At 47.8% G+C, this 57,671-nt stretch carries 35 protein-coding genes (2 of these 35 only partly in view); 3 read left to right on the top strand and 32 right to left on the bottom strand.

Translation table 11 applies throughout. The annotated features are described in order from the left end of the window. The 13 genes from glpK to BN1360_RS23770 all read right to left on the bottom strand — a co-directional run. On the bottom strand, positions 1-759 hold the 5' portion of the coding sequence (gene glpK, locus BN1360_RS23705; RefSeq protein ID WP_068782297.1) for a glycerol kinase GlpK. 732 nt of this gene lie to the left of the window's left edge; the window shows 759 of its 1,491 coding nt (coding positions 1-759); it begins with the start codon at positions 757-759; its stop codon lies beyond the left edge, outside the window. 78 nt (positions 760-837) lie between these two features. Beyond that, entirely contained in the window at positions 838-1,650 is an 813-nt protein-coding gene (locus tag BN1360_RS23710) for an MIP/aquaporin family protein (protein WP_068782298.1), read from the bottom strand. Between the two features lie 138 nt (positions 1,651-1,788). Then, positions 1,789-2,382: a glycerol-3-phosphate responsive antiterminator gene (locus BN1360_RS23715; protein WP_068782299.1), complete on the bottom strand. Its 594-nt coding sequence runs from the start codon at positions 2,380-2,382 to the stop codon at positions 1,789-1,791. A 197-nt stretch (positions 2,383-2,579) separates the two neighbouring features. After that, positions 2,580-2,981 carry an NUDIX domain-containing protein gene (locus BN1360_RS23720; protein ID WP_068782300.1) on the bottom strand — a complete coding sequence of 134 codons (402 nt, stop codon included), beginning with the start codon at positions 2,979-2,981 and terminating at the stop codon, positions 2,580-2,582. A 77-nt stretch (positions 2,982-3,058) separates the two neighbouring features. After that, positions 3,059-3,856 carry a carbohydrate-binding protein gene (locus BN1360_RS23725; protein WP_068782301.1) on the bottom strand — a complete coding sequence of 266 codons (798 nt, stop codon included), beginning with the start codon at positions 3,854-3,856 and terminating at the stop codon, positions 3,059-3,061. 215 nt (positions 3,857-4,071) lie between these two features. Next, positions 4,072-8,742, bottom strand: coding sequence for a CBM96 family carbohydrate-binding protein (locus BN1360_RS23730; RefSeq protein WP_229521089.1), 4,671 nt, complete (start codon positions 8,740-8,742; stop codon positions 4,072-4,074). A gap of 94 nt (positions 8,743-8,836) precedes the next feature. Next, the gene (locus BN1360_RS23735) at positions 8,837-10,573 is read right to left on the bottom strand and encodes a hypothetical protein (protein ID WP_068782303.1); all 1,737 of its coding nucleotides are present in this window, start codon (positions 10,571-10,573) and stop codon (positions 8,837-8,839) included. Positions 10,574-11,028: 455 nt separating this feature from the next. Continuing rightward, positions 11,029-12,627, bottom strand: a complete 1,599-nt coding sequence (locus tag BN1360_RS23745; protein ID WP_229521090.1) for an extracellular solute-binding protein — start codon at positions 12,625-12,627, stop codon at positions 11,029-11,031. Positions 12,628-12,691: 64 nt separating this feature from the next. Further along, positions 12,692-13,573, bottom strand: a complete 882-nt coding sequence (locus BN1360_RS23750) for a carbohydrate ABC transporter permease (protein WP_068782305.1) — start codon at positions 13,571-13,573, stop codon at positions 12,692-12,694. A gap of 4 nt (positions 13,574-13,577) precedes the next feature. Further along, on the bottom strand, positions 13,578-14,492 hold the full coding sequence (locus tag BN1360_RS23755; RefSeq protein ID WP_068782306.1) for an ABC transporter permease: 915 nt from the start codon (positions 14,490-14,492) through the stop codon (positions 13,578-13,580). A gap of 202 nt (positions 14,493-14,694) precedes the next feature. Then, positions 14,695-17,007 carry a helix-turn-helix domain-containing protein gene (locus BN1360_RS23760; protein WP_068782307.1) on the bottom strand — a complete coding sequence of 771 codons (2,313 nt, stop codon included), beginning with the start codon at positions 17,005-17,007 and terminating at the stop codon, positions 14,695-14,697. 183 nt (positions 17,008-17,190) lie between these two features. Then, positions 17,191-17,991, bottom strand: a complete 801-nt coding sequence (locus BN1360_RS23765) for a polysaccharide deacetylase family protein (RefSeq protein ID WP_068782308.1) — start codon at positions 17,989-17,991, stop codon at positions 17,191-17,193. Beyond that, positions 17,988-19,043, bottom strand: a complete 1,056-nt coding sequence (locus BN1360_RS23770) for a glycoside hydrolase family 88/105 protein (protein WP_229521091.1) — start codon at positions 19,041-19,043, stop codon at positions 17,988-17,990. The genes BN1360_RS23765 and BN1360_RS23770 overlap by 4 nt, the downstream gene beginning before the upstream one ends. A gap of 229 nt (positions 19,044-19,272) precedes the next feature. Here BN1360_RS23770 and BN1360_RS23775 point away from each other — a divergent pair, with 229 nt between their 5' ends. Then, positions 19,273-20,163, top strand: coding sequence for a helix-turn-helix domain-containing protein (locus tag BN1360_RS23775; protein WP_068782309.1), 891 nt, complete (start codon positions 19,273-19,275; stop codon positions 20,161-20,163). 81 nt (positions 20,164-20,244) lie between these two features. On the opposite strand, the gene BN1360_RS23780 is transcribed toward BN1360_RS23775, so the two are convergent. The 10 genes from BN1360_RS23780 to BN1360_RS23825 all read right to left on the bottom strand — a co-directional run bounded on the left by BN1360_RS23780 (position 20,245) and on the right by BN1360_RS23825 (position 38,654). Next, complete coding sequence (locus BN1360_RS23780) at positions 20,245-25,194, bottom strand: sugar-binding protein (RefSeq protein ID WP_068782310.1); 4,950 nt, start codon at positions 25,192-25,194, stop codon at positions 20,245-20,247. A 53-nt stretch (positions 25,195-25,247) separates the two neighbouring features. Further along, entirely contained in the window at positions 25,248-26,348 is a 1,101-nt protein-coding gene (locus BN1360_RS23785) for a TolB family protein (protein ID WP_068782311.1), read from the bottom strand. 94 nt (positions 26,349-26,442) lie between these two features. Continuing rightward, positions 26,443-27,861, bottom strand: coding sequence for an ABC transporter substrate-binding protein (locus BN1360_RS23790; RefSeq protein WP_068782312.1), 1,419 nt, complete (start codon positions 27,859-27,861; stop codon positions 26,443-26,445). A 116-nt stretch (positions 27,862-27,977) separates the two neighbouring features. Next, positions 27,978-28,850: a carbohydrate ABC transporter permease gene (locus tag BN1360_RS23795; protein ID WP_068782313.1), complete on the bottom strand. Its 873-nt coding sequence runs from the start codon at positions 28,848-28,850 to the stop codon at positions 27,978-27,980. Beyond that, positions 28,847-29,764 carry a carbohydrate ABC transporter permease gene (locus BN1360_RS23800; RefSeq protein WP_229521092.1) on the bottom strand — a complete coding sequence of 306 codons (918 nt, stop codon included), beginning with the start codon at positions 29,762-29,764 and terminating at the stop codon, positions 28,847-28,849. Before BN1360_RS23800 ends, BN1360_RS23795 begins: the two co-directional genes overlap by 4 nt. Before the next feature lie 132 nt (positions 29,765-29,896). Next, entirely contained in the window at positions 29,897-31,672 is a 1,776-nt protein-coding gene (locus BN1360_RS23805; protein WP_068782314.1) for a cache domain-containing sensor histidine kinase, read from the bottom strand. A gap of 7 nt (positions 31,673-31,679) precedes the next feature. Continuing rightward, positions 31,680-33,311, bottom strand: a complete 1,632-nt coding sequence (locus tag BN1360_RS23810) for a response regulator (protein ID WP_068782315.1) — start codon at positions 33,309-33,311, stop codon at positions 31,680-31,682. 229 nt (positions 33,312-33,540) lie between these two features. After that, positions 33,541-35,817, bottom strand: a complete 2,277-nt coding sequence (locus tag BN1360_RS23815) for a beta-glucosidase family protein (protein WP_068782316.1) — start codon at positions 35,815-35,817, stop codon at positions 33,541-33,543. Positions 35,818-35,858: 41 nt separating this feature from the next. After that, positions 35,859-37,229, bottom strand: a complete 1,371-nt coding sequence (locus tag BN1360_RS23820; RefSeq protein WP_229521093.1) for an MFS transporter — start codon at positions 37,227-37,229, stop codon at positions 35,859-35,861. Positions 37,230-37,316: 87 nt separating this feature from the next. After that, positions 37,317-38,654, bottom strand: coding sequence for a glycoside hydrolase family 30 protein (locus BN1360_RS23825; RefSeq protein WP_179013931.1), 1,338 nt, complete (start codon positions 38,652-38,654; stop codon positions 37,317-37,319). A gap of 124 nt (positions 38,655-38,778) precedes the next feature. Here BN1360_RS23825 and BN1360_RS23830 point away from each other — a divergent pair, with 124 nt between their 5' ends. Beyond that, the gene (locus BN1360_RS23830) at positions 38,779-39,708 is read left to right on the top strand and encodes a helix-turn-helix domain-containing protein (protein ID WP_068782319.1); all 930 of its coding nucleotides are present in this window, start codon (positions 38,779-38,781) and stop codon (positions 39,706-39,708) included. A gap of 149 nt (positions 39,709-39,857) precedes the next feature. Next, positions 39,858-40,730, top strand: coding sequence for a YitT family protein (locus BN1360_RS23835; protein ID WP_082790183.1), 873 nt, complete (start codon positions 39,858-39,860; stop codon positions 40,728-40,730). Between the two features lie 101 nt (positions 40,731-40,831). Here the strand turns inward: BN1360_RS23835 and BN1360_RS23840 are convergent, their stop codons facing one another. From BN1360_RS23840 to BN1360_RS23880, 9 genes are all read right to left on the bottom strand, one after another. After that, positions 40,832-42,367: an ABC transporter substrate-binding protein gene (locus BN1360_RS23840; RefSeq protein WP_068782320.1), complete on the bottom strand. Its 1,536-nt coding sequence runs from the start codon at positions 42,365-42,367 to the stop codon at positions 40,832-40,834. A gap of 36 nt (positions 42,368-42,403) precedes the next feature. Further along, on the bottom strand, positions 42,404-43,159 hold the full coding sequence (locus BN1360_RS23845) for a response regulator transcription factor (protein WP_068782321.1): 756 nt from the start codon (positions 43,157-43,159) through the stop codon (positions 42,404-42,406). Beyond that, positions 43,134-44,891 carry a sensor histidine kinase gene (locus BN1360_RS23850; RefSeq protein ID WP_229521094.1) on the bottom strand — a complete coding sequence of 586 codons (1,758 nt, stop codon included), beginning with the start codon at positions 44,889-44,891 and terminating at the stop codon, positions 43,134-43,136. Before BN1360_RS23850 ends, BN1360_RS23845 begins: the two co-directional genes overlap by 26 nt. Before the next feature lie 132 nt (positions 44,892-45,023). Continuing rightward, positions 45,024-46,535, bottom strand: coding sequence for an ABC transporter substrate-binding protein (locus BN1360_RS23855; protein WP_068782323.1), 1,512 nt, complete (start codon positions 46,533-46,535; stop codon positions 45,024-45,026). A gap of 84 nt (positions 46,536-46,619) precedes the next feature. Then, complete coding sequence (locus BN1360_RS23860) at positions 46,620-47,549, bottom strand: carbohydrate ABC transporter permease (protein WP_068782324.1); 930 nt, start codon at positions 47,547-47,549, stop codon at positions 46,620-46,622. A 13-nt stretch (positions 47,550-47,562) separates the two neighbouring features. Beyond that, the gene (locus tag BN1360_RS23865) at positions 47,563-48,504 is read right to left on the bottom strand and encodes an ABC transporter permease (RefSeq protein WP_068782325.1); all 942 of its coding nucleotides are present in this window, start codon (positions 48,502-48,504) and stop codon (positions 47,563-47,565) included. A 253-nt stretch (positions 48,505-48,757) separates the two neighbouring features. After that, positions 48,758-53,698: an endo-beta-N-acetylglucosaminidase gene (locus BN1360_RS23870; protein ID WP_229521095.1), complete on the bottom strand. Its 4,941-nt coding sequence runs from the start codon at positions 53,696-53,698 to the stop codon at positions 48,758-48,760. Positions 53,699-54,197: 499 nt separating this feature from the next. After that, complete coding sequence (locus BN1360_RS23875; RefSeq protein WP_068782326.1) at positions 54,198-57,410, bottom strand: alpha-mannosidase; 3,213 nt, start codon at positions 57,408-57,410, stop codon at positions 54,198-54,200. Positions 57,411-57,435: 25 nt separating this feature from the next. Beyond that, positions 57,436-57,671: the end of a glycoside hydrolase family 3 N-terminal domain-containing protein gene (locus BN1360_RS23880; protein WP_068782327.1), read on the bottom strand. Its footprint extends 2,077 nt past the window's final position; the window shows 236 of its 2,313 coding nt (coding positions 2,078-2,313); the start codon falls outside the window, past its right edge; it ends in the stop codon at positions 57,436-57,438.

Consider the following 57,671-nt stretch of genomic DNA (forward strand, 5'->3'; position numbering starts at 1 on the left):
CGCTTGCCCGAACAGGGCAGCCTGTTGATCGCCGGCAACGCCGGCAATCGGCACTTCCTCGCCGAAGAAATGATAATTCACCGTGTTGCCATAAATCTCGGAGGAGGAACGCACTTCCGGCAGCATCTGCTTCGGAATCGTCAACAGCTCCAGCAATTCATCGTCCCATTTCAAATCATAAATATTGTACATGAGCGTTCGCGAAGCGTTGCTGTAGTCAGTCACATGCACCTTACCGCCGGTCAGCTTCCAGATCAGCCAGGTATCGATGGTGCCGAACAATAGTTCACCCCGTTCCGCCTTTTCCCGCGCCCCGGGAACATGGTCCAGAATCCACTTCACCTTCGTGCCAGAGAAATAGGAATCGATCAACAGCCCTGTCTTGGAGCGGAATAATTGCTCGTAACCTGCAGCCTTCAATTCATCACAGATAGATTTCGTCTGTCTCGATTGCCATACGATCGCATTATAGACCGGGCGGCCCGACTCCTTATCCCATACGACGGCGGTCTCACGCTGGTTCGTTATGCCAATCCCGGCAATCTGCGCTGGCTTCACGCCAGATTCAATCAGACAGGTAGCGATCACAGCGAGAATCGTACCCCAGATCTCCTGAGCATTATGCTCCACCCAACCCGGCTCCGGGAAAATCTGAGTAAATTCCTTCTGAGAGACGTGTACGATCTGGCCCGCTTTATCAAATAAAATAGCTCTGGAACTCGTTGTCCCTTGATCAAGAGACAGAATGTATTTTTCCATGCGAATTTCCCCCGTTCATAAGTATGATTTAATGAATCGACAGCACCGTGCCAAAAGTTATGAAGTGTTTTTACATCCTTACATCGATACGCTTCGCTTTGCGTTTTTGCCGAAGAGGAGCAGAGAGAGGAGAAGAATAACGGCGGCGATTCCTATCACGATCCAGATGGTACCATCCACGCGGCCCAGGAACATATTTTTGTAAAATAGCGCTCCGAACGAGCCCCCCAGCAGTGGGCCTACAACAGGAATCCAGGCGTACCTCCAATTTGAGCTGCCCTTCCCGGGAATCGGGAGCAGCATATGGGCAATTCTCGGTCCCAGATCCCGCGCCGGGTTAATGGCATACCCGGTCGCCCCGCCTAACGAAAGTCCGATGCTGACAATCAGAAAGCCAACGATAAGCGGATTAAGTCCATCCGTGAACTGATTCGCCCCAATGGCAAGAATGCCAAGGACGAGGACAAAAGTTCCGATGATCTCACTCATCAGATTCGAGAACGGGTGATACACGGCTGGACTTGTCGCGAACACACTTAATTTCGCGCCAGGATCATCCGTTACCTTCCAATGCGGCAAATAATGCAGAAACACGATGATCGCACCAACGATGGCGCCCAGCATTTGAGCGGCCATATACAAGGGGACGTCAGACCAAGGAAAATCCCCGATGAGCGCAAGCCCCAACGTAAGGGCGGGGTTCAGATGAGCTCCGCTTATCGTACCTACGGAATAAGCTCCGATAGCCACTGCCAATCCCCAACCCATCGTGATGACAATCCAGCCTGAATTTGCCGCATACGATCTTTTCAGCGATACTCCTGCACAGACGCCTCCGCCCAGTACAATCAGTATCATGGTCCCGATAAACTCTCCCCAAAATGCCGACATTATAATGTCCCCTCCCATGAGTTATGACTGTTAGAACACAAAGAGACCTACATCAAGTTAGCACCCCATCCCCAACATACAGGGAAGGCGATGCATTGAATGTAGATCTCCAAGTCTCCATAACATTATTAACTTGATTCAAATTTTATTTAAAATTGTAAACGTTGTCAAATCTTTTTTTTCATAGTCTGTCCATAATTGCTTGCTGGAAGTAGTCACCGCCTCCGCCCCTGCCTCTAGCGCAAGCTTCACATCCTCACTCGTAGAGATGAATCCTCCGGCCAGAATCGGCAGGTTCGTTCTCTCCTTCACCTTGCGAATAATGCTTGGCATCCCCCCAGGCAATACTTCAATCACATCCGGCTGTGTGTTTTCAATCAGCTTGCAGCTTTTCTCCAAAGCACTGTTATCAATCAGAAAAATCCGCTGGACGGCCAGAACGCCCTTTTGCTTCGCTTTTTGAATGACACTCGACTTCGTGGACAATATCCCGTATGGCCGATACTCCTGGCAGAGATATTCGGTCGCATGCGCATCGCTTTGCAGCCCCTGAATCAGGTCGAGGTGCAAGAACAGCTTCTTGTTCGCTTGTTGCACCATGTTGCAGGCATGCTTCAACTGGGAAATATGAACGTCGAGCAACACAAGATATTCATAGGATGATGCAACGGCCTTCTCCAAATCTTTCATCTGCCTTGATGCGGGTAGAATCCGCTGTTCATAGAATTTCATAGCCTCTGGCTCCTTTGATCAGATATTCCAATTCGTGTGAAATTCCTACTTTCTTTCATTGTACACATCCCATGGTCATTGTGGATCAGATCATACGCAAGCCTTGTATCATTCTATTCAACCTAAATCGGCGAATGACAAGCATTTATTAACGTCGCCATCAGTTCATATCATTCTATTCCTACGAATCGTCTTCCCTACAAGTGTTTCAGCGCATACGCTGTCGTCACTGTAATTTTGTCGGGCATGCTGTTGATGGGGAACCATTGCACATCTCCCAGCGCATGAGGCTCTCGATTTTCTACCCGTCCGGCAGCAATATGAGCTAGAAAAGTTGGCGCTACATAGTGTGTATCCTCCTCGGGGAGGATGTGATTCGTGACACAGAGCAGCCCATCAATCATAATTTCAATGCCTAATTCTTCTCTGATCTCGCGTCTTATTGCCTCTTCAATTGTCTCCATGTAATCGACCTTGCCCCCGGGCAGACTCCAATGTCCCGCTTCAGGCGCTCTTTTGCGAAGCACGAGCAGTATACGGTCCAGATCATCTTTAATTACAGCTCCAACGCCTACCCTTGGTGTTTTCTCGATATTCATCCCTCTTCCCCCTCTTCTATTGCAAAAAAACAGGGCCTCTCTCTTGTTCAGAAGATGGCCCTTAACATTATATCAAATTATTTAGCCGCTTCACGGCCATAAACTTCGATTTGGCTTAGCGCCGGGAATGGGGACGGATCATCCGACTTGATCAGCTCTTTGAGCGTAACCCATTTCACTTGGCGCGGCGCAAGCTTGAACGTTTGCTTCAGATGCGTTTTTACCAGATTCAAAGTTTCTTGGCTGCCATCCGAGAACGCTAATGTAACACGCTCCCAGTGGCTATCATGCGGGAAGTCGGCACGAATCGTCAAGACCACCTTATCCACCTCAACAGTACGACCAAAATCTACGGTCATCTCCGCATCGGGATTTTGGTTGATTCCCCAGGATTCAAACGGCCATTTGCCATGTGAGTAATTCACATTGTTGCCATTGATCGCATTTCGGGCTGCAAATACGGATTCCCCGCGAGTCTCCACATTAGCGAACGCATGAGGATAGCTGGTGCTATTCTCATGCTGATCATATACATTAAGCGCCAGATTTTTATAGGAATGAATCTCCTCGTCTGTAGCCAGACGCGCAGTAAGCGTATGCAAATCACCTACAAATGTCTTCGGGGAATATGAAATCTTCTTCTCATCAAAAGGAATAATAAAGCGGATCTCCTGCCCCGCTAAATATACAAATGCCGGGTCCATCGCATCCTCTAGCTGAATCACCAAATACACATTTACATTTTCACTTGTCAGAACAATTTGATCCCCAGGTTCATAGTTTTTATCATAAACCAGATGAGCCTGGCCATGGTCCGAAGCGGACGCCAAAACAGCGCCGGTCGCGCTTTGTATTTCAAGCTTCAGTTGTGTCATGCCGCATTCTCCTATTCTAGTATTAAATTAGACGATATCTACATCTTATCCTATTGCCCCGGGACAGACCAGTCTCGCAGCCAAAAGGTATAGAAAGTGCACATCTCGCGCCAAAAAGGTCAAACATTGGCACAAATCCGACTCGTCTCTGCAACATCGGCCAGATAAAACAGCATCACCCTAAACCTACATAAGGTCAGGGCGATGCCGCACGCTTATTTAACGATTACTGTTATTTTCCCGCTAGACACCGTTCCGGCATCATTGATAAGCTCGCACCAGTATACATACGTGCCCGCCGATTTTTCGCGGATTTCGGTAATGGCAGATTGAGCTTGCGGTGTCTTGTTAATTAACGTCTGGGTATCGATCAACACATCATTTTCGTACAGCCGATAGGTTGAGCCATTCGTTCCCCACCACATATTCATGCTGACTTTATAGCTTCCATCCCCATCCCAATGATCATGAGAAAGTACAGGCTGACCCGGTGTCGCTTCATTTACAGTCACTACTAGAACATCGCTGCGCGTTGTACCAAACGCATTCGTTAATTCGGCGACATATTCATAGGTTCCATTGGGCTTATTGAACACAGCTGTAACTGCGGATTGAGCATTAGGCGAATCGTCTTTTAAGGCTTGCCTATCTATCGGAACGCCATTTTCATATAATATATAATCCGTTCCGTTATTCCCCCACCACAGGTTCATCGATATCCGGTAGCTGCCGTCCATAATTCCGGTATCATAGCCGTTATCAGAGGACAGCTTGGGTTGGCCCGGCACGCCTGTAGCGGCTGCAATGATATTGCCTGCAACGGCGGTCGCCGACCCTTCATGTCCGGCAGCATCGATGAACTCAAAGGTGAAGCTTCCATTCTGCGAGAAGGTATAGCTGTCGTTCCCATCATTGTTAGTAATCGTCACTGGTTCGCTGGGGATCATGGTGGCAGTAACCGGCTCTCTCGTTGGCTCCGTAGTACTATAACGAATGGAAGCTGTCGGCGCAGTCCTGTCAATTCGGAAAATAACTTCTTGTGTCTCCTCTATATTCCCGGCCCGATCCATTGATCTGTAAGTAAGGGTATATGTGCCATCCTCTGTAAACGTCAAAGGCTCTTTATAAGACAGCCATGTCTTTCCATTGTCCAGACTGTAGACCGTTTCCGCTACGCCGGAGGTTTCGTCCGCTGCCTTTAGCACCGCCCTCACTTCGCTGATATACCAGCCATTTCGCTCCGTTCCTTCCATGTTAAGCGACGTTTCCGGCGGAACCATATCTTCTGCTAAAGCCATCCACTGCATAGAGCGAAATTTCGAAGATAGCTTTCCATCCCCGATTCCCCCTCCCCATTCAATAAAACCTTTTCTACCCGCGCCGTCATTATCGTTAACAAGCATCGAGAAGCTGATGACTCCATGGTTTTCTGCTCTCACTGGCTCGATTTCCGACCAGGGCAACGCCAATTCATAAATTGTATATTTCAGCTCTTCATCCCTTGTGATAGCAAGCTGACTATCGATCAGCGGTCCTTTGTCCACGCCGGGAGGCGCCATCCATCTGTAGCTTTGCGGTCCTTCAGGGGTCTGCGAAATTCCGATCTCATGCCAATATGCCTTTTCGCCGGGAAGACCGTCCGAAATTGCAAATTGAAGGCTGTCATTATTCCAGATATCGGCCCCAGCCATTGAAGCCGTGTGCGTATCATCTTTTATTCTGGCCGACAGATACAAGTGATCCGCATCATAACTTAGCCAGACCTGGCCGCTTAGATCCCCTGCGCCTTGATATCCGCTCATTTTTACCGTGCCCTTCGACAAATCGATCGTAGATGCGCTGTTTAGGGTCTCCGGGTCAAGCGTCCCGTCTACAGTCACCGATCTGGCAGGCACGGGATTAAATTCGGCCGTTCCTTCATACGTATACGGCTCCAAGCCATCGATATAGACCGTCACCTTCAGGCTGCTGGTTATACCGATGCTCATGGAGGCAAGCGGGATATCGACTATCGCAGAGGATCCGGCGGCAATCTCTTCATTCATGATTTCAGTCCCCGACTGGGTTCCGAACCGCCAATCTACCTTTTGAAGCTGCATCGCCTTGGACTTTGACTCATTGTTGACAGCGACTCTAAGCGTTTGATTTAAATCCGGTTCTTCCATCATAGGGCGAATCTGGACAGTATAGGGCGGTAACGTTGATGTCCCGCTTCTCAGCAGACCGACCCTATCATTCCCCTTCAACAATACCGCTGTTACAAGACGGCTTCCGGGCTCAATTCCACTTGCCACCTCAATCGTCTGCACAGCTTGTTGGCCGCTTGGGGTCACTACAGGATGGATCTGGTCTTCCACAGCCAATTGAAAAGCAAAATCATCCGAATCGGTATTATTCGTTTCCAAAGTGAAAACCAGCGAATCGCCAATCCGCGCTTCTTCCCCGCTCAGGACAAAGGTCGAATCCCGTTCAATTCCATTCACTTCCCCAACCACAAAAAACGGCTCATTGCTTAATGTCACGAAAACGTTCCCGTTATAAGGCGTATACGTGCTCGTATTTCCCATCATATCTGTAATTTGTATCGGCGTGCTTGTATGGATAGCAGCCGGGATCGAGGAGTCTGCTGTTGACCAGATCACGCGAACATTGCCGCCAGTCTTCTGAAATACGTAGCTTCGAATATCGCTGTCTGTTGCATCCCGACTTGCAAACATAGCCGCATTCAGCATTTGTGTCATGGTGGCATAAGCTGTATATGCCGGCTTGGGGGTCAAGCTTCCCAGCTTATCATCCGGATTTCGCAGCAGACCGAAATTGTCCTCATTAATATTTTGAATACCGTCATTAATCATATCGTACCAGACGATTTTCTCCACTCCGTTAGCGAGCGCAACCACATTGGCCCGAATCAGATAATTCGCTTGTGTCTTCTCATCTACGCCCCGTGCATCACGCTCTGTGGGCCACCCTGTTTCATTAATCCAGATCGGTTTCAAATTCCCGTTATTATATTCACGAATTAAATCCTTCAAATTGAGGATGAGATCCTCGTAGCCTTCCGGCGCACCAGGATATAAATAGGGATGGATAGAAAAGCCGTCCATGTATTGCATCCCGCCGAGCTTGAACACAGCTTCGATCCATTTCAGATCCCCGACCGTCGATGTGCCAAGTACCGGTAAATCAGGATGCGAAGCCTTCAGCGTTTCATACGTTTTCTTTAATAGGGGATAGTAGTATTCCGGCTTGGAATCAGCAGGCCCATTGCCGCGGTCTCCAAAGCTGCCGTAAAATTCGTTATATACTTCTACAACGTCCAATTGGTCCTGATAATGATCAACGTAGGCTTTCATAAAGTTGGCGAAGCCTTCACGCCCGGCATCCGTGTATGGAGTACTGTCATTGTCGTAAAAAGGATTGGTATATCCCGAGACAAACAAGAAATCAAAATCATCTTTATTCAGCATATTCATGTAATAATCGGGCTGGGGGGTAAACGTATAGCTGCCCTGCTGTTTTTCAATCCCCCGCCATTCATAGCCGCCTCGCACCGTTCGGATGCCGGCCGCCTTAATTAGATCCACGATATTGGAGGTCAAATTTTGCGGAAGGCGGTGCAAATGAGTGGAAACTCCAAACGGTGATGCTTCATTTGTTGGCTCATCCCGGGGGGCAAGCACGGCAAACGGCGTTTTGAGCAGAACCGGGTCGCTTCCGTCCAAGTCCGCCCGTACCTGCAGCGTAAAATACCCATGCTTCAAATGGGGAACAGTCCAGGCGGCTTCGTTCTGAACGGTTGCTGCCGTTCCCTCCTGCGCCAGCGCTCCCTGATAATCATAAACCGCCCAGGATACGGCGGGCCTCGCCGTTTGAACTTTGAACCGGACAGCTTCGCCGTTGGTATATATATTGCCTGGGCGAAGCTGGATCAGCTCCGTCGTCGGCGTCCTCACCGTCACAAAGGGGCCGTCGCTGCTCCAGCTATTCTGGGCGTTGCCAGCTTCCACTTTAAACGTATACTTTTGGCCGACAGTAAGCCCTGTTACCGTATAGGAAGTGATACCTCCGCTTACTTTCCCCAATAAGACGCCATTCTGGTATACGGCATAACCTGTCACGCCAACGGTATCGCTAGCCGCATCCCAATCCAACTGTAAACCATTTTCGGTTATATTCGTCGCTTGAAGGCTCGCGCCAGCAGACCAGCTTGGCGCGCTTTCCTCCGCCCTGTCAACAGATATCTCCAGATAGGGATGGTTATCGGTATGCTCTTTACTGTTGAGGGAAACAGAATGACCTTTGGCAGCCTGCTGAATAAGGGCAATGCTGACAATGTCACCCTTTGCCAATTGCTGTTTAACAAAACTGGTAACATCCCATTCATGCCAGCCTGCTATTTTTCCTACGTTCTCCGAGCTCAGATAATGATCAATCTCCGGTTTGTTGTTCCAGGTTACCATATCCTCCTGCCAGGAGCTATCCTCCATCCCGTAGGCCTGTACTGCAATCGTCGAATTTTCATTATCGACAGCATACGCCTTCAATTTAACCGATCCGATCTCACCGGTGATGGAGCTAAGATCGAACTTCATGTACGCCTGCCTGTTCAAATTAACATCCGCCTCAAAATTTTTGACGATCAGCAGATTGGAAGAACCGAAATTTTTTCCCGCATTCCCGCCCGCATTGACATAAGTATCCTCCACCGGTTCGAGCTGCACAGGCAAGGAACCACCTGTCGAAGCTAACGCAGCTTCTGCTGCGGCAGCCGCGAGTCCCGGCGTCGCTCCATGCCAGGTCAGCAGAGAACCTTGGAGAATGACTACGGCCAAGAATACACTCATCAGACGAATAGGCGCTTTCGCGCGTTTTATTTTTAACACCCTTCTCACCCCGATCATTTTATTAGCAGGCACGACTTGCACTCTTAATAAGTTATCGTGATGAATTTCAGCGATGGGGCTTGCGCATCTCTAACTAAGCATGAAAGAGGACAGCCCTGTCCGCCGGCTTCTTCGCAAGAGTCAGTGTTATTGGCTGTTCAGGTGCTTCCAGCAAAGCCCGCACGGAATCGTCCGAGGGGGTAACGGCAGTTGTCATTTCAGGCTTTTCATTCGGGCCCGAGAACTTTAATGCAAACATGAATAACGCTTCTTCCATCGTGTGAAAATCGATCTCGGCGGGCTCTCCCTCATACAAAATATAATCGAGCCCCACGGTATCGTCATCCTGAACAAGGTTCCAGCGAAAATTTCCAAATCCGCCCATAACACCATATAGAGCCTGAACCAACAACCTGGTCTCTCCTAACTGGGCAAGGAACCGATCTTCGCCGCACTTTTCCCATACCGGCAGCTCTCCCGTGCTGCCAATTTCAATCCTGATTCGCAGATCAGAGGCTCTTATCCGCCCATGAATCGGATCCAGATTGACATGGGTATCTCCGCCGTCAAGCGCGAACTGAATGCCATACAAGACTAAATCATACTTCTGTTCACTGGTAAATATCGCTGAACAGAAGTCATATCCGTCATGCAATACCCGGAGATGCACATAGCTGTGCCCCTGATCAGCGTTTTGAACATATCCCAGCAAATTCCGACACTGCTTCCACATCACGTTATGATTAAATGTGCCCAGCGAATATTCAGGCGTCATATACGTGTAAGCCTTGCGCGTTCGGAACTCAGGATAGGCAGGCAAATCCTGCCTTAACTCCCGCACGCCAATACCGGTAAACAGCCCATACAAGCGCTGCGGACAGATGACGCCATGGCCATACCATTCAGAGCTGTAGCTAAATTGCTCCTCGCTCACAAACTGCACCTGCCCTCTACAGGCCATTTGCAAAAACGATAGATGCAGAGGAGCCAGAAATGTCCGGTATGATCTTGCATGTGGACCGGACCATTCCTTCAGCAGCGGATGGAAATGCTCGGCTACCATCAGCCAGGTCGTATCCAGCAGTTCATTGGCAAGCTGCCTGGCTTCTTCTGTACATGTATAGGTCGCAAGAGCGGACAGTTCCAGAATCGCTACTGTACTGTACGCCGGGCTATTGTATTCCAGAAAGGCCCCGGTTTGCATCGAGTAATCATATAATCGTCTCAGCCGTTGCAAACCATAATTAAGGAACTTAGAGTTTTCCAGCCATTCTCCGGCTATCAATGTTACAAATGACCCCATGATGGCAATATTCGTATAGTCCGGACCCACATTGCGTTTAATAATCGCTTCACAGCTGTTGCAAATGGCCTGCTGTGTTAATTGCCGCAGATCGGCCGGCAGGTTATTGCCGTGACGAATAAGAACAAGCAGCAGCCGCTTGCCGATGAAATCCGCCCAATTCCAATCGGGCGGCGACATTTGATCAAGAGGTTCGTCGTAATACCAGGACCAGATGCCAAATGTCGGCGAATCGGCTTCCTGATCCTGGAGCGACAGAACGGTACGCAGAATATCCAGCGCGCGGCCCCTATACCGCTCCTCATCGCTATCCAAAATCGCTAGCGCATAATCCAGTGATTCACGAATCGGGTACACATACTCCACATGCCGCAGCGTCGTATGGTAACCCGGAGATGTAAACGGCGTGCGCAGCAGCCTGATTTGTTCATTGTAGTTCCCATGATTTTGTTGAAGTGTTTCTTGCAGAAAAGGCAGCCAACAGCTCTCTTCCTCCAGCAGAACACTGCTCCATATCCTGTTTGACATGTGTTTACCTCCGTATCTTCCGGCGGATAGGTGCCTTCGGCCCTTTACAGGATTCGGAAAGCACCCCGCCATATTAGTCATTGAATCACTTCAGATTGTCTTTGTTCGCTTCATACCACTCCTGTGCCAGCTTTTCTACATTTTCGCCGCCTAGCCGCTTCCACTCTTTCCTCAGCTCATTCAATCCATCCGCAGGCGACATGGAGCCGCCCCCTGTAATCACTTTGGCTTCAATCTGCTGGGCGATCGGGGAGAATGTCGCGATCAACTGGCTCAATTCAGGAAAGTCCGGATTGTAAGCAATATCTCTGCGATATTTATTTTTCATAGCGATTTCAAGAGATTTTCCCTTTTCCTTGGCATAACTCTGAGAAACTTCGTCCTTAGCGGCCATCGCCAGGAACATTTCCGGCTTCAATTCATTATCCATCACAATGGCNATATTAGTCATTGAATCACTTCAGATTGTCTTTGTTCGCTTCATACCACTCCTGTGCCAGCTTTTCTACATTTTCGCCGCCTAGCCGCTTCCACTCTTTCCTCAGCTCATTCAATCCATCCGCAGGCGACATGGAGCCGCCCCCTGTAATCACTTTGGCTTCAATCTGCTGGGCGATCGGGGAGAATGTCGCGATCAACTGGCTCAATTCAGGAAAGTCCGGATTGTAAGCAATATCTCTGCGATATTTATTTTTCATAGCGATTTCAAGAGATTTTCCCTTTTCCTTGGCATAACTCTGAGAAACTTCGTCCTTAGCGGCCATCGCCAGGAACATTTCCGGCTTCAATTCATTATCCATCACAATGGCGTATTCCGATGCGTAAGCCACTTCCCGCTGAAACTGCTCAGGATCCGTCTTTTGCCGTACTCCGTCCACCATCGTGTAATGTACATTTTCTTCCCCGTATCTGAGCGGCACCCAGCCGTCTTTAAGCATCCAGTCAATGAACTCAATCGCCGCCTTGATCTCTTCTTCCTTCATCTTGCTGTTAAATGCGGTAAAAATACTCGGAGGGGCCTCTTGATACAACCCGTTCTTACCGTACTTGCTGCTGACGGACTCAAGCGGCACCAGTTTGGCATTGGGATCGTTCTTAACTAGGTTTCCGTTTAATTCCTCAATGTCCCAGTTTCCAAAATAGATGCCTGCCTTGCCTGTGGTCAGAAACTGTGCGGAACGCTGAAAATTCGTATCCGTAATATATTCCCGATCGATTAACCCCTCATCGAAGAGCTGCTTCTGGAAGGCCAGCGTATCCGCATGCCGATCCAATGTCCGGCCAAATTGCATTTTACCGTCCTCGATATACCATTGATTCTCGCTTGTAAAGAACAGAGCCTGGTCAATCGAGTTGGCGCTGTTGCTCATTGCAATGGGAACAGTATCTGCCTGGCCGTTGCCATCCGGATCCTCTTCCTTGAATTTGCGGGCTACATCAATAAGCTCTTCTACCGTAGCAGGCGCCTTTAGCCCCAGCTTATCGAGCCAATCCTGTCGAATCCACATGCCATGATTGGCAAGCGTCTCTCTGACGAACGACACCGCATATACTTCACCATTGAATTTCAAATAAGGCTCAAGCTCAGGGTGCTTTCCCAAATAAGATTTATAGGTCGTACTGTATTTCTCGATATAGTCGCCGATCGGCTGGATCGCGCCTTGATTGGCTAATTGACTAATGTAGTTCCGATCATATTCCCAGATCAGATCAGGCGCTTCACCGGCTGCAATCAATGCATTCAGCTTGGCCTGCGCCTGGCTCCGCGTCACCGGAACCCACTTTACATTTACCGGTGACTGCTCATTGATCCACCGGGTCCAGCGATTATCCTCATACGTCCCTTCCTCTGTCGGCACCTTGCCGCGATCAAACATTGAGATGCTGATTTCTGGCTTCGGGCCATCTTCAGCCTGTTCCGATGTCGCTGCAGCACCGCCCGGCTTGTCTCCGGAAGTTCCCTTCGAACCACAGGCCGCCAATAGCAGCATCAACAGCAGCAAGGTCATCACCAAAGCAAAGGTTGATTTCCCTGCAAATTTCATTTTTTTCATCGTTCCATCCCCCTATAGGTTTCATGAAAAAGTTGACTACGCTAGCCTATATAACCGGACACCTTCAGCCCTTGACTGACCCGATCAGCACGCCTTTGACAAAATGCTTCTGCAGAAACGGATACACGCATAAAATCGGTGTCACAACAATGACGACGGCGGCGGCCTTGAGCGCCTCAGGTGTCAATAGCACCTGTTCCAGCCCTTCGTTGCCATTCATACTGTTCAACAGATTGCTATCTACCGCGCTTACCATCTGATAGAGCTTGACCATAACCGTCAGCTTCGTCGATTTTGTAATATACAACATCACATTGAAATAGCTGTTCCACCAGCCCACCGCATAAAATAGAGATAGTGCGGCCAGAATCGGCTTGCAAAGCGGCAGATAGATTTGCAGCAGGATTCGCCAGTCGCCAGCGCCGTCAATGGATGCGGACTCCTCGATCTCGCCGGGCAGCCCCTCCATAAACGTCTTCATAACAAACATGTTATACGTGCTGATCAGCCCCGGCAGCCAAACGGCCCAATACGAATTCATTAGCCCCAATGACTTGATCAGAATAAAATTCGGAATCAGGCCGGCCACAAATAGCATCGTAAACGTAATGAGCATCAAGAGCCAGCTGCGACCAGCCAGTCGCTTACGTGAGAGCGGATAGGCCGCCAGAATCGTCATCACCATGTTGAACAAGGTTCCAGCCACCGTAACGAGTACGGTATTTCCCATCGCCATAATCAACTGTCCGTCATCGAACAACCGCTGATAAGCAACCGTATTAAACTCAATCGGCCACAGGAACACTTCCCCTGATGTAATCGCTCTGCTGCTGCTGAAGGAGGCCACGATTTCATACCAGAAAGGAAATAACGTCAGCAGCGACACAAAGCCGAGAAATACGTAAGCGCTTACGATTCCGAGCTTGCTTACAGGATCTGTCTTCATTGAACTACCACAACCCCCGTTCCCCGAAGAGTCGGATAGACCGGTTAACGGTCAGAACAAGAATCACGCTTACGACCGATTGAAAGAGTCCAATCGCCGTCGTATAGCTATAGTTCATATTTTGCAGCCCCACCCGGTATACATACGTACTGATCACATCGGCGACATCCAATACGGAGTTGTTCTGCAGCACCAGGGTTTGCTCCAATCCGACATCCATCATTTGCCCCATTCTGAGAATCAGCAGAATCGCAATTGTACCGCGGATACCGGGCAGTGTCACATGCCACATTTGCCGCAGCTTCGAGGCTCCATCGATTTTAGCTGCCTCATACAGCTGGGGATCGATCGAGGCCATCGCCGCCAGGTACAGGATCGTCCCCCATCCCGCTTCACGCCAAATGCCCGAGATCGTATAGGCGATTGGCCACCAGAATGAATCTGCCATAAAATAGATCGTCTCGCCTCCGGTCAGCCTCTTCAGCAGAAGATTCACAATCCCCGTGCTTGGCGATAACGCGGCCACGACAATGGTACCGAGCACAGCCCAGGACATGAAATGCGGGATATACAGCATGTTTTGCACAATACGTTTATACCAGTTCCGCCGAACCTCATTGAGAAGCAGCGCCAGTATAATCGGAACAGGAAAGCCGAATACAAGACTGTACAAATTCAGAACGAGCGTGTTTCTGAGTATTCTCCAGAAATCCGAGCTTTGGAATATCATTTGAAAATGCTTGAATCCAACCCACTCGCTTCCGAATATACCGTCTGCAAACCTGTAATTCTTAAAAGCAATAATCTCTCCGACCACCGGAACGTATTTAAATAGAAAATAAAACAGGATCACAGGCAACAGCATCAAATATAAATGCTTATCCCGAATCACCCGACCCCAAACTGACTGCCCGCTCATACTTTCTCTTCCTCTCGCCACATAAAGTCTCACCCTTTCGCAACATGACATGCAAATTGATCCGCAGCTACAATTCTGATTGTATGAAGGGCCGGGGGAGCCGAAAAGAGACGGGTTTTATATTTAGTGACTTTTCTTATTCATGGGCAGGTCGCATTTTTTATGGTCCGTTCATTTTTTTATGATTCAAGCGCAACAAACCCTATTCCAAGGCGATTTTGGTCGTTGAATTCTGCAGTAGCTCACGCTGCTCGGAAGGCGTCATACCTGTATATTTCTTAAATGCCCGCAGGAAGCTGCGCGTATTGATATAACCGACCTCTTCGGCAATATCATTAATTTTACGATTTTTGTCCGTCAACAGCCCAAGCGCTGCATGAATCCGGGTCTCTATTAAATAATCGATGAAATTCTTCTCCGTATGCTCTTTAAACAATTTACTGATATAGGTCGGACTGAGCCCAAACGTTTCCGCCAGATGTGCCAAAGAAAATTCGCTTTCCCGGAAGTGTTCTTCAATATATGCCAGCATTTCCAAGATCAATTTATTGCTGCCGCGCTGCTTGCGTCTCTCTTCAACCCTGCCCGCCATTTGCACAAGAATATTCAGCACCATTTGCTCCAGCTCCTGCCAGTTGCGGCTGCGATAGATGCGCGTGTGAATCCTGCCCATATTATCCATGATTTCATCCACATCAACGCCAGTGGCCGCAACAGCCTGCAGCGATTTCATCACCAATTCATAGGAGAAGTGGCGTATCAGCTCCGGAGACAAGCCATGTTCAATTGCATCCTGATATAAGCGGGAAACCTGATGCGCTATCTTCTCCATCTCGGTTTGTCTCAAGGCTTCAATAATGTGATCCGTCATCTTCAGAATGCGGTAAAAGTCCTGATGCTCCGAGCCGCTTAGATCCTCAAAGGAAATAACAGTTTGGCTGCCCAGGATCAGCCGGTATTCCAGCGCCTTTTGTGCTTCGGCATAAGAGGTTGTAATATCGCGTATATCTCCATAACATCTGCCTACTCCGACAGTCACCAACAGTCCGAACTGCTGCTTCATAATATCCAGCACCAGCTCCAGAATGGCCAATGCGCGAAGATGGTTCTGCTCGGCATCTCCCTCGGCGAAGCTGATAATCATCGCGGCCCGCCCTGAACCGGTATCTATCGCTACACCCGCGGTCTCCATATTGATCAATTCCTCAGCGACATTACAGAGCATGTAGGTGTACAGGGTTTCATCCTTGGCGCTCATACCGCTGTCTTTGCCGATTTCTGCCGCACAGACAATGAACATTTGCGGGAATAGTGGAAAGCCCGAATATTCCAATTGCCGATTGACGGATTCAAATTCAGTCCGATAACCCGTTAACACATCCATCACCATTCTCCACTTCACGATCGGCTTGGAATCCCGTACCTGCTGTTCCAATTGCTTGCGGTCAACATGCATTTGGTCAAATACCTTCTCCAGATAATCCAGCTTCACAGTGTAACCCGGTTTGCCCTGCCTGGAGGCTCCCGTCATTTTAACGGCTAACCGGTCAAGGGGCTTGAAGGTGCGCCGATTCACGTAAAACAGGACGGACAGCGCCAACACAAGCATGATGATGACAATCGCGACCATCAGATTGCGGAGCGATTCCAGCGGCTGATATAACTCCGCTTCAGGAATTACACTGACGATTCTCCAACCTGTATAATTGGACGTGATATAAAAGACCGATTGCTTGCCTCCGTTTGCTTCGGCCGTGAATTGTCCGCTCTCTGTTTTATCCAGAACCTGCTTCATATAAGGAATGTCCGTCACATTTTTGTATAGCTGCGTTTTATCGTCATGAGTCACGATATTCCCTTTGTCGTCAATAATAAAGGTATGTACTCCGTCCTGGCCGCCTTCAAATACATCGCTAACCATCCGGTAGAGTACATCCTCATTGATATTTACAGCGACCAGCCCTTTACGGTAGCCCGGATTGCTGATCAATGGATAAGGACGGATCAGTGTAATGACATCCTGCAATTTCTCCCCATCCCGCACCTTATGCGTACCGATCCATTTCGAGTAGCCTTCCATTTCGATATAGCTTTGCAGCCAGTTGTCCTCGAATTCATTGTTCTTGATTAACGCCTTGTCGGTCATCATATCGCCGCTCGTATCCGAATAGACAAAAACAGAAGATAATTGCTCATTGGCGTGAACCAGGGTTTGCAATTTATTAGATAAGCCGAAGGAATTGGCATATTTTTGGGAGGGATCTTCATAGCTGTCATACATAAAATATACGTATTCAAGCTCCTGCGACAGATTAAGCAGATCCTTTTCAGTTGCCCGAAACACAAGCTCGATTCTGTTATCGATTTGCTTGAGCAATGCAATGTGCGTCTCCTTCAAATCACGCTGCAGACGTCCCACCATGCCAAAATAAGACAAGCTAAAGGCCAGGATGATAATGACAATGCAAATGGAACCATAGATGATCATGACCTTTCCGGAAATACTTAATCGCATGCAAGTCCCCCCTATTTGCCTGTAAGATTGAATTAATCCACTCCATTTTGAAATTAATATATCATTCTATAATTGCCCTGAATATCTGCTGATAGAAAAAAACCCTTCTGAATCTATGATTATCCAAAAAAGAGCATCACAGTTCAAAAGGGATAATAGAGTAGCGGCGAATATCTTGCTAAGCTAGAGCAGTTGCGTCCGGCTGCCGCCTTTGGCTTCAATAATCGTTCCGCCGGCATCAAGCCATACGGAGTCAGCGGAAGGATTATATACAAACTCCATAGAAGCTGCAAAACGAAGATGTTGGTAACAATTCAGGTAATCCGTGATCTCGATGTTGGTGGCATACCAGATGTCATCACGACGACCGACCGATTCACAGAAGCTTTCGATTAACTCCCAATTGTTGTCCTGGTCGAATTCATAGCTATGTCCCCATACATACATCAAATATAGATACTGTCTCCGGTCAAGCTGCTTGAATGGCTCTGTCAGGGCAAGCAAATTCTGATTATGATGGCAGGTTGGATTCCACTCCATCAGATCATCCGGCATGTGGAAAGCGCCATGGCTTGCCACCGTACGCGCATAATCAATGCCCAGAGCCGGCAACAATTCTTTGATTTGACGGTTCAGCGATCCATTGGGATAGGAAAATCCGCGGACCGGATAACCCGTTATTTTCTCCAACACTCTCCGGTCTTCAATAATTTCGCTGACGATCTGCTCTCTTGCACATCTGGCGAGCGTAGGGTGATTCACCGTATGCGCTGCAATTTCGTGGTCCCGGTAGAGTTCTGCAGCTTGATCCAACGGGATTCTATCCCCCTCTCCCGCAAGTCCCGAGTTCAGATGAAAGGTCGCTTTGATCCCATAGTCATTCAGCAGACGAACCAGCCGTCGGTCCGCCGTTCTACCGTCATCATAACTAAGTGTCAGCACCTTATGCTTCCCTTCGGGGAAAGCGAGCAGAACATTGTTCATAGGGATTCCCCCGTCTCCGTATATGCTAGTGATAACAGGATAAGTACCAGTCCCTGACCATATAAAGTTGGATAACACGGGATTTGATGATAGGACGGGATATCCGGCATCACCGGCGTCCCTCCGGAGACGCCTTCTACGGTTCCGTCCGGCGCAATGAATTCCTCTACACCTTGCAGCGCCTTCTCGGCCGCTTCTTTGTACACAGCATCCAGCCAGCCTATGCGCACTCCGGCTAACCATCCTGCTGCAATCCCTGCACTTCCGGATGTTTCCTCGACAAACCCGGACTGATCCAACACCGTGCTCCATAAGCCGCTGTCTCTTTGATACTGCCGCAGGCCTGCCGCCAGCTGCTGATAGCGTTTCACAATTTCATCAGATAACGGAATCAAGTCCCGGATTTCTGCGGCAATCCAGGGTGCCGCCAGAATAACCCAAGCATTAGCGCGGGCCCAACGGGCGGCGGACATATGATGGCCTTCGCTGCCATTCCATCCGTGAAACAGCACGCCTGTCTCCGGATCCTGCAGCAACCGTAAATGGACTAGCAATTGGAATTCCGCTTCTTTCGCATACTTGCTGTCCCCGGTCAGCCTTGCAAGTCTCGCCAAGAAGACCACCGCCATAAATAACGTGTCCGCCCATGCTTGATCGGAGAATTGAGCATCCTCCGTAACCGTATGTTCAAAAGCGCCATCGCGAGTACGGGGCGCTTCCGTCAGCATCCAATCCCCAATTTTCGTCGCGGTGTCCAAGTACCACTGTTCCCCGGTCATCCGATACAATGCCGGAAAAATCGCATACGGCGCCATTGAATTAATGACTTTTACCTGCTCGCTTTTATGTTTATTGCGTTCCGTCCACCGCTGTAAGTATTCAATCGCTGTGGCGTCGCCTGTCAATTGCCCATATTCCAGAATTGAAATGACTCCGACCCCCGGTACCCAATCCCAGCTTTCAATATTCATTCCCCAGTCATCCGCCGGAACATCAATCATACGATGAAAGACATGCTCAGCCCGTTGCTTGAATTTAGACTTCTTATCCATCTGTCCACTTCCTAATCCTCATTGAATTGGTTGGCGCCTGCTTTAACTGTAAAGGATTTAATAATACTCCGCTTGGTCTCTTGTACAAAAATTATGGGGATTTTTCCGGAATTCCAGAGAACGCTTTCACAAAACATGCTAAAATCTACTTAAGTCCCAATGTTTGAAATTGGAGCTATATGATTTCAAATCATACGCTTAACATCTTCCTTTGGAACGGAGACTTCATATGATGGATGCAAGTTATATCTCTGCCGACTATCAAGTAGATAACGAGACGAATCGCTTTCTGGATGATTTTCCGGTCCATTGTTTTTTTCGCGATGGAATAATCGGCCAAAATAAGATGCATGCCCATCGGGGATACGAGTTCTATATTTGCCTGGAAGGGGAAGGACAACTGTTGATCGCAGACCGCATGTACCCGCTGCTTCCAGGAACAGTGGCCATCATCAAGCCATATGTGCTGCACCGCTCTTCGGTCGTCGGTACAAAACCTCTGCACCGGATCGTGCTGGCACTGGATGAACGTTATGTACAAACTTTGTCCCAGGCCCCCGATATGAAGCGCTGTATCGACATGCTGCTTGCCGAACCTAAGCTGCAGCCCATCTGGCAATTATCAGACAGCAAGATGGCTAAGCTTCAGACGATACTCCAGCAGCTTGCCCGCGAGGTTACTGAACATCCGGATTTCTACGAGACGGCGATGCATGCGCTGCTTGCTGAACTGTTCGTTATGCTGGCAAGAGAACAGCATTCTGACCCGGGTGCTGATGATCATGAGCAGAGCGCATTTCATTTAGCAGAGCGCCTTTTAAGCTACTTGTCTGCGTATTATGCCGAGCCGATTGAGGTTAGTCGCCTTCATGAACAATTTAATGTCTCCCGTTCACATATGTACGAGCAATTCAAACAGGCCACCGGACATTCCTTAAACCGCTATTTGACGTTATATCGGATCAATCAGGCCAAAAGACTGCTCAGGGATACACCGCTCTCTGTGACTGAGATCGCTTCCGCCGTCGGTTTTGGCGATCTCTCGCATTTCTTCCATACGTTCAAAACCGAAACGGGTGTAACGCCGAACGCATTTCGCAAGCAAAACCGGAATGATTAAGGCCTGCTAGTTTAACAATGAATGTTGGATCAAAAAAACAAAGCCCCTCACGTATTAAACATGAGGGACCGTCAGATTAAATCATTTCGTGACTACAACGATCATTTTCTCGCTGGATGTTGCACCGGAATCATTAGCAAGCTCGCATCGATATTCGTACGTGCCAACAGGTTTGTCATGAATAACCGTAATAGTAGTTTGTGCATTTGGCGTTCTATCATTAAGCACTTGCGTATCGATGAGAATCCCATTCTCGTATAAACGGTAAGTCGTACCGTTTGTTCCCCACCACATATTCATACTGACTTTAAAGTTCCCATTACCATCCCAGTTATCATGGGATAGAATGGGTACAGCCGGAGCCGCTTCTGTAACGGTTACCGTATGAACATCACTTCTCGTCGTGCCTGATGTATTGGTAAGCTCCGCATAGTAACGATAAGTTCCGTTTTTTCGAAGCAGATTGGATGTGACGGCAGTTTGCGCATTTGGCGAATGATCCGTGAGGGACTGCGTATCGATCAGTACGTCATTCTCATACAATTTATAGGTGGTACCGTTATTTCCCCACCACATGTTCATGGCTATCGCATACGTCCCGTCCTTTATTCCTGTATTGTATCCTTGATTGTCCGAGAGAACCGGTTTGCCAGGGATACCTTTCGGATCGGGCCTTGGCGATGGATTCACTTTCAACTGTCCGGTTCCCTCGCTGCCCAAGAGATATGCCGCATCATTTTGGCTGTAGAAAGCTTGAAGCGGGTAAATAGTCTCTTGATTCGGGTCGGCTTGTATTTGGATCTTGTAATTCAACATTGCAATCCCATCCGCATCGGTTACTGCCTCTCCAATAGGCTCACCCCCGTACACAGCAAAGGATACATTTTCCCCGGAGATCGCTTGACCGTTCTTATCATGCAGCTTAGCTTGCAGCAGCACCGTGTCATTGGCCCCTCCCTCAACGTCTGAAGTCTCCAGTATCGTGCTATGGTATAGCTTGAACGTCAATTTTTGCTCGGTTATTATTCCTGCCGGATCACCCGCTTGCACGACCAAGAGGTGCTCCCCTTTAGCCGTGATTGGTGTACCGGACGTCCATGGTTCTCCATCCAACAGAATCCGAGCTTCTAGAGCTTGACCTTCCTCCGTTTCCACCGTCACAACCGGAATGACCTCATCTGCATAACTTTCTCCTTCTGCAACACCTTGAACCGTGATGATTGGAGAAGCTGCATCATGGATCCATTGCGCAGTTCTGAATTTCTTGGAATCTTTGACCTCCCCGATTCCGGAACCCCATTCGATATACCCTTTCCGCCCCGGCCCATCATTATCGTTCACAAGGAAAGAGATACTTAGGGCTTCATTCGTACTCGGTTTGACCTGTGAAATCTCTGACCAAGGAAGTGCCATTTCATAGATCGTAAGCTTTTGCACTTCATCTCTTATTACCTGCAAGGAGCCATTCGTTACAAGTCCTTTAGCACCGGAATCCGGTGACAGCCAACGAAAGATTTGCGGTCCTTGCGGCGTATCGGAAATTCCCAGCTCATAATAGCCCCTATTCTCTCCTGGAATCCCAGCCATCATAGCAAACTGGATGCTGTCGTTCTTCCAGATTTCCTCTCCACTTGCAGGAGCGGAATGAACATCATCCTTTATTTTTGCCGTCAAATAGAAACTATCCGAATCCCAGTTCGCCCATATGCTGCCGTCCAAATCGGCCGGACCGGTATAATTCTGCATTTTGACCGTTCCCTTGGATAGCTCGACGATCGGGGTTTGTGCGATGACGCCGGGGTCAACGGTACCGTCCACCTCAACCGTACCGCGAATGATCGGATTGAAGTCAAAGTTTCCTTCATAAACAAAAGGTTCTTTTCCGTCAAGATATATAGTGACTTGGACCGGATAGCTAGCTCCAAAGTCAAAACCATGGAGCGGAATATCTATTGTATCTATAGTATCCGGCGGGATTACCAAGTCTATGGCTTGATTGCCGGATTGATTACCGAACTTCCAATCTATTTGTTGAACGCTGAGCCCTTGCGCCTTTGAATGGTTATTGATTTGCACCTTCAAGCCTTCATTCTTCGAACTCACCTCTGTAATCGTAGGAGTGACCCGGACACTATATGATGGAGCAGCCTGAATGATATGCTTTAAATGACCGATTTTCCTTCCATTCGCGGTCAAATCCACTTTGAGATATCGGGTACCTTCTTCTCTCCATCCAGGTAGAGTAAAAGTCTGCGAAGCTTTCTGGCCTGCTTCCGCGCTCAATGGGTACGATTCCCCTTCAACCGTAAACGAAACGGAGAGCGCTTTGCTTGAAGCATTATTCATCTCCATTTTAAGTGCGATAGGCTCGCCAACTACCGCCTCATCTCCTGTTAGGTTGAAGGTTGTGTCCATAGCAATGTCATCAATATCGCTTTTGATGTAAATCGGCTCTTCAGTAAGCGTCAAATACACTTTGCCTTCCATCGGTGTGTACGTCTCGGTATTCCCCATAATATCCATGATTTGAATCTGAGAATTCGTATTGATCACCGTTTGTACGGGGGTATTGGCCCAGATGACCCGCAAGTTCTGACCGTCCTTGTTAAACTTATAGCTCGATATATTCGCATCGAAGGATTCCCGATCAACGAATTGGGCACCGATAAGCTCTCTAGTCATCGCCGCATAAGCCGCATATGCAGGCTTCGGCGTAAATGCTCCTTTCGGGTCATTCGCATTCCGCAAGATGCCGAAGTTATCTTCATGGTAACCGCTATCCATGCCATCGTTCATCAAGTCGTACCAGAACACTTTTTCAACACCCTCTGCAAGTGCCTGGACATGAGTGCGCACGAGATAATCGGCTTGTGTATTTTCGCTAATGCCAATGCCGCCAATAGACGTCGGCCATCCAACCTCGGTGAACCAAATCGGCTTCAATTGCCCTTGATTATACTGACGAATCAGGTCCTGCGTGCTGCGCACGTTATCAACAATGCCATCCGGAGATCGCTGGCTTTGGTATGGGTGAATGGAGACAGCATCCATATACTGCAGCCCTCCAAGCTTGAACACCTCCTCCATCCAGCTGAGTGGCGTACCGGCAGTAGCCATCCCAACCACCGTGACATCGGGTCTGGCAGCTTTTACCGTTTCATAGGTTTTCTTTAGCAGCTGGAAGTAATAATCCGGGCGAGAGTCAGCGGGACCGTTGCCACGGTCACCGAATCCGCCGTTAAATTCGTTATAAACTTCGACCCAAGGGATTTGATCTCCATACAGATTCAACAGGGCTTTCCCGTAATCGGCGAATCCTTGACGGCCTTGATCCGTATATGGCGTACTGTTCTGATCATAGAATGGATGGGTATAGTCAAGGATGATGAATGGTTTGAGACCATCCTGTTGTGTTCTTTGCATGTAAGCATCGCGATTAGCAGGCTTGCGGTACTTCCCTTTTTCGTATTCGACTGCATCCCAAGGTATCTCATCTCGAAAGTTTTTGACGCCAGCCCGGGTCAGCAATTCGCTTAACTCAGGAGTCCATCCTTGAGGGGTTTCCCATGCAAGGTGTGTCGACATGCCAAACGGAGAACTGTCCGTTACAGTTGGATCCGTATTGGATAGACGAGCCAAAGATATCTCCGAGCTTTTGATCATCTGGCCATTCTTCACTGCGTCGATCGATAATTTAAAATAACCCAGCTGTTGTAAAGGAATGGATAGATTCAATTGCCCTCCCTGTACCCCTTCAATTCCCTCCAACACCTTATGATCCAAATGATCGTACATCCTCCAACTCACAGCATCTCCTTGCGTTGTGATTTGGAAGGCGACAGGTTCATTTTCCAAGAAAATATTTCCCATTCTGCTCTGTTGGATTGACAGATCGGGATAAGGCGCTGTTAACACAACATTATCCAATAGGATCTCTCCACTTGATTTGCCACTGTTCAACCCGGACTTTTCCAATAAAAATTCAATTTGCTGGATGGGACCATGCCATTTGCCATCGTTCGCTCCACCGAAATGCAGATAATTTTGACCGCTGTCAAATTTATAAATTTCGATTTTCTGCCAGTTTATCGTTGGTTTTAACGAGAGTTTTTGCTGATGTACTTGTCCGGTTGCATCCTTCAAGCGCAGTGAGATCGAAGACGCATCCGCCGTTTTTATCCAGAATGCAATCTTTTGTATCGAAAGCGGTGATAAGCTCTTACCGAGCGTAATATATTTGCCGCCAGCAGTGAAATCTCCCTGTAGTTTAGCCGCATATAATCCCGATTTGGGTTCAAGCGCATCTCGAACATATCGGCCGCTTGCTCCTGGAAAATCGGTGCCAAGACCCAGTTTCCATATATCAAAACCGTCCTCGAAAGTTCCGATCTTGTTTTCCCATAGAGGAGCTTGCTGGGGAGCGATAGCAGATACCGCATCAATCCACACGTCTCCGCTCGACTGATTACTGCTCAATCCGGCTTTCTCCAGCAGAATCCCGATCCCCTGCGCAGGTCCGTGCCACACGCCATCGTTAGCTCCATTGAAGTGGAGGTAACTTGCTCCACCGTTGAAGTTCGTAATTTCGATCTTCTGCCAAACTGCAGCTAAAGGTATGGATATTTTCTGCTGATGCACCTGACCGGTTGAATCCGTTACTCGCAGTACGATCGCTGTTGCATCGGCAGATTTAACCCAAAATTCAAGCTTCTGCATATCTAACGGAGTGAAATTTCTGCCTATCGCTACGTATTTTCCGCCACCGCTAAAATCCCCATGCAGCTTACCAGCGTACACACCCGATTGGGACACCGTTGAATCCCGTATATATTCGCCTTTCGCTCCGGGGAACTCAGTTCCCAAGCTAAGATTCCACACCTCTTCATCGCTTTCAAAATTGCCAATGACTATGCTCTGTAAAGATTCATCTGCATATGCTGCCAACTTGCTATTGAATAGGAGTCCGTTCATAGGCCAGGTCAATAATAGCAAAACCAACATGGAGCTTAACATCCACTTTTTTATTGCCATATCCTTTTACCTCCCTCTGCAGTATCATTTCAACCCCCGAATAGTAAGCGTTTTCATTTATTGCAATTGCATAGATCCATAATGCCAACCCAAAGCACGTCACTCACATCGGAGAACGTAAAGGTAATCTTCCGACTGTCCGGACTGAACGATGGATGCGGATGCCCCGGATGGACCCCACGGCAAGGCAGCTCGCACAGAAGTTTGGAACGCCTTGTCTCTATATCGATGAGCACGATCTTGGACATGCCTGGCTCCTGTGTATCCGCAACCGCGTATCGGCCATCGGGGCTAATGCCAACATGCCAATACCTGTAGTCTCCATTGATGAATTCATGCCGCTTTCCATGCTGATCCACGAATAAAATGCCCGAAGGTTGGTCCGGGCTATGAGGATACTTCACGAAGTATAAGCCGCTGCCGTCGAAAGCCCAAATTTCATGTCCCACGTATTCCACATGCTGACCGTATTCATCTTTTTTTTGCGAAAAAATATTGCGAGCGACTCCCGTTCTGGCATCTACAGTCCATAACCGATCCGGGATGTGTTCCGTTGCGCCTTCATGGGAGTAAAACAATAAATCCGGATCAACCGGATTAATCATGGCATGATTGGCTACAGGGTAGGGTTCTGCAAAATTCGGTCTAATGACCTCACGAATTTCCCCGCTTTCGGTATCCACCGTGCCGATGATCCAATACGTTTCTCTTAATGCAGGTTCAGAGGATATCAATCGCTGATTCTCTTGCCAATAAACACCCAATACCTTGCCGTTATTCGTAATCGATAAGGGTCCCAGAAATGTGCAATTGGATTCAAGCAGGCCAATTGTTCGGCGTTCACCGCTCCAGGCATCCATAGCGTAAAGTTCATTTTTGTCGAACAAATATAAAACATCATCGCAAGAAACGACGCCACGTCCCCAAGTCAACCCTTCCTCCAGCACCTGTACATCTCCCGTTTCCGAATCGACGCGAGCAACATTTCCCGTCAATGTTTGCCGATCGATATCCGTATGAACGATCAGATGCCGGCTATCCGAGAGCCAGGTCATAGCCGTCATATAATGATGCGCTGTATCATGTCCTTCACACCCGATTGCAAGGATCGGCAGTCCCGAAGTTGGGTCTGTGAATGATCTTCTCTTAAGCATGAAGCTCCCTCCTGTCTTGTAAGCCCCACTCTCTTCGAACATCTTGAACGAAGATACGCGTGAAGAGAAGCGGGGCTATTAAAAATTATGACAGCTATTTGATAACGACCTTGGAAAGCACTTCCTCGTCGATCTTCTTTGCTGCCGCAGCGAGCAAGGCCTTTACATCCGCATCTTTGTTTGAAAATACCTCCTGCAGGACGTTCGTCAATTCCGCATACGACTCTTGACCATTGTACGAAGGCTCCGGAACGCCTTTCATTAATTGGGTAACCTCAGGATCATACCTAAACACGTTATCCGGATATTGATTGACCAGTTCTTCAACTTTTTTGCCATATTCCGAGTCCGGTTTATAGTAAGCAGGTGCTCCATACATGTAGACTTGACCTTTAGCTTTCCGGTCTTCCAGGACCAGCTTCAGCTCATCAAGCCCGCTGTCTTTGAACAAATCGAAAGTGACATAATTAAAGGCCATTTGCTGTGTTTCCGCCGGTTCTTGCGGATTAATCACATCATAATTTCCACCGAGCACACCGGTGTGATCGCCGCCTTTTTCCATCGACGGGATTGGCAGAATAATCAGTTCTTCTTTCTTCATGCCGCCGTTATTGATCGCATCTTCGATGCGGTCGCCCAGCACCATCGCTGCCCGGCCTTGCTTGAATAAATTATAGACGTCACCGTAGTTCAAAGCCCAGTTTTGCGGAAGCGCATTGCCCTCCCACCTTAGTTGCTTCATGAACTCCATCGCCTTCACGCCCGCTTCGGAGTTGAAGGCCGAAGAAACCTTGCCATCGGCTACAACTTGCGTGGTGCCCCCTGCGCTGTACAAGAAATTAGTCCAGTTCCATCCGCCCTCATTGCCTTTGGCCATCATCGCAAATCCGGCAATGCCTTTAGCAGGGTCGGCCGTTGCTTTTGCCGCCGCATAGAAATCATCCCAGGTCCAGTCCGGCGTTGGCAGTGGAACATTCTTCTCTTCGAATAATTTTTTATTGATCATAACCGCCATGATATAACCATTGGCTGGGATGGCGTGCATCTTCCCATCAATCATAAATGGGCTTGCCAATTTCTCGTTGAAATCATTGGCATGCTCATAATTAGCCAGGAACGGCGTTAAATCTGTCAGCCATTGATGCTCTAGCAATACCTTTCCTTCGGTTGCAGGTACCCGGAAAAAAGAGGGTGCTTGATGAGCTGCCATTTTAATACCGATTTCATCCGGCGAATATTGCCAATCATTCTTTTTTAACGTTACATTAGGATACTGCTCCTGGAACCGATCGAGCCTTTTGTTAATAATCTCAATCCCTGCCAGATTATCCGCCTTTGGAAACTGAACCGTCATCGTAACTGGCGCCGCTTTGGTTTCCTTATTAGAGTCGGCAGACGATTCTCCGGAAGCCCCATGTTCTTTACTGCCGTTATTCCCGCTGCCACAAGCGCTTACGACCACCGAAAAAGCAAGCAGTGCAATGAGAAGCAGATTCTTTTTATTGGTTTTCACTCGTTTTTCCCCTTTCTGAATTGCAATAAGGTAGGTTGCACCTCCATCATACTTGGACGCTATTTTCGAATCGATGATGGATCCACGGATTGTGATGATGGATTCACGGAACTCTGTTACCCCTTGACGCCTGACAGGTTCAGACCATGCATAATATTTTTCTGAAAGAACAGAAAGAAGAGCAGCGGCGGTATCATAATTACCGTCAGCACACTGAACTTCACATTCCAGGTCATGACGAAAGACTGAATAACATCGCGGTACACCACGGTCGCAAGCGGATATTTCTCGGGCGAGGTCAAGACAAGCGACGGCCAGAACCAATCATTCCATGTCGATGTGAATGCAAAGATAAGCAAAGTCGAGAACACCGGAACAGACATCGGTATGGCAAGCCGGAAAAAACAGCGAAGTTCGGATGCCCCATCCAGGCGGCCCGCTTCGAATAATTCCTTGTTAATGCCATCGAAAAAGCTTCTTAACAGCATAATGTTAAATGCGCTCGCCCCTGCCGGCAACCAGAATGCCCAATAGGAGTCGATCAATCCAAGGCTTTGCAGGTTTAAAAAGTTAGGAATCATATACGTCGCGCTTGGGATCATGAGCGTGCTCATAATAAAGATCGTGATTCCCTTGCGAAACGGAAGCTTCATCTGGGAGAGACTAAACGCTGCGAGACTAACGATCATTAAAGAAACAACGGCATTTCCGCCAAAAAGAAGCAGCGTATTTATAAAAGGCCGGATTATATCCACATATTTGAATCCCTCAATATAATTGCTCCATTGAAATTGATGCGGGAATAGGCTGGGTGGAAACGTAAATATTTCCTGATTCGTCTTAAAAGAAGAGAAGACCGTCGTTGCAAATGGATACAGCATGGTCACGGCAAGTGCAAGAAGCACAAGCAGCATAAGCGCATACCCGATCTGAACCGTCCTTTTTTTGAAATCAAACGAAGACATAATACTGCGTTCCCGATTGCTCATGCTTCTTTGCTCCTTCCTTGAATGTAATAAAGTACCATCGAGAGCGAGGTAAGCACCAGAAACATCAGCACTCCCATCGCCGAAGCTCTTCCGTAATTCAAATTCGTAAATGCTTCATTAATGATCTGGTACATATACGTAAGCGTTGAGTTGTTCGGACCGCCACCGGTGAGAGCCATATGAGTCATAAAACCTTGTGACGTGCTGATCAACTGCATGATGAACATTAAGACATAAATGTGGCGAATGCCAGGAATCGTAATATGGCGGATTCGCTGCAGGACTCCCGCTCCGTCGATTTCGGCTGCCTCGTACAAATCTTTGGGGATGCCTACAATAGCTGCCAAATAGATCAGCGTCGTTCCACCAAATCCTTGCCACGTTTCTGCGATCACAATGGAGAGCATAGCTATGCTTTTATCGGTTAACCACATAAATTGATGACTACCAAGCCAGGCTGCGATTTGATTCACCGGTCCTAGTGGATCGTACAGCCATTGCCACATGCCATAAAGCACGACAGCTGGAACGATATGCGGCAAATACACAATTAACCGCATCCCCCCTTGAAACCGGCGCAGCTCGGAGATTGCCATGGCAACGATACTGGGGACCCAGAAGCCAAGCAGTACGCAAAGCAGCATATAATAAAGCGTATTTCTGATCGAGATTAGAAGGGTACTATTCGCCAAAACCTCACGGTAATTGTTCAGACCAATAAATTCATTGCCGCCAACGAAGTCTACCCGCATAAAGCTGTATATTACCCCTTTAACAATCGGTGTCCAAAGAAACAAACAAAAGACGATAAGTGCCGGCAGCAGGAATAGAATCCCCCACATGTAATCTTTGCTTTTTTTGATAAGCGGGTGTACCAAGTCTCTTTGCTCAACCCTGTCGAATTGCGAGAACACCCCCCCACATCCTTTCTATGTTGGTATACCACTTATTTTATAGAAAGGTGGATACGCTTCCCATGACGGCTCCTCTCAACTCCATGACGGATTCTATCCAAAAAAAACCGCCCTTCCCCGGGCGGTTCCAAATCAGGCGATATAGACGGCGAGTTCTTGCTCGGACTGGATTACGGGAAGCTTGATCAATGCTCTTGTTCCGCCCTCTTCCCGTGCGAAATAAGTCAGTCCATATTCCTTTCCGAACCTTAACTGAATTCGTTTATGTACATTGCGGATGCCAAAACCTTTATCTGGATCAGCCGTGCCTGACAGAATCGCCTCAACTTTCTCCAAATCAAGGGGACGAAAACCGTTATCCTCAACGGATATAAACAAGGAGTCTCCGGAAACACTTATGCCGATCCAGACTTCCCCCTCCCCATCCATTTTTCCGATGCCATGGAGAATACTATTTTCCACGAGGGGTTGCATAATGACTTTTGGCAGCAAACAGTAATCCGTTCCTTCTTCCGTATGGATGTGGAAGCGGAAGGAGTGATTGTAACGCTTTTCCTGCAGATGCAAATAGGCCTCGACGTGGCTCAACTCTTCCCGAATCGTAATGATTTCTTTGCCCCGGCTTAGGCCGATCCGCAGCATCGTGGACAAATCCCTGACCATGTCCGCGACCTCTGGTACGCCCCCGCGAAGCCCGTACCAATAGACGGAATCTAGCGTATTGTACAGCAAATGCGGCGTGATTTGGGAATGCATCAAATTCAGTTCAGACTCTTTTTGCTTGATTTCCATTACGTATTTTTCTTTGACCAATTGGTTCAATCGTTCTGTCATCAAATAAAATGAACGGTATGAAGTGCCAATTTCATCCTTGCGGTCTTCTTCCGCATATCTTTTCATTTCTTTACCTGGTTCATAGGAACGGGAGAGACTGGCCAATCTCGCCAACGGTCTTAGAACTGACTTGCCTAAATAGAATAAGAAGAACAAAAGAACGATGAAATAACATACCGCGATGATCCGTATAATCCCTTGTACTTCATTATAGGAACCTAATAATGAGCGGAGCGGAATCTCATAAATAAGCCGATTGGCATACGAAACACTGTCATGGTAGACGTACATATGACTTTCCGTAACCCATACGCCGGGCAAAAGCTCTTTACCATTCTCAGGTATGGTGAAGGTTGGTCCCACAGCATCTAGGCCTACCAATACCGTTCCTTTCCTATCTGTTAGATATACTCTTGTATCTACCGGGAGGGTAATAGAGTTTATTTCCGTCATCAGCAATTTTTCGATTTCTGTGGCTGCTATAACACTGATCGGTTTCCCGCCATGAGAAAGGTCTATAACAGCCCTTATTAGGGCTATCGTTTTGTGCGAATCCTGATTGAAGCCAAATTGCTCAATATGCTCTATCAGGACCTCTCCATCCATCTCTGCCGCTTTTCGAATCCAAGCTTTTTCATCCAGACTCTCGATAAAAAAGACACCTGCGCCGGATACATGAGTAGAAGGTGCAAACTCATAGTTTCCAGGGTGCTTGGTCAGCACGAACAAAGAATAGTTCACATTAGTCGAATAATTGCTAAGTACATTCTCCGTTGCGATGTATTTGTGCAAGCTTCGGTCAACACCGGATTGGCTGTCGTCTCTCCATTGCTGGATTGTATCGGAGCTCATGATGGTTACCAGCTTCTGATCTACAGCATCCATGACGCGATCCATCGTCGCATGATTTTGTTTGTTCAATTCGGACAAGGCTTCCCCCACCTGCATTTTGATCGAGAGTGAGGCGCGATTGGAAGCAAACCAGAAAATGAGAAGCATGGGAATGAAGATAAATACGATGACAAAAAGTACAGCCTTCTTCGTTAATCGTTGTGATTGCAGGCTTCTAAACAATGTAGTTTCACTCCGATCGGACGGAATTAGGGCTCTCCCCATAATATCTTTTGAACACACGGCTAAAATGCTCGGGTGATTCATAACCAACTTCATCCGCAATTTCATAGCGTTTTTTTGGCGTGCTGACGAGCAGGTATCTGGCTTCCTCCAGTCGCAGCCTGGTCACGAATTCCCATACCGTCTCACCGACAATTTGCTTGAATAAATAACTCAGATAGTTTGGACTCAAATGCACAGAATCAGCAATATCCTGTATTTTCAGCCCCTTATTTCGGAAATTCAAGCGGATATATCCAACCGATTGCTGAACGATCGCCTGATCACGATCCGCCAATGATGCAAGGATAAGCTCGGCAGCCTCCGCTAAAAAGGCACAGAGCCGATCCTTGATCTCTGAGCCTGTAAGCGGAAACCGAAAGTACAGGATGGGATCAAGCTCTATATATTTTTCACCTATCGTCTCTTTCATTTCCAATAAAACGGTGTAAACTCTGTAAGCAATGCTTAACGGGATGCCCGCAGTCGAGTCATTGCTATCAAAAACAGGGGAAATCTCCGAGATAAAACATTGAATATCCTCCTGTACCCCCTCCAGTTTTTTTCCGGTTCTTATCCTTTGCGCCAATTGTTCTGTTTTTTCTTGCCAATTCACCTGACCCGACGCTTCCTTCAAAGAAAAATCCTCGGCGTAAAAAACATTATGATTATCATATAACGCATGCCATTTGACAGCTTTGACCGAATCACGATAGCTTTCTGGGAGTATGTGCAGTCCAGGCCTTATAGAGCTAATGCCAACAACCGCCTTTAAATGCAAGTAGGATTGAATATGCGTAACGATCTTTTTCCCGATCAAATTCATTTTCGCTACATGCTCCTGATCCCGCTCTTTATGATCCGCCTCGCTAAACTGCATGATGGTAATGATTTGATTGCCTTGGCCATAAAAAGCTACCGCATTCCAGTCCGCCAATGTCTCTTCGATAATATTAACTGTCGCATACTTCAGCAAATTGCGGTCCCTCAGCTTCTGGATAACCTCCTCCTCGGCTCCGGAGCGCCCCCATGAGAGCTCGGTAACAAGCAGCAGGTAATAAGGACCTTCAAATTTTAGACCAATTTGTTCAAAAATAAATAGATAATCATCGGATTTTTCCAATGATCCGGCAATCACTTCATTTAAAATATAGGATCGCAAAGATAACATTCCCGTCATCGAGAATTTAAGCTTTAATGATTCTTCCAATAGCCGCTTATATTTTTTATCGCGGTTTGACAGCTCGGCGCCAACCACCTTGGTCAATTGTGACAACTGAACAGGTTTGATTAAATAATCCCTTGCCCCTAGCCGTATACATTGCTGCGCATATTCAAATTCATCATGTGCCGATATGACAACAACGGGAATATCCGGTTTTTCGGATAAAATAGATTCCATCAACTCGATCCCGTTCATCCCATCCATCTGAATATCTGTCAGCACGAGATCAATAGACTCCATCCGCAAATAATCCAAGGCTTCGTAACCGTTGGAGGCAATCAAAACCTGCGTGATGCTTAAATCGGATATCTCCAGAAATTCCTTGATGCCTTGGCATACAATCGCCTCATCATCTACTACCAATATAGTGTACATTCCTGTCAGTCCCCTCCTTGACGCGATGGAACGATTCTCCCATAAATTATAGGTGCAATGGGTTACTATTTTTCATTATGCAATCCGCATTCGGGTCTTGTCGATGATCAATTCTTTGGGGAGTATGATATTTTCCATGCTTATAGCAAAAAGGCGATAGCTAAAAAGCTATCGCCTTACAATGAAGTCTGCAAGTTCATTTTACGTAAAAAGAGAGCGCTGCCGCTTGCTAGCCACGATTAAGCCTGGCGATCATCTCATTCATTATCTCTTCTGTGAAGGAGCCGCCGCTAAATGTGCTCAAGGCCCGGAGCGGCAGGTTATTGATCATCGCCTCCATCATTCCGCTGAATTCTTTATCTTCCTGCAATTTTGCAAACGGATGGGTTAATAGAATATGATCTAGCTCCTGCCGTGCTTTACTACCCACAGACGGATCGGCCAATAAATCGCAGATCAGGGTATTGCGATCAATCCGAAGCGGCAAAGCTGCTGTCGATCTGACCATGACCTTTTGAGCCAGTTCAATCTCCGCGGATGACTTGCCAATCAGTATTTCGAATTCCCCGGTCTCTACATGCCAGCTGTTCATGTCCACGTTGTAGTAGGAGAACGCGCGATGATCCAGATGGAAAGTGACAGCGCGGGATGCTCCCGGTTCCAGGAAAATCTTCTGGAAGCCCTTCAGCTCCTTCTCCGGACGCAAGACGGTGCTTTGCACATCCCTTACATACAATTGTACAATCTCCTGTCCCGGCCGATTCCCGGCATTATGGACAGTGACGGTAACCGTCAGTTCCTCATTATCCTGGATATCGTCCGCATGGATCTCCAAATCCTGGTACGTAAATGCAGTGTAGCTCAACCCAAACCCAAACGGGAATAACGGCTGAATCTTTTTGGCTTCGTAGTGGCGGTAGCCTACAAAGATCCCCTCCCGATAATCAACGCGATCTCCTTCGCCCGGGAAATTCAAATAACTCGGATTGTCTTCAAGCCGTAGCGGGAAAGTCTCCGCTAATTTACCTGAAGGGTTGGCCTCGCCAAATAACAATGCGGCGATTGCGCTTCCGGATGCCTGTCCGCCCAAATAAGCTTCGAAAAGTCCTTTGACCTTGCCGAGCCAAGGCATCTCAACGGGGGCTCCATTGCTTAACACCGCTACCACATTCGGCTGAACCTCTGCGATCGCTTCAATCAAAGCAATCTGATTGTACGGTATTCTCAGATGTTCGCGATCGTATCCCTCAGACTCGCAACGATCGGGAAGACCGATAAACAAGATGGCTGCATCGCTCTGCTTCGCTGCCTCCTGCGCATCCCGGATAAGCTCCTCCACCACTTCGTCATGCTCAAGCGCATAACCCGGTTCATATCGCACCTTCGTACTGCCAACCAGGTGGGTAATTTCCTCAAGCGCATAATCCAGACGGGTAGGGTGGATATGCGAACTGCCTCCTCCTTGATAGCGCGGCGTTTGAGCTAACGCCCCAATGACCGCCACTTGGCTCGCCCTGGATAAGGGCAGAATCTGCCCCTCGTTCTTCAACAGAACGGTGCTCTCGACCGCGGCTTCCTTAGCCAACTCATGATGCTTCATCTTGTCGTAAACCACATTTTCCTTCTTGCCGTCCATCGCTTTAAAGATAATTCGAAGCAGCCGCTCAACCGCCTGATCCAACCGTTTCTCCGACAGTTCCCCCTTTCGGACAGTCGCGATGATTTTGGCTTCCCCGCCGCCGTTGCTCGTCGGCATTTCGAGCTCAAGCCCTGCTTGCAAGGCGTCGACACGCTCATTGACAGCTCCCCAATCAGATACGACAAATCCTTGAAAATTCCACTCGTCTCTCAAAATATCGCTAAGCAAGCGCTTATTCTCGGAGGCAAATTCCCCATTGACCTTGTTATATGCGCACATGACCGTCCACGGCTGCGATCGCTTGACCGCATTTTCGAAGCTGGCCAGATAGATTTCTCTTAATGTCCGCTCATCTACTGTTACATCGGTTGACATTCTCCGATATTCCTGATTATTAGCGGCAAAATGCTTTAATGAAGTCCCGACGCCCTGGCTCTGCACACCTTGAATATGGCTAGCGGCCATTTCCGAAGACAAATACGGATCCTCAGAGAAGTATTCAAAATTTCTGCCGCAGAGCGGTGAGCGTTTAATATTAGCACCTGGCCCTAGTAAAATCGCCACATCCTCAGCCTGGCATTCTTCCCCAAGCGCCGTTCCAACCCGTTCGAGCAGCTCCCGGTTCCAACTGCTCGCTAACCCTGCTGCAGAGGGAAAGCAGGTAGCCGGCACACTTTGGTTAAACCCCAGATGGTCCGCTGTGCCGATCTGTTTACGAAGCCCGTGCGGTCCATCGGTTACCATGATCGAAGGAATCCCCAGACGCTCAATGCCCTTCAGATTCCAGAAGTCGGCCCCCGAACACATCGCTGCTTTCTCCTGCAGCGTCATCTGCCGAATAATCGATTGAATATCTCTTGTCGTCATTTTATATAACCTCCCATACAGATACAGAAATTTGAATATCATTATTGGTTTTGAGTCATTTCCTTCAGTTCTTGAATAATAGCTGGGAATTTCTTATCCAACTGATAGACATAAAGAATCAGGATTGCCAAAATGCTGATAACCAGCGGAGCGTACAGGTACACCATCTTGATCACCTCAATGGCTTGCCCGGATTGATTGGCCAGCGTTCCGTCATATCCGCCAAACGCCAGCGACCAGCCTACGGCCGCTCCTCCCAGACCGCTCCCGACCTTGGTTCCGAAGCTGCCCGCACTGTAGACCAATCCCTCGGAGCGAATGCCTGTCTTCCATTCCCCATACTCAATCGTGTCCGCCAGCATCGCGAACATCGTTCCTACCAGCGGAGCCATGAATAACGCCTTGACTACAGTTCCAATCAGAATAACGTTGAAATTGTACGGGTCGATCATAATGATCGCAATGCCTATCATTCCAAGCACACTGGCGGATAAAGCCGTGTTGCGTTTACCGAAGCGCTTGACCAGCGGTGCAGTAAGCGGGATACCGATCAGCATGGGCAGCAGACTCGCCAGCCCCAATGGGCCTACCAGATCGGGATTCTCCAAGATATACTTGGCGTAATAGGCATTCAGCCCGCTGGTCAAAGCGCTGCCTATATAGACAACCAGACAAAATGCCACCATAAGCAGCCAGTATTTATTGCGGAACAAGGCGGGCAGCGCTCTCTTCAAAGGCACCTTTTTAGCGGCAACAACAGGCTTAACCCGCTCCTTCGTCGCCTTAAACGTAATTAGATACATAAACGGCGCAAGCGCTCCAATAATCAGAAAAGCAAGGAACCAGCCCGTCTTGCCTCCGCCGAAATGATTCACCATAGGCATCGTAACGAAAGTAATTAATGCCGCTCCGGCCATAGCCAGCGTCATTCTGAAAATATTCAGCAGAGAACGCTGGTATGGATCCTGGGTAATCAGCGCATTCAGCGTACCGTAAGGGATATTAATCGCTGTATAGATCAAATTTACCAGCAAATAAGTTGCGTAAGCGTATACAATTGCTCCGGTCGGTCCAAGCTCAGGCGCATAAAACAAAAGGATCAAGCTTCCTCCGAACGGCACGCTCATCCATAGCAGCCAAGGCCGCGCTTTGCCATGCTTGCTGTCTGTCCGGTCTACGATAGCGCCCATTACGATATCCGCACCGCCGTCAATAACTCGAACCAAAAGCATCATAGTCCCGATCACGGCCGGCGCTATTCCAATAATGTCAGTATAAAAAATGCTTAGAAAAGTACCAATTACGGTAAACACAAGGCTGGTCGTAAAATCACCAATGCCATAACCAAGCTTCTCTCTAAAGGAAACAGGAACATATCCTGCTTCATTGTACTTATTTTCACTTGCATCCACTCTCATATCCCCCTGTTCATGCTGTCAGGACTATCGCACTCTCCGCGGCAAAATCCACAGAGAGTGCAATAAATATCCGCTTTGAGGCTATTTTTTAATGACAATTGTATTAAAGGATCCCGCTTCCAGTTCAAAGCTGAGCGTCTGATCGCCCGCGTTCAAATTCAAACGGCGCGCTTCCTTGAACGGATTATTAATGACCACGACGATTTCTCCATCCGGATTGCAGAAAGCGACGGATTTGCCGGTCCAGGCCCCCTGAAGCCCTATTCTGCGTGAGCCGGGAGCAATAAAATAGGCAAAATGCTTCATCACATAGTACTCCGGATTAAACGTATACTGCTTCGTCTGCGGATCTACCGTTATCATGGAATTTTGCTCCCATCCCCAGGTGCTCCGTCCCCGCGGCTCCAGGACCATATTCCAGTAGATATAAGCATTAACCCCATGGGAGAAGTAATGCTGGTACAGATTATAGACATATCTGGCATAGTCCCAGGAGTTTTCACCATCACCGCACTCGTTCTCCGTCTGCATATAACGCAGCTCGGGATAGCTGTCAACCGTCCGCTTAATTGCATTTTTACCTGCCCACTGGTAACCGACTCCTTTAATATAGGAATACGCTTTCGGATCGCTCAGCACAATTCCGGCATAATCGTCAAAATCGGTTGTCCGCTTCTTTAACAGTTCCTCCCATGGGTCAGGGGCATTGATCGTTCCCAGCCAGATTTCTGTATTGAGACCATACTGTTCAAAGGCCGGTCCGAGATAATCAGCGATAAATTCGCGCAGCTGCTCGCCAGTCCATACACAGGAAGGAAATTTCTGATCGGCAATCACTTCATTTTGTACGTGAATTTGATGAATAGGGATTCCCTGCTCTTCGTAGGCTTGTACAAATTTTACGAAATACAGCGCATACGCTTCCAAAATTTCTTTCTCCCAGCGCAAAGTCCCGTAATTGTAGGCCTTCGGGTACTTCATCCATGTCGGCGGACTCCAGGGAGAAGCGAAAAATTTCAAATCCGGATTATAGGATTGCGCCTCTTTGATGTACGGTATAAGATACTTGAAATCTCGCTCGATGGAAAAGTACTTCATCTCCAGATCCCCGTCTGTCTCATTGTGGCTGTACCATTTCTCAGCATAGTCACTTGCCCCGATCGGAAGCCGGCAAATCGTAAATTTATGGTCGCCGTCCGGGTGAAATAAGGAATAGAAGATCTCATGACGCTGTTCCTCGCTCAGATGCTGCAGCGCTATATAACCCAGCTCGTTGAAGCATCCGCCAAAACCTTCCACCAACTGATGCAGCTCGCCGTTCAACGACAGGTTAGCGCTTTCTTCTGTATAAGAGAATGACTTCTTCTCTGCCCAAGCCTCCTGCGTTGAGGTTGAATACCATTCCACGGGATAACTCATTATTCATTTCCTCCTTGCTTGAATTAGAGCATTCTTTACTGTACATTCATTATGACAAATCGCAATCGAAATGAAGATACGCAAATCCCTGTGAAATTTGCCCTAATCCAAGGTGGTACTGAACATGATTATTCCTGAGCCCTATCGCTCCTATGTATCTTCACATTCAAAATGGCTTCCTGCCATCGACTGGAACGTCAAATTATTTGGCGCCCATATGCAGAAGGTGGAGAACGGATGGAGTGTACCCGAGGAGGCCCATCCTGCTTTTGAGCTGATTCTGATCCTTGAAGGAATTCAGATAACCCTGTTGGAGAACTTGAAATATGAGCTGCATCAGGGGGATATTTTGCTGATTCCGCCAGGCTTCAAGCATATTAACCGATGTACCGATGAAGGCGGATTAACCTATTTCATTGCCCATTTTAATGTGGATGAACCGCTCTTCCGTCAGGAGATGAGCCTGAACGCCAAGCTGTTCTACCCCTGCGGCTCCGAGGACAATGAACGGCTGAGGGCAGGCATGATGAACTGGGTCCATCTGGCCCAGCGCGAAGGCGAATATACCGTCGCCGATCTGTTCCGCATCCAGGCCGGCCTGTTCGAAATCTTCAGCGTGCTGGCCCAGCGGATGTCCGCGAATTCTGAGGAAACCGTACCGCCTACAGCCGCCCACTATGCCAGACTCATTGCCGAATCGCTAAAATCCAATTTCAATCATGAGAATATGAAAAATGAGGGGCTTCGGGAGAGGGAAATTCATATTGAGGATATCGCGGTTTCTCTTAAAATAAGCCCTGGCTATGCGCTTGAAGTCTTCCAGAAGGTCTATGGCATCTCCCCGCGTAAATATCTTTCGGAGCTTAAGCTGCACGAGGCCAAGCAGCTTATTCACCAGCCTGACCTGGATATCTCGCAGATCGCATCGATGCTAGGCTATTCCAGCCTCGCTCATTTCAGCCGGCAGTTCAAACGCTGGACAGGCATGAGTCCGCGCCAGTACCGACAAACGCTCGGCGGCATCGTGTTCTTTGATCAAGGTTCCAAATCCTGAGCTCAGTTAACTAAACTATGGCAAAATGTAAACTCTGTATGTATTTCAAACTTTGTGATTCATTTCATAGTTTTGTGCCTTGATAAAAAACATAATTTAGTGTGATAATAATAATCTATGACTATACACCGAGAAAAGAAGGCTCGAAAATGAACCTGGGCAAATACCCTACCTTTATTGAAAAACCAATCAAAGCAACATTGAAACCGATGCATGAAGTACTTATCACTTTACTGTCAGCCTTTCTGGTCGCCGTCGGAACAAACCTGTTCCTCGTCCCACATCATCTTCTGTCCGGCGGGATTACCGGCGTCGCTTCCATTATCGGCTATATGACGGGCTGGAACATCTCACTGCTATATTTCGTTCTTAATTTACCGTTAATCGTATGGGGCTGGAAAGCGGTTGGCAGACGTTATATTCTTCTAAGCTGCCTGTCCGTTGTCAGTACAACCTGGTTCATGGCCGTCATTCCACAATATCAGATGACAAAAGACCCGATTCTAGGTGCCATCTTCGGCGGGGTTGTCTCCGCCATCGGCATCGGCTTGTCATTGCGTGTTGGCGGGTCTACCGGCGGCTTTGATATCGTTGGCTCCATCGTTACATACAAGCATGACTTGGCTATGGGAAATATTCTGTTAATATTAAACGGGATCGTCATTCTCGTCCTGGGCTTCTATAAGAGCTGGGATCTGGCGCTTTATTCCATGCTATCAACCTATATTAAGGGAAAAGTGGTCGATATGATTCACGTAGATCATGTTAAAGTGACCTGCTTCATCGTCACGAAGAAGAAGGACGAGATGCTTTCCCAATTGCGCAAGCTGCATCATGGGATCACCTGCCTCCATTCCGAAGGCGGCTATACTGAGGAAGACAACTATATGCTGATGACCGTGACCACCCGTTACGAGGTGCCTTCCGTTCGCAAGACAGTCATGACAACAGATCCCAAAGCATTTATGAATGTCGTGCAATCCACAGAAATTATAGGCCGCTTCAAAAGGCCAAGAAGATAGAAGCTCATCATCTCTTCCACCTATAAATCAAGCCAGCTCGGCAGCCATCTGATGATGGAGCTGAACTGGCTTTTGTATGTCTGTATGTGGAATCTAAAGCCTCACTTTCTATTGTGCTCGGCACGCCAGTCGTCAAGCTGCTTCTGAACCTCCGCTCGCACTTCATCGATCCCCGCCTGTTTGAGCTCATCATTGAACTTGGGCAGCTCGGCATCGACATCCAGGCTTCCTGTCATCAGGCTGGGGTAATACTTCTCCCAGACCATCTCGATATTCTTCCGCTGAATCGGCATGCGCGATAAATCCGGCGTGAATCCCAGCAAGCTGGATTTAAGGGCCTGGCTGTTCGAGCTGCGAAACTGCTCCCATTTGTCCAGAGGATCCGGAACATCCCCGCCCATCGTATTCAGGATAAACCAGTTGCCTTGAGTATATTGTACTCCCGAGTAGTCCGGCGGTGCATCCGGTATAGGGTCCCCGTTGCTGTCCTTGGGTCTTATCAGAACGATCTGACCATTGGAATCGAGATTGTAATGCACCCCCTCAATCCCGTAATTGAACAGATTGCGAACCTCGGGATCAGTATTCAGCACATTTAGAAATTTCATGCACTCTACTGGATGCTTCGTATCTGCACTAACGGACATAATTCCTCCCCGTACCGACTCCGTTGTAACCAGCAAAGGGGTTACCGGATGAGCGATTAATTTATAACCGCGATCCTTGCTCCAGCTATTCTCCGATAGCGGGCCCCCTCCGGCAGCTTTCCAGAAGACCCGTTCATTGCGCTTCAGCCCCTGGGTCTCCCGTAAAGCGGCATCCTCATTAATATACCCCGCCGTATAATATCGTCTAAGCGTATCCAGCACCTGTCTTGCTTCCTTCGTCTCAAAAATATTGACGACCGGAGCATCCGGATCCTGGGACAGGACCATGAGGGGAAGCTTTTTGTCGAGAATATATTCATAACCATCCAATGCAAAAAAGTTATTAGAATCCTTATCCAGCTCCATGGGCTGATAGGAAGGCTCTTTTTCCTTGATCATTTTAAGCACTGGTTCAAGCGATTCCAATGTATTGTACCGGGAAATATCAATATTGTATTTTCTTACGAGCTCCTCCGGATACATCCACTGCTCCCGCGTGGCCAGCTCCTTGTTGGTTGGCACGCCATAAATACCGCCATCATACATTCGTACCCCTTCCCAAAAGATAGGATCGATCGCGTCATACATTTCTTTACTAACGCTTGAGAGATAGTCATCCAGCCTCAGCCAGGCTCCCCGTTGAATGTAGGTGGCGTATTCCGGAGCAAAAGCGATATCAAAAGGCGTACCCGCGGATACCATCGTGTTCAGCCGCTCTTCATACTCTTGCCACCCTACTTTAATGTAAGTAATGGTCACGCCTATTTTTTGAGCCAAAATCTCATTGATCTTATCATTGACGATCTTCAGGTCCTTGTCCGGCTCTCCGATCGTATAATAGATGAGATTCACCGTGTCTTCGTCGGAGAGACTCTCCTCTCTGGGGTCAGCGAACCAGGAGCATCCTGCCAAAGACAAGACAACTCCCATTGCGCACAGAAGAAATATAACAAGCCTCGCCATTCTGAAGGGATGTTTCTGCCTCCGCATTATGTCTCTCCTTCCTGCCACTGCCAAGCTTCATCTCTATTTCCTTAAATCTGACGGCGACTTGCCGAAGAAGCTGTGAAAATGCATGTAAAAATAGCCCGGATTCGAATATCCTACCGATTGAGCAATACTGGCGATCTTCTCGTCCGTGGATAAAATCCGTTCACGGGCCCGCAGCATCCGGTAAGCCATAATGTATTCTGAAAATTTCATCTGGGTTTCCTTTAGAAACAGCTGCCCCAAGTAGGTACCATTCATGCGAAACTGTTCCGCCACCATCTTCAACGTGATATTCTGAGCATATTCCGTCTTGACCATCAGCAGGATGCGATTGACCAGCTTGGATAAGCCGTCATAGCGAACGCCCAGCACGGGATCGATGTTGACATCATCATGATCAGCCCCTTCAAGAGTACCGTGCAAATCCTCCACAATGATTTTCTCCACAACCTGCTGCAGCTTGGAACGATTCACCGGCTTGAGCAGATAATCCTTAACCCCGCAGCGAATAGCTTCCTGAGCGTATTCAAATTCACTGTAGCCGCTCATGATAATATATTTCGCCGGCAGGCCCAGCTGATTCAGCTTGCGGATAGCATCGTAACCCCGGTCCTTGCCAATACATACATCAAAGATCGCGATATCTGGATAGAACGCCACGGCTTTCGATATAGCATCCTCTATTGTCTCGCTCGTCTCGATACAGCCGAAGCCATATTTCTCCCAATCCAGGGTCCGTTTCATTCCCTCTAAAATCTGGGGCTCATCATCCACAATCAGAAGTTTGTACATGTAAACCGACCTCCTTTGGAAGGATTACAGAAATCTTTACACCCGCTTCTTCGTTGTTCCCAATCTCCATGGTAAAATCCTCACCATAGAAGAAATGCAGCCGGGTATGCACGTTATGCAAACCGATGCTCTTCACCGGAGCATCATCCTTGCGATATAAAGCATCGCGGATCTCATTTAGCCGTTCCTCGGCAATCCACTTGCCATTATCGACAATTTCCAGTACGAAATGCTCCTCCGCCTCCCAGCCATTGATGACTATCAAATTGAAGCCATTGCTTGGATTAAAGCCGTGAACGAAAAAGTTTTCCGCAAGGGGCTGCATCCAGAACTTAACGGTAGGCAGCGATAAAAGGGCTTTTTCTACGTTAATTTGATAATAAAACCGGTCCGGATATTTAAACTCCATAATCTTGAGATATTCCTGCAGTAAGGACAGCTCTTTGCCGATGGTAATAATATTTTCATGTTTCACCATGTCGCGATAGAGGGCACCCAGTGCTGCAATGGCATCAGAAGTGTCAACGTCGCTATTTACTAATGCTCTTGAGCGGATCGCCTCTAACGTGTTGTATAAGAAATGCGGATTGATTTGATTCTGAAGCGCTTTCATTTCGGTCTCCTGCTGCTTCAGCTTTAGCAGATATTCCGTGCGGATATACTTATCCAGCTGTCTGGACATGTCCTCCAGTTCCCTGGAGATCATTTCATATTCGTTGCGCCGATAACGCGCAGGGGTCTCAGGCGTAAAATCCGCCGTTTTTACCCGTCCCATAGAATGAATAATATGATGGAGGAACCTCGCATCATCTCTTAGATTATGAACAATAAGCATCAGAACACTGATCATCGCCGACAGTACAATAAGGAATACACTTAGAAGCACGCCTGCCTTTTCTTTAATCATCATGCCTAGATCGACCAGACCAACGAACTGGTAATCGAACTTGGTGGAGGGAAACGTGACGAAAAAGACACTGTTTAGCCCGCCCATGGACATATATCCCTGGCTGCGCCCATCCGCCACCGCTTGGCGGGCCAGCTCTTCGGTATGACGGTTCGCCCCGACGATGGGGTATACATCTCCGGATGCGCTGACGATCGCCGCTTGTTCAACCCGATAATTGCTAACATTTTTGAATATTCGGTCACTGCTGACCAAGAATCGAAATTCGCCCAGCTGGCGCGAAATCTGGTTAGGGTCCGACAATTTTTTGCGGTACACAAATCCCTTGTGAATAGACTCTTGAAAAGCTTCGTCCGTATTAGGAAGCTGGAACATAAAGCTTGCACTGCCATTATTGTCAAAGCGGATCACATTCCCCCGCTGCTCGGTATGCAAGCTTACCTGAATGATATCTCCCTGTCCCCCGCTGTACAAGAAAGACTTCATATCATCCGGAAAGGATACGAGCGGCTGGTTATAGCGGCTTTCCTGAAGCCTGCCGGTAAGGTATCCTTCAGCGCTATGGTCGAGAAAGCAGCGGACATCGTCCATTAAACCGCTGTTGGAATATACCCGCTGCATATATGCCTCAATACGATCGGCATTATACTGGAACGTATTTTCCACGCGGATAAAGGCGCTGGCCGCCTCATTACGGGCGTTATCCACCCACTGATACAACAGAATGGCGCAGGTAAGAATGCCAATGGCCAAACCGATAGCCACTACAAATACCGTATAAGCAATGAATTTGCCGCGATATATTTTGATTTGCAGAAAGGACATAATGCGACGCCTCCTTTGCTAAAAGGCCTATGTATTCATAATATAGCATACAAACGGAATAGGAAAACTCGAACAGAGGCTAATCCCCTGTTCGAGCTTTTGAAATAACGCCGTCATTTCATAATTACATCATTATTTGAAATAAGCTTCAATCTGTTCCTGGGCAGCCTTCATAATGGTCTCCATTCCTGCCGCTTTCATCTCAGCCACGATCTTTGGAACTACAACCTCCGGATCCGAGGCGCCTGTCATCAGTTCATAGCGATATTTATCCCAGACAGCCTTGGTGGTAGCTACTTCGGTAGAAAGATTGCTGATATCCAAAGCGAAGCCCAACACGGATGAGGAGGATGCTTCTTCATTCAGCTTGCGAACTTGTTCCCATTGATCTTCAGGAGCTCCTTTCGTCACCGCCAAATCAAAGAAGGTACCTTGGGTATAAGCCGCCAGCGGCCAAGTATCCGTCTTCCGCTCGATTACCTTCTCACCATTTACATTTTCATAGTCCACACCGAGTTCACCAAAAGCCAGCATATTGCGCAGTTTCGGATCTGTATTCACCAGCTCAAGATATTTCAGAGCTTCCTTCTTATATTTAGAGTTGGAGGAAATGGCATTTAAGGAACCCTGAATCGTACTGGTCGTAAACAGCGGACCAAAGGTTTGCACCATGTCGTACTTTTCTACGCCCTCAGTAATTTGCCAGTTCGCTTCTGCGCCAGGAAACGCTTGGGCGCTAAAGAATGCGCGGCCTTTATCCGGCTCGCCCTTAGTAGGAGCATCCGGGTTAATGATGCCATCCTTATACCACTCATGCAGCAGTTTGAGATTTTCCATCACATCCGGCTGCTCCAGCGTCGATACCACTTTGCGGGATGGATCGTCAAACCTCACACCGATCGGTTGGAGACCGAGAGTAAGATCATCATAGCTATTCATAAAACCGCTAAATCCATCACTTTGAGTCAAAGGCAGCGGATAGAAGCTTTTGCCTTCCCCGGCTTTCATATCCCGCAAAGGTTTGTCAAGATCCTGCAATGTTTTGATGTTATTCAAGTCAATACCGTATTTCTGTACGAATTTGTCATCAAATACCCAATACTGAGTCACGGAAGAATCTTTGTAGGTTGGAACAGAGTAAATTTTACCGTCGATCTTCGTTCCATCCCAAACCTTTTCAGGAATAAGTTTATACAATTCAGGCGACTCACTTTGAACCAGGTCTGTGATATCGGCAAAAGCTCCCATCGACACCTGTTGATTGTATTTCGTATTGTTCGTAAACATGATGTCAAAAGGCTCACCGGTGTTCACAATGGTGTTGATCTTGGTATCCCAATCGCCCCAGCTCGCCACCTTGATATCGATTTTGACACCGATCTTCTCCGCCGTATACTCGTTCATAGCAGCGATCGCTTTATTAAAGTTTTCTGGAACCTGTCCCCCGATCGTCCACCATACCAGAGTAGGAATATCAGCCGAATCTTTTGCCTTGTCCGTGTCGCCCGAGTTCGTCTGGGCTGTGGAATTCGCATCTCCACCAGACCCTTCGGACTTGGAATTCGAGCCGCCGCATGCGGCAAGAGACGACATTAACAGCATGACAATACAGAGTGTGGATAGAAGCTTCCATGATCTTTTCACAAATATTTGCCCCCTTCTATGAATGTTCACCGTATGCATGTTCTGAGATGATATGATAAACCAGAAAATCTGGTTTATTTCAGGTCAACCTTTGATAGCCCCCACCGTCAAACCGGAAATAAAGTATTTCTGGAAGAAAGGATACGCGAAGGCTACAGGTAATACGATCAGAATCGCCACCGCCATCCGTGCGGTTTCTTTCGGCATGGTAGCAACCAGCATCGAATAGCTGACGCCCATGCTGGAAGCATTTCTGGCCAGCGCGTCTACGTTGCTCATCAAGTTATTCAGCAAGGCTTGCAGCGAAAAGAGATCCTGATTGTTGATATACAGCATGGATTGGAACCAATCATTCCAATAAGCAAAGCATAGAAACAGACCGATGGTCGCCAAGACCGGCAAAGATATAGGTAAAATAATTGAGAAAAAGATACGGAACTGGCTGGCGCCGTCTATTTCCGCCGATTCGATAAGTCCATCCGGAATCGTGCTTTTGAAAAATGTTTTGCAAATAATTACGTTAAAGGAGGACACCGCTAACGGCAGTATAAGCGCCCAAATCGTATCCTTAAGACCTAGCAAATTCGAGTTAATATAGTAGCTGGATACCAAGCCGCCGTTAAATACCATCGGGATAAAGACGAGCCAGGTCAGGAATCCTTTTAATTTGTAATTCGATTGTGAAAGCACATAGCCCATCGATGTTGTCAACAGGACACCCAGGACCGTGCCAACCACAGTAACCAATACCGATATTCCTAAGGCCCGAAGAATCATCGTACCTTGCTGGATAACAAAGCTATAGGATTCGGTTGAAAACATGGTTGGAATCATATGATATCCCGTCTGCCTGATCGAGTCCTCACTCGAAAGCGAGATAGAAAGAACCACTAACAAAGGGACCACACAGACCAGAGCGATCAAAATAAAGATCAGGTGAAAAACAATATTCATACCTGTGCCAATTCGATTAAACTTCTCGAGACCCGACATTCCTTCAGTTCTTGATGCCATAGACTCGCCCCCTTTACATCATCGCGCTGTCCGGATCGATTCTGCGAACGATCCAGTTGGCGAGTAGAATGGTCAGACAGCCCATAACGGATTGCACAAATGCGGCGGCGGATGCCATGCCAACGGTAGCGGTCTTGAGCTGTTTATATACCAGCACGTCTATGGTGGTGGTTACGTTAAATAGGGAGTTGGAATCCCGCGGGACCTGGAAGAACAAGCCAAAGTCCGTATAGAAGATCCGGCCCACTGCTAAAATGAACATCATCACGATAACCAGCTTCATCATCGGCAGCGTGATGTACTTGGTCTGCTGCCAAATGGAAGCCCCGTCAATGACAGCCGCCTCATAGTAAGTGCTGTCGATGCCGGTAATGGTAGCCAGATATACCACCATGCCGTAGCCCAGGCCCTTCCATATATTCATGAAAACCAAAAAGAATGGCCAATATTGAGGTTCCATATACCAGTTCACAGGTTCGCTGCCCATCTGGAGCAGCATCTGGTTGGCAATCCCCTTGTCGAAGCTCAAGAAAGCCCAAATGACTGCAGAGACAACGACCCAGGACAGGAAGTAAGGCAAGAACATCATCGTTTGATAGACTTTGCCCGCTCTACGATTATGCAGATGGCCAATCATCAGCGCTAATGTCACGGGAATTACAATATTGAGAATGATGAACAAGAAGTTATAGCCCAGCGTATTGCGAATAATAATCCAGGCATCATTGGACTTGAACAGAAATTCAAAATTTTTGAATCCGGACCATGAGCTATTGAACACATTGCTCAGGAAGCCCCCCGTTATTTTGAAATTCTTGAAGGCGATGATAATGCCAAACATTGGCAAGAAACAAAATAATATATACCAAACCGTAGTTGGCAACGCTAAGAGCGTCAGCTCGGTATCCTGTTTACGCCAGCGCGTGCGCAGGCGTTGTTGTCCATTCTTTTTCATGTTCACTCCGTCCCCCCCATCGATGTATTAATGTATTTCTAAGGCTCTTTAATTATAAAAGAAAGCGATTACAGCTTTCTAGATAACAAACGTTATACTACAGTCGAAAAACGTTATATATTCTTGATGAAATGATGACTGAATGCCGTCATTTAACGTCAAAAATGGCGGAGCAGGAATAATCTCCTGACACCGCCATTGATTCAACCGTTGCGATCTTTCAGGGCATCACCCGCCCTGCTTTAACTTTTCCTTACTGACTCAAATAATTGGCCATGATTTGGGCCGCTTCAGCTCTGGTCGCTAAATCTTCAGGCGCAAACCTCTCTCCTGTACGCCCATGGATCAATCCTAATGAAGCTGCCGCCTTTATATTATCGAGTGCCCAAGCTGCAATATGAGCTTCATCCTTAAAAGAGACCGTGTATTCTATAGCTGCACTTCCATGCTCCAGCGTATACGCACGCATCAGAATCGTAGCCATTTCCTGACGGCTGATCTTGGCATTTGGGGCGAAGCTGCTCTCGGATCGGCCTGTAATCAGACCGGCCTCAACCATTTTGGCCAAATCCTCACGATACCAGGCATCTTGAGCCACATCCGTAAATGTCAGCACAGCTTGCGCATCTAGCTGGAGAGCGTTCGCCATTATCTTAACGAACTCCGCTCTCGTTATTTCACGATTTGGCTGGTATTCATTCTCGGATACCCCTTGAATCAGATGCTTCGCCGCCAATTTTTTAATAGCATCCGCTGCCCAGTGATTCGCTGGAACATCGGAGAAAGAAACATTATATTCAAGTATTGCATAAGTTCCTGCTGTGCCGATCTCGATTTCCATCATTTGCCCGTTACGCCAGCCACCCATGTAGGTTGGCGTACCATCAGCAGCGATTTTATAAATTCCAAGCAAATCAGCATTTAATATTTTATTCATAGGAAACGCTATTTTGACTTGCGGAGCAAAGCCGGAAAGATGATGTGCATCCCCCGTTCCGGTTATAATACTAAGCTCCAACTCTACAGCCCCACCCTGAAGCGAAATACCTGTGCTACTATGAATTCCCGCTTCGCTTAATGATTTTGGAGCTATCGTCACGCGAATCTTGCTGTCTTTAAGCTGATCCTTGTCTACTGCAGCTTGTAATTGATGAAGCAGTTCAGACTGAATCTCTAATGTTACTTTATCTGTTTGCAGCTGAAGTGCATTCTGGCCCAGCAGCTCACCCGCATTCACAGGAAGCTCAATATTCGTTACACCGGCCTCTACTGAAATAGCCACCCTGCCATTCTCTGCAGATTTGCTTAGCTCATGGGCTGTAATTACTAGCGTGTTCGGATCTTCAGGTTTAGGAGCCGGGGTTATGTCAGGTGTCTGGCCCGATCCTGAGCTGGAGCCAGATCCATTGTCATTGCCATTGCCTCCATTGCCTGGACCTCCACCTGACGCCACCCTGACCAGAATATCGTTCTTGGCCTGCAAAAGTGCTGCATACGCTTCTTTAATGACATCTGGGTCCGCATCTGCATTCAGCAATTTAGCTTCTTTATAAGCCGTACTTGCTTTGAGCGCTGCTATAGACTGCGCGGTGTAAATATCGTTATTTTTAAGTACGTCAATTTCAGTGAGAAGTGCATTTAATTGCTTCCACTCTGCAAGATCCCTGCTCACTTCAAAATCTATTTCTTCGCTTTCTTTGGCAGCTGTATACGCTTGCCCATGAAACTCTATCGTATTCGTAACAACCACTTTGTATTTGCCAGCATCGTTCGCAGTAACACGACCTATTTCATAGGTTGCGCTCACCGCATTTTCAATGGCCGTGTTGTCTTTATACCATTGATAGCCAAGCGTTCCGTTTGCTCTCGCATCGACAGAGAAGGTAACCTGACTCCCCATCACCGCAGGATTGCTTGATACGTCAACCCGATGAATCTCCGGTTCATCGATATCCACTCCAGCGGGAGCTACGGTTAATGTTAATTCCGTACTGGTCACTTCCCGAGGTTCCGTCCCTTCTATTCCACGGAGTACAACGCGGAACCTGGTCCCGTTATCCTCAGCTTGCGCCGTAAAGGAATATACATCCTCCGTTACCGTTGTAGAATTCCAGCTGTCTCCACCAGCCGGCATCGTTTGCCATGTCAGCGATTCGATATTTCCCTTCGCAACAACCGACAGGTTCACCTCGTCACCTTCATTGACCGTTTTACTAGGCTGCAGGTCAACAGTAAATGAAGGGGCTTCAAGCACCCAATGCGCTTTCAGCGTCAAATCACCGGTAACTACATCCTCTGCAAAATTCCACTTCTTACCTCCGTTATACCAGCCCTCCAACACATACCCCGCTTTGGCAATGCCTGTGGGCTCCCCGATTTTTGAGCCATGGGCAGCGCTGATTTGATTCAAGGCTGGCTCGCCGCCATCCGTGTCAAAGCTGATTTGATAATTTTTCAAGTAAACCGGCTCCGATTTATTCCCGGCGTAATCTTCCATCACCACGTGTACCAGCTGGGCATTTGAAGTAAAGCTCAAGCTTGCCTTTGTGCTGCGTCCGCGAATAATTCGATCCTTGTTGCCAACGCTATACGTCGTAGGGAAAGATTTAAGCACATTGTCTTCATACACGTACATATACCGCCAGTCACGCGCAGTAGGCATTGGCAAATTCAGTTTGTTGCCCTCCCAAGACCAGGCTTCGGCGTAGGGTTCTGCGACTTTATCAATAAAGTTCCCGCTAATGGACACCGGATCCGCTCCGGCAGGGATGACTGTGACCAAATAATCGTCTCCATTGATGGGCATGTCCGTGAATGAAGCCGAAGTTGACCCTGCCGGAACGATCATTTGTTCAGACACAGGTTCTTCTGTCGTAATCCAATTCAAAGAACGAACCTTTACTGTAATTTCACCGAAAGCAGGAGCTGCATTTTCCCAGGATACGATGAACTCTCCAGACTCCCGGGAGTCTGCGGTAATATCGGATACAGAAGCTGTGAGATCGAAGCTTACCGTTGCTGCTTCACCCTCCAGGCCATCGGTTCCGACCGGAACCACCTTCACAACCCCGGATTTGGCAGGGAGATTTTTAATGTAAAATACTTTATCGTACTTACCGCCTACAAAAACATCATTCACATATACGTTATATTGCTTGACCTGGTTATAATTAGAATCCATCTCCCACTTCAGATTCATTTCGTTGCTATCGGCAAAAGCTTGCGTTATCGTTAACCCGCCAGGTGCGGACAATTTCGCTGCCGAACCGTCGGTAATTCGGATCTGACCCACATTCATTTGATAGTCTGCAATGGTTGCGCTTTGGCCCGGATCGAACACGAGACCAAACGCAGCGATTCTCTTGCCAGCATACGAGCTCAGATTTATGTCCTTCGTTACCCAGCCATCTGTCTGATTGCCAGACTCAGGCACCGGCACTTTTACAACCACGTCTGGATTGTCGGCAAATAAGAGACCAAGCGCCATACTGGAGTCATCATCTGCCGCCGGTTTATTATAGGTAAGCGACGCCATGGAATTCGCAATTACATCCAAATCGGTTTTATACAAATGCAGGAAGTTCTCCGCATCCAAATCACCACTAACCACAAGTGAACTGCCCCCGTTAAATCCACCTATTTTACTGTAATTATAGCGGCTTGTGCTTGTGTTATACTTCGCGCCATAATCAAAATCTACGGTTAATTTGCTGCCAACCGTGTCCTGCCACCATTGCCAAGTTACAGGAATATCCTGCAAGCTCATGTTGGACCATTCGTCGTCATTGGATACTGAGCCATTCACATAATAAGACAAGCCGTGGCCTGTATTGAAATTCGTATAGAAATTCGTACCCGCAATCACCGAACGCTCGGAAATGACGGAAGCAATTCCCGGCCAGTAACGGTTATCTGCATATACATCATTAACCGTATTCGTCGCAGACACCGTCGTATTTTGCGGATCGATGTTTGGCCCCGACCACCATAATTGTTCACGTACCTTGGTCATCCATTGGTATTCGTTCTCTGCCCTGTGTTTAACCGGATAGGATAGATTCATGTCCTCATCCAGCCCGGCATGAACAAAATCGGCCCCCAATGTCGCGAGGCTGAGCTGCGGCTGACCCTTTGAATCGAGTTTGCTCTTTAGCGCCGAGCCCTGAACGCTCTTAAAACGGTCCCGCCCGGCTTCCAGTCCGGCAAAGCCAACATCATAAAGATCAATATCCGTGCCATTGCTTTGATTCAATTGGTTTAAATAGTTCTTGGCTCCCGTAATCTGGCTGCTCCCCATCCCGTAATCAAAGAAGTAAGATTGCGAAACTGGCTCTCCATCATTTTTGTCATACAAGAATGAAATATTGTTGTCATTAAACGTTCTGGCAAAAGTGTTAGAGCCTGTGGCCGTATTCAACGAATCGTACCATTGTACATACAATCCCCCTTTTTGAAGCACCTTCAAAAACGCGATGTAATCGGGAATATCAGCTACGGCAACATTAGGGCTCTGTTCTTCCTGGTTCATGAAATAGCCGTCGAATCCGAAATAATTAGCCATTTCAATCAACTTTTCCGCGACAGGGAAATTGCCATGCTCATCCTTCACAATCATTTGTTTATAGGTCTGTTGGCCACGGTCATTATTCGAGAAGAAAATTCCGGCCAGTGATAAAACGCCATTCTTATGCGCAGCATCGGTATACGTTGGATTAGGAATATTTAGAATACCGAATTCAAACCATTTTTGCTGCCAATCGGATTGCGCCGTCTCATCATAATATTCTGGCGGTGTATAGGCCGTAGCTGTTCCATGCCAATATGAATAATAGTCCGTATATTGCCAGAAATTAAAATGATATTGGGCAAATTTGTTCGTATAAGCCGCATTTTCAATAAAGGCGTTTCCATAATCACCCGCAACAGTAATCATTTGCGCCTCCGAACCTAGCTCCGGATTTGCCTGCGTAGCTGAAAAAGGAGCTATGCGCTTTTGCAGTGGAACATAGGACCTCAGCATTTCTGCATCTGGATCGGTTTCCGGACTCCAGTTCATAATGTGACTGCTCGTATAGCCATGTACGCTCGGCTGGTTCTTCCCATGGGCACTATCACCTTCAAAAGGCCAAGTATCGCCAGCAAAAGCCGCGTGGGGAAATCCAGCAACAACCACTCCGAAGATTAAAGCCGTCACAGTTATCCTCTTAAAGCTTTTCCTTCTTGCCAGTTTAATCATCTACAATACTCCCTTCTTTCTTCCTAAGATAGGCGGTTATCTGTCATATATCTGTGGCGCCGACGAGTTCGCTGGCGTTCTTAACCGTTCTATTTCATCTTCATTTGCCTGTCCCTCCTCCTGCTATGAATTTGTATTGACAACTTAATTTTAAGAGAAACCGCTTACATTTTTTAGACAGTAAATGTTAGATTGCAGTCAAGAAACGTTATATTCCCTTGATAAAATATCGTTTGAAAAAAACTAAGGGCGGGTAAGCTTCCATAAATCCTAAAGAAGCCTATCCCGCCCTTAGCAGCTTTTGTAACCTGTTTGCTCGTATTCCCGGGGAAGTCAGATGCGATCATCCGCCATTTTCACAGCGTCGCTTATTTACCTGATTAAGCTATTCATTATCTCTCCATTTGATCCCTGGATGTCATTTCATCATCCGATCAATAAAGTGACTGCTGACATGTTAAGATGAGCTGATCTTAAGCTTGATTGTCTTTATCTCATAGGGTTTAAAAGATAACTCAATCGCACCGTCTGATACCGCCAGCTCTTCGGCTTCATCCTCCAGCAAATTCGTGAGATATGCTCTGACATTCCTCATGTCATCGGGCCACCAAAGTTTAATTTGCTCCCGCCCACCGGTGGACTCATAGAAACGCAACACCACTCCGCTTCCATCTTCGGCCTGCTTCACAGTATCCAAAATGGTATGCTCGCTATCAAGGCCAATCCAGGCATGTATTGAGTTAAGCTCGCCAGACCGGAAGACAGAGGGAACAACCAGAACAGGGTGATTCAGCTGCGCCGCTTGTCTGACAACCTGGGCTTTTCGCCAGTCCTCCTGGTGTGGGTACAGTGAATACGTAAAGGTATGGTCGCCTTGGTCCGCCCCATGATCAGGCCATTTTGGCGCGCGCAGTAAAGACAAGCGCATCACGCCATTTTTAATGTCGTAGCCGTATTTGCAATCATTTAGCAAGCTAATCCCGAAGCCGCCCTCCGACAAGTCTGCCCAGCGGTAACCACATACCTCAAATTGAGCTTGCTCCCAGCTGGTATTGCGATGTGTAGACCGTTCCAGCGCTCCAAACTGAATTTCATAGGTTGCTTTGCTTGCCACAATATCTACTGGAAAAGCTACCTTCAGCAGCTTATGTTCTTCCTGCCAACTGACATGAGTATTGAAGTCAACTCTCCGGGTATGATGATTCAGCACAAGCTCCTGAGTGATGACAGAATGGCTGATTTTCCATTGGAAACGCAGCCGATCCTGAACGGCTCCCATCGCAATAATTTCACTGTTCACCAACTCTACGCTGCCTGCGGGCTGACTCTCATACCGTGGGTCAATATCCCAAGCATCCCAGTAAGTAGGGGTATCATGGTAAAATTGCAGGTCATTCCCCTTAGCGCCAGCCGAGATTAATGGACGATCTGTCCGTTTATCCAGCCATTCGGCAATCGCTCCCCGGGTATCAAATGTCAGGACATAATTCGGAGTTTCCCAGACCGGGGGTACGGTTTGGCCCGGCTGGCATCCTCGATTAAAACCTGTATCCACGGCTTGACCAAGGGTTTGATTCGCTTCTTTATTAGAAACTGAGCTCGCCTCTGCCGCTGTCTTCCCGGTAAGCCAAATTGTCTTATAACCAAACGCCGGAATCCCTGTTACCCGTACAATCGCATCCAGGGCATCCCCCTCAGAAGCAGGAACAAGGTCGAACTCCAGGGGGCCTTGTTCATCCCGGAAGGAAATTCCTTCCGGTCCTTTTCCTAGACTTGTATCTGATCCTGCAACCTTGCTTAACACAACCACTTCGTCCCGCTGCCAGCCCAGGCTGTTAAACAGAATATAAGGAGTCCCTTCAACAGCGTCTGTATTCACTCTGGAGGCTACAGCCTGAACGGCTTGATCCAAGGCTGTACGACCCAGCTTGAAAATCTCCTCATACTGCTTGGCAGAGGTAACATATACCTCCGGAATCGACGTTCCCGGAATAATGTCGTGGAACTGATTTAATAACATCAGCTTCCAGCCTTGGTCCAGCATGGCCTTTACTTGCTCACCCTGCTGGATATAATTCGCACCAAGCTGACTCCATATCTCTGCTTCCCGGAACAATACTTCCGCTTTGCGATTGCTGTATTTATTTCTGGCATGCGTTGTATAGGTCCCCCGATGCAATTCCAAATACAAGTCCCCATGCCACTCCGGCAGCTTCAGTGCTTTGTCCCCAATGGCATCAAAGAATTCCGCCGCTGTAGCAAAGCGGCTTAACGGCAGCCCAGGCATCAGCTTGGCCCGATTTACATACTCCACCATTTCATGCGTTACACCGCCGCCGCCATCCCCGTGTCCATACAGCAGCATTAACTCATCATGAACATCACGTTGGCCAAAGGATTCCCAATGCTCCCGAACATCCTTGGGATGTGTATGCTCATTCAGGCCATGATTCTGATACGAAAGGATGTTGGTGCCGTCGATGCCAACCCAATTAAACAAATCATACGGGAATTTATTGGTGTCATTCCAACCAAGCTTGGTTGTCATGAAGTAATCAACCCCGGACAATTTCAACAGCTGCGGCAAGGAAGCGCAATATCCGAATGTGTCCGGCAGCCACTCAATATGAGACCGTTGTCCAAATTCCTTTTCATAGAAGTTTTGTCCGTACAATATTTGCCGGGCCAACGATTCACCATTAGGAATATTAAGGTCCGGTTCTACCCACATACCGCCTACCAGTTCCCAACGGCCTTCAGCAATTCGCACCTTAATTTTTTCGTACAAATCAGGGTAGTATTCTTTGACAAACGCATACAGCTGTGGTTGGCTTTGTGAATATTTAAAATCAGGGTAACGGTCCATTAAAGTACAGACGGTAGAGAAGGTCCGGCTGACCTTTCGTACAGTCTCCCGCACAGGCCACAACCAAGCGACATCAATATGTGATTGCCCTACCATATGCATAGTCCCCGGAACGGCTTCCTTTGGCATCTGGGCGGCTACCGCTTCAGACAAACGTCGCTCGACACCTCTGACATATTCGCCATCTTCTATTACCTTGCGCTCCGCTCCATATAAAGCATCCATAGCCTGATTCAGGGCCTGCTCCGTATGAATCCGACGCATATCACGCTCAGGCAGCAGCTTGGCCGCCATATCTGCCACTGTAACTGCATATTTCAAGCTTTGAATCGGTTCATTCACCCTTACCAGCTTGCTATGAACACCACGAATCGGCGGATTAATAACAGCCTGTGCGTTTAAGGGATCAACCGGCTCAGGAATCGGATCGTACAATTCTATTTCAAGAAGCGGAGTACTGCCTGCCTTGGACAGAGGCATGGGTACAAACCAGTGGTTACGATCCAGGCCATGGTAAGTCTCACCATTGATCCGCAGCAGGGCTTCTCCACCCGCTTCAAATACGAGAGCAACCTGTTGCGGATTCCACGCCTTGGGGATTTCCAGCTGCTTGGACAAAAAATAAGTTGTGCCTTGAACGCTTTGCATGTTTTGCAGGTTTTGCTCGGAGGCTTCTCCTGTTGCATATTCATATCTACCTGGTTCGATATAACGTGCCTTCCGCATCTTCCACGTTTCAATCTCTATAGCTTCAAGCCACTCATGCCGGGATAAAAAATCAATAAATCGTTGTATACGGCTCATGCTTTTCCTCCATTCGGTGAGAACGTTATAGTATGGGGTTCCTTGCAACTTGCAAATTAAGCTTTGTTCCTTCCGCAGAATTCGGCCCAACCCTGATTTCGAACTCGCCTGGTTCTACGACAGGCTTCAAATCGCTCCCGATCAGCTGCAAATGCTCTGTGCCGATTGTAAATATAACCGTTTGAGTTTCTCCCGCCTTCAACTGAATTTTGCGAAAACCTTTTAAAGATATTTCAACGGGAGTTACTGACGCGATCATGT

The sequence above is a fragment of the Paenibacillus sp. GM2 genome, assembly GCF_900069005.2.
In the GTDB taxonomy this organism is placed as follows: Bacteria; Bacillota; Bacilli; order Paenibacillales; family Paenibacillaceae; genus Fontibacillus.

Bases quoted from the DNA above. Each gene is read 5' to 3' on its own strand.
- BN1360_RS23710 (WP_068782298.1), bottom strand. From the start codon at position 1,650: ATGTCGGCATTTTGGGGAGAGTTTATCGGGACCATGATACTGATTGTA.
- BN1360_RS23715 (WP_068782299.1), bottom strand. From the start codon at position 2,382: ATGAAATTCTATGAACAGCGGATTCTACCCGCATCAAGGCAGATGAAA.
- BN1360_RS23720 (WP_068782300.1), bottom strand. From the start codon at position 2,981: ATGAATATCGAGAAAACACCAAGGGTAGGCGTTGGAGCTGTAATTAAA.
- BN1360_RS23725 (WP_068782301.1), bottom strand. From the start codon at position 3,856: ATGACACAACTGAAGCTTGAAATACAAAGCGCGACCGGCGCTGTTTTG.
- BN1360_RS23735 (WP_068782303.1), bottom strand. From the start codon at position 10,573: ATGTCAAACAGGATATGGAGCAGTGTTCTGCTGGAGGAAGAGAGCTGT.
- BN1360_RS23745 (WP_229521090.1), bottom strand. From the start codon at position 12,627: ATGAAAAAAATGAAATTTGCAGGGAAATCAACCTTTGCTTTGGTGATG.
- BN1360_RS23750 (WP_068782305.1), bottom strand. From the start codon at position 13,573: ATGAAGACAGATCCTGTAAGCAAGCTCGGAATCGTAAGCGCTTACGTA.
- BN1360_RS23755 (WP_068782306.1), bottom strand. From the start codon at position 14,492: ATGAGCGGGCAGTCAGTTTGGGGTCGGGTGATTCGGGATAAGCATTTA.
- BN1360_RS23760 (WP_068782307.1), bottom strand. From the start codon at position 17,007: ATGCGATTAAGTATTTCCGGAAAGGTCATGATCATCTATGGTTCCATT.
- BN1360_RS23765 (WP_068782308.1), bottom strand. From the start codon at position 17,991: ATGAACAATGTTCTGCTCGCTTTCCCCGAAGGGAAGCATAAGGTGCTG.
- BN1360_RS23770 (WP_229521091.1), bottom strand. From the start codon at position 19,043: ATGGATAAGAAGTCTAAATTCAAGCAACGGGCTGAGCATGTCTTTCAT.
- BN1360_RS23775 (WP_068782309.1), top strand. From the start codon at position 19,273: ATGATGGATGCAAGTTATATCTCTGCCGACTATCAAGTAGATAACGAG.
- BN1360_RS23780 (WP_068782310.1), bottom strand. From the start codon at position 25,194: ATGGCAATAAAAAAGTGGATGTTAAGCTCCATGTTGGTTTTGCTATTA.
- BN1360_RS23785 (WP_068782311.1), bottom strand. From the start codon at position 26,348: ATGCTTAAGAGAAGATCATTCACAGACCCAACTTCGGGACTGCCGATC.
- BN1360_RS23795 (WP_068782313.1), bottom strand. From the start codon at position 28,850: ATGAGCAATCGGGAACGCAGTATTATGTCTTCGTTTGATTTCAAAAAA.
- BN1360_RS23810 (WP_068782315.1), bottom strand. From the start codon at position 33,311: ATGTACACTATATTGGTAGTAGATGATGAGGCGATTGTATGCCAAGGC.
- BN1360_RS23815 (WP_068782316.1), bottom strand. From the start codon at position 35,817: ATGACGACAAGAGATATTCAATCGATTATTCGGCAGATGACGCTGCAG.
- BN1360_RS23825 (WP_179013931.1), bottom strand. From the start codon at position 38,654: ATGAGTTATCCCGTGGAATGGTATTCAACCTCAACGCAGGAGGCTTGG.
- BN1360_RS23830 (WP_068782319.1), top strand. From the start codon at position 38,779: ATGATTATTCCTGAGCCCTATCGCTCCTATGTATCTTCACATTCAAAA.
- BN1360_RS23835 (WP_082790183.1), top strand. From the start codon at position 39,858: ATGAACCTGGGCAAATACCCTACCTTTATTGAAAAACCAATCAAAGCA.
- BN1360_RS23840 (WP_068782320.1), bottom strand. From the start codon at position 42,367: ATGCGGAGGCAGAAACATCCCTTCAGAATGGCGAGGCTTGTTATATTT.
- BN1360_RS23845 (WP_068782321.1), bottom strand. From the start codon at position 43,159: ATGTACAAACTTCTGATTGTGGATGATGAGCCCCAGATTTTAGAGGGA.
- BN1360_RS23850 (WP_229521094.1), bottom strand. From the start codon at position 44,891: ATGTCCTTTCTGCAAATCAAAATATATCGCGGCAAATTCATTGCTTAT.
- BN1360_RS23860 (WP_068782324.1), bottom strand. From the start codon at position 47,549: ATGGCATCAAGAACTGAAGGAATGTCGGGTCTCGAGAAGTTTAATCGA.
- BN1360_RS23865 (WP_068782325.1), bottom strand. From the start codon at position 48,504: ATGAAAAAGAATGGACAACAACGCCTGCGCACGCGCTGGCGTAAACAG.
- BN1360_RS23875 (WP_068782326.1), bottom strand. From the start codon at position 57,410: ATGAGCCGTATACAACGATTTATTGATTTTTTATCCCGGCATGAGTGG.